At 65.1% G+C, this 57501-nt stretch carries 45 protein-coding genes and 3 pseudogenes (2 of these 48 only partly in view); 19 read left to right on the plus strand and 29 right to left on the minus strand.

Annotated elements, in window-relative coordinates; all coding sequences use genetic code 11:
• The 3 genes from QFZ83_RS11460 to QFZ83_RS11470 all read right to left on the minus strand — a co-directional run.
• On the minus strand, window positions 1-832 hold the 5' portion of the coding sequence (locus QFZ83_RS11460) for a PHB depolymerase family esterase (protein ID WP_307506243.1). It extends 242 nt beyond the left edge of the window; only the first 832 of its 1074 coding nucleotides appear in the window; the start codon lies at window positions 830-832; its stop codon lies off the left edge, out of view.
• Window positions 833-880: 48 nt separating this feature from the next.
• Window positions 881-1306, minus strand: a complete 426-nt coding sequence (locus QFZ83_RS11465) for a CopG family transcriptional regulator (protein ID WP_307506244.1) — start codon at window positions 1304-1306, stop codon at window positions 881-883.
• A gap of 455 nt (window positions 1307-1761) precedes the next feature.
• A complete protein-coding gene (locus QFZ83_RS11470; RefSeq protein WP_307506245.1) occupies window positions 1762-4584 on the minus strand; it encodes an ATP-binding protein in 2823 nt (940 codons plus the stop codon).
• Window positions 4585-4983: 399 nt separating this feature from the next.
• Here QFZ83_RS11470 and QFZ83_RS11475 point away from each other — a divergent pair, with 399 nt between their 5' ends.
• Complete coding sequence (locus tag QFZ83_RS11475; RefSeq protein ID WP_307506248.1) at window positions 4984-5343, plus strand: H-NS histone family protein; 360 nt, start codon at window positions 4984-4986, stop codon at window positions 5341-5343.
• 400 nt (window positions 5344-5743) lie between these two features.
• Here QFZ83_RS11475 and QFZ83_RS11480 read toward each other — a convergent pair whose 3' ends face one another.
• Together QFZ83_RS11480 and QFZ83_RS11485 are read right to left on the minus strand one after the other, a co-directional pair.
• Window positions 5744-5968, minus strand: coding sequence for a hypothetical protein (locus QFZ83_RS11480; protein WP_307506251.1), 225 nt, complete (start codon window positions 5966-5968; stop codon window positions 5744-5746).
• Between the two features lie 170 nt (window positions 5969-6138).
• On the minus strand, window positions 6139-7113 hold the full coding sequence (locus QFZ83_RS11485; protein ID WP_307506254.1) for a LysR family transcriptional regulator: 975 nt from the start codon (window positions 7111-7113) through the stop codon (window positions 6139-6141).
• Window positions 7114-7200: 87 nt separating this feature from the next.
• Here QFZ83_RS11485 and QFZ83_RS11490 point away from each other — a divergent pair, with 87 nt between their 5' ends.
• From QFZ83_RS11490 to QFZ83_RS11510, 5 genes are all read left to right on the plus strand, one after another.
• Window positions 7201-8409: a CaiB/BaiF CoA-transferase family protein gene (locus tag QFZ83_RS11490; protein ID WP_307506256.1), complete on the plus strand. Its 1209-nt coding sequence runs from the start codon at window positions 7201-7203 to the stop codon at window positions 8407-8409.
• A gap of 16 nt (window positions 8410-8425) precedes the next feature.
• Window positions 8426-9691 (plus strand): DUF1254 domain-containing protein, encoded by a 1266-nt coding sequence (locus QFZ83_RS11495; protein ID WP_307506259.1) that lies wholly within the window; start codon window positions 8426-8428, stop codon window positions 9689-9691.
• A gap of 28 nt (window positions 9692-9719) precedes the next feature.
• Window positions 9720-10697 (plus strand): tripartite tricarboxylate transporter substrate binding protein, encoded by a 978-nt coding sequence (locus QFZ83_RS11500; protein WP_307506262.1) that lies wholly within the window; start codon window positions 9720-9722, stop codon window positions 10695-10697.
• 654 nt (window positions 10698-11351) lie between these two features.
• A complete protein-coding gene (locus tag QFZ83_RS11505; RefSeq protein ID WP_307506265.1) occupies window positions 11352-11660 on the plus strand; it encodes a hypothetical protein in 309 nt (102 codons plus the stop codon).
• 66 nt (window positions 11661-11726) lie between these two features.
• On the plus strand, window positions 11727-11981 hold the full coding sequence (locus tag QFZ83_RS11510) for a DUF1488 family protein (protein WP_307506267.1): 255 nt from the start codon (window positions 11727-11729) through the stop codon (window positions 11979-11981).
• A 33-nt stretch (window positions 11982-12014) separates the two neighbouring features.
• Here the strand turns inward: QFZ83_RS11510 and QFZ83_RS11515 are convergent, their stop codons facing one another.
• The 3 genes from QFZ83_RS11515 to QFZ83_RS11525 form a co-directional block, all read right to left on the minus strand.
• Window positions 12015-12245: a hypothetical protein gene (locus QFZ83_RS11515; RefSeq protein WP_307506269.1), complete on the minus strand. Its 231-nt coding sequence runs from the start codon at window positions 12243-12245 to the stop codon at window positions 12015-12017.
• Window positions 12246-12396: 151 nt separating this feature from the next.
• Complete coding sequence (locus tag QFZ83_RS11520; RefSeq protein ID WP_307506272.1) at window positions 12397-12702, minus strand: hypothetical protein; 306 nt, start codon at window positions 12700-12702, stop codon at window positions 12397-12399.
• Between the two features lie 127 nt (window positions 12703-12829).
• Window positions 12830-15580: a diguanylate cyclase domain-containing protein gene (locus QFZ83_RS11525; protein WP_307506275.1), complete on the minus strand. Its 2751-nt coding sequence runs from the start codon at window positions 15578-15580 to the stop codon at window positions 12830-12832.
• Window positions 15581-15880: 300 nt separating this feature from the next.
• Here QFZ83_RS11525 and QFZ83_RS32740 point away from each other — a divergent pair.
• Window positions 15881-15967 (plus strand): annotated as a pseudogene (locus QFZ83_RS32740) (hypothetical protein); the annotation flags it as partial.
• A gap of 66 nt (window positions 15968-16033) precedes the next feature.
• Here QFZ83_RS32740 and QFZ83_RS11530 read toward each other — a convergent pair.
• Window positions 16034-17158 (minus strand): HAMP domain-containing sensor histidine kinase, encoded by a 1125-nt coding sequence (locus tag QFZ83_RS11530; RefSeq protein ID WP_307512692.1) that lies wholly within the window; start codon window positions 17156-17158, stop codon window positions 16034-16036.
• 1056 nt (window positions 17159-18214) lie between these two features.
• Between QFZ83_RS11530 and QFZ83_RS11535 the strand changes: the two genes are divergently transcribed.
• Window positions 18215-19024 (plus strand): response regulator transcription factor, encoded by an 810-nt coding sequence (locus tag QFZ83_RS11535; RefSeq protein ID WP_307506277.1) that lies wholly within the window; start codon window positions 18215-18217, stop codon window positions 19022-19024.
• 249 nt (window positions 19025-19273) lie between these two features.
• On the opposite strand, the gene QFZ83_RS11540 is transcribed toward QFZ83_RS11535, so the two are convergent.
• Window positions 19274-19876 (minus strand): PAS domain-containing protein, encoded by a 603-nt coding sequence (locus tag QFZ83_RS11540; RefSeq protein WP_307506278.1) that lies wholly within the window; start codon window positions 19874-19876, stop codon window positions 19274-19276.
• 38 nt (window positions 19877-19914) lie between these two features.
• Window positions 19915-22446: a chemotaxis protein CheB gene (locus QFZ83_RS11545; protein ID WP_307506279.1), complete on the minus strand. Its 2532-nt coding sequence runs from the start codon at window positions 22444-22446 to the stop codon at window positions 19915-19917.
• Between the two features lie 354 nt (window positions 22447-22800).
• Here QFZ83_RS11545 and QFZ83_RS11550 point away from each other — a divergent pair, with 354 nt between their 5' ends.
• Window positions 22801-25173: a phosphoketolase gene (locus QFZ83_RS11550; protein WP_307506282.1), complete on the plus strand. Its 2373-nt coding sequence runs from the start codon at window positions 22801-22803 to the stop codon at window positions 25171-25173.
• Window positions 25174-25197: 24 nt separating this feature from the next.
• On the opposite strand, the gene QFZ83_RS11555 is transcribed toward QFZ83_RS11550, so the two are convergent.
• The gene (locus QFZ83_RS11555) at window positions 25198-25971 is read right to left on the minus strand and encodes a YoaK family protein (RefSeq protein WP_307506284.1); all 774 of its coding nucleotides are present in this window, start codon (window positions 25969-25971) and stop codon (window positions 25198-25200) included.
• Window positions 25972-26498: 527 nt separating this feature from the next.
• On the opposite strand from QFZ83_RS11555, the gene QFZ83_RS11560 reads away from it, so the two are divergent.
• Both QFZ83_RS11560 and QFZ83_RS11565 read left to right on the plus strand, forming a co-directional pair.
• Window positions 26499-27239 carry a Crp/Fnr family transcriptional regulator gene (locus tag QFZ83_RS11560; protein ID WP_373423541.1) on the plus strand — a complete coding sequence of 247 codons (741 nt, stop codon included), beginning with the start codon at window positions 26499-26501 and terminating at the stop codon, window positions 27237-27239.
• Window positions 27240-27394: 155 nt separating this feature from the next.
• Window positions 27395-28066, plus strand: coding sequence for a Crp/Fnr family transcriptional regulator (locus QFZ83_RS11565; protein ID WP_307506288.1), 672 nt, complete (start codon window positions 27395-27397; stop codon window positions 28064-28066).
• A gap of 316 nt (window positions 28067-28382) precedes the next feature.
• On the opposite strand, the gene QFZ83_RS11570 is transcribed toward QFZ83_RS11565, so the two are convergent.
• Both QFZ83_RS11570 and QFZ83_RS11575 read right to left on the minus strand, forming a co-directional pair.
• A complete protein-coding gene (locus QFZ83_RS11570) occupies window positions 28383-28619 on the minus strand; it encodes a hypothetical protein (protein ID WP_307506290.1) in 237 nt (78 codons plus the stop codon).
• Window positions 28620-29086: 467 nt separating this feature from the next.
• Window positions 29087-29401, minus strand: a complete 315-nt coding sequence (locus QFZ83_RS11575) for a hypothetical protein (protein WP_307506292.1) — start codon at window positions 29399-29401, stop codon at window positions 29087-29089.
• Between the two features lie 32 nt (window positions 29402-29433).
• Here QFZ83_RS11575 and QFZ83_RS11580 point away from each other — a divergent pair, with 32 nt between their 5' ends.
• Window positions 29434-30294, plus strand: coding sequence for a prephenate dehydratase domain-containing protein (locus tag QFZ83_RS11580; protein ID WP_307506294.1), 861 nt, complete (start codon window positions 29434-29436; stop codon window positions 30292-30294).
• Window positions 30295-30931: 637 nt separating this feature from the next.
• Here QFZ83_RS11580 and QFZ83_RS11585 read toward each other — a convergent pair.
• From QFZ83_RS11585 to QFZ83_RS11600, 4 genes are all read right to left on the minus strand, one after another.
• Entirely contained in the window at window positions 30932-31900 is a 969-nt protein-coding gene (locus tag QFZ83_RS11585) for a PDR/VanB family oxidoreductase (protein WP_307506296.1), read from the minus strand.
• A gap of 48 nt (window positions 31901-31948) precedes the next feature.
• Entirely contained in the window at window positions 31949-32974 is a 1026-nt protein-coding gene (locus QFZ83_RS11590) for a tripartite tricarboxylate transporter substrate binding protein (RefSeq protein WP_307506298.1), read from the minus strand.
• Between the two features lie 67 nt (window positions 32975-33041).
• A complete protein-coding gene (locus QFZ83_RS11595) occupies window positions 33042-34319 on the minus strand; it encodes a Rieske 2Fe-2S domain-containing protein (RefSeq protein WP_307506300.1) in 1278 nt (425 codons plus the stop codon).
• 36 nt (window positions 34320-34355) lie between these two features.
• Window positions 34356-34925 carry a MarR family winged helix-turn-helix transcriptional regulator gene (locus QFZ83_RS11600; RefSeq protein WP_307506302.1) on the minus strand — a complete coding sequence of 190 codons (570 nt, stop codon included), beginning with the start codon at window positions 34923-34925 and terminating at the stop codon, window positions 34356-34358.
• A gap of 418 nt (window positions 34926-35343) precedes the next feature.
• Between QFZ83_RS11600 and QFZ83_RS32745 the strand changes: the two are divergent.
• A pseudogene (locus QFZ83_RS32745) lies at window positions 35344-35412 on the plus strand (hypothetical protein); the annotation flags it as partial.
• Between the two features lie 147 nt (window positions 35413-35559).
• Here QFZ83_RS32745 and QFZ83_RS11610 read toward each other — a convergent pair.
• The 3 genes from QFZ83_RS11610 to leuC are packed head-to-tail and all read right to left on the minus strand — an operon-like array spanning window position 35560 to window position 38575.
• Window positions 35560-36552 (minus strand): tripartite tricarboxylate transporter substrate binding protein, encoded by a 993-nt coding sequence (locus QFZ83_RS11610; protein ID WP_307506306.1) that lies wholly within the window; start codon window positions 36550-36552, stop codon window positions 35560-35562.
• A complete protein-coding gene (leuD, locus tag QFZ83_RS11615; RefSeq protein WP_307506308.1) occupies window positions 36549-37181 on the minus strand; it encodes a 3-isopropylmalate dehydratase small subunit in 633 nt (210 codons plus the stop codon). The genes QFZ83_RS11610 and leuD overlap by 4 nt, the downstream gene beginning before the upstream one ends.
• The gene (leuC, locus tag QFZ83_RS11620; RefSeq protein WP_307506310.1) at window positions 37178-38575 is read right to left on the minus strand and encodes a 3-isopropylmalate dehydratase large subunit; all 1398 of its coding nucleotides are present in this window, start codon (window positions 38573-38575) and stop codon (window positions 37178-37180) included. The genes leuD and leuC overlap by 4 nt, the downstream gene beginning before the upstream one ends.
• Before the next feature lie 92 nt (window positions 38576-38667).
• Here leuC and QFZ83_RS11625 point away from each other — a divergent pair, with 92 nt between their 5' ends.
• Window positions 38668-39396 (plus strand): GntR family transcriptional regulator, encoded by a 729-nt coding sequence (locus QFZ83_RS11625; protein WP_307506312.1) that lies wholly within the window; start codon window positions 38668-38670, stop codon window positions 39394-39396.
• Between the two features lie 253 nt (window positions 39397-39649).
• Here QFZ83_RS11625 and QFZ83_RS11630 read toward each other — a convergent pair whose 3' ends face one another.
• The gene (locus QFZ83_RS11630) at window positions 39650-43645 is read right to left on the minus strand and encodes a PAS domain-containing protein (protein WP_307506314.1); all 3996 of its coding nucleotides are present in this window, start codon (window positions 43643-43645) and stop codon (window positions 39650-39652) included.
• A gap of 597 nt (window positions 43646-44242) precedes the next feature.
• On the opposite strand from QFZ83_RS11630, the gene QFZ83_RS11635 reads away from it, so the two are divergent.
• The 3 genes and pseudogenes from QFZ83_RS11635 to QFZ83_RS11645 all read left to right on the plus strand — a co-directional run.
• Window positions 44243-47560, plus strand: coding sequence for an EAL domain-containing protein (locus QFZ83_RS11635; RefSeq protein ID WP_307506316.1), 3318 nt, complete (start codon window positions 44243-44245; stop codon window positions 47558-47560).
• Between the two features lie 71 nt (window positions 47561-47631).
• The gene (locus QFZ83_RS11640; RefSeq protein ID WP_307506319.1) at window positions 47632-48378 is read left to right on the plus strand and encodes a hypothetical protein; all 747 of its coding nucleotides are present in this window, start codon (window positions 47632-47634) and stop codon (window positions 48376-48378) included.
• 197 nt (window positions 48379-48575) lie between these two features.
• Window positions 48576-48815 (plus strand): annotated as a pseudogene (locus tag QFZ83_RS11645) (prephenate dehydratase domain-containing protein); the annotation flags it as partial.
• Window positions 48816-49217: 402 nt separating this feature from the next.
• On the opposite strand, the gene QFZ83_RS11650 reads toward QFZ83_RS11645, so the two are convergent.
• From QFZ83_RS11650 to QFZ83_RS11665, 4 genes are all read right to left on the minus strand, one after another.
• Window positions 49218-49511: a type II toxin-antitoxin system RelE/ParE family toxin gene (locus QFZ83_RS11650; RefSeq protein WP_307506321.1), complete on the minus strand. Its 294-nt coding sequence runs from the start codon at window positions 49509-49511 to the stop codon at window positions 49218-49220.
• Between the two features lie 7 nt (window positions 49512-49518).
• Window positions 49519-49803, minus strand: coding sequence for a CopG family ribbon-helix-helix protein (locus QFZ83_RS11655; protein WP_307506323.1), 285 nt, complete (start codon window positions 49801-49803; stop codon window positions 49519-49521).
• Between the two features lie 290 nt (window positions 49804-50093).
• Window positions 50094-50288, minus strand: coding sequence for a hypothetical protein (locus QFZ83_RS11660; RefSeq protein ID WP_307506325.1), 195 nt, complete (start codon window positions 50286-50288; stop codon window positions 50094-50096).
• Between the two features lie 306 nt (window positions 50289-50594).
• The gene (locus QFZ83_RS11665) at window positions 50595-51689 is read right to left on the minus strand and encodes a Zn-dependent alcohol dehydrogenase (RefSeq protein ID WP_307506327.1); all 1095 of its coding nucleotides are present in this window, start codon (window positions 51687-51689) and stop codon (window positions 50595-50597) included.
• 210 nt (window positions 51690-51899) lie between these two features.
• Here QFZ83_RS11665 and QFZ83_RS11670 point away from each other — a divergent pair, with 210 nt between their 5' ends.
• Window positions 51900-52859 carry a tripartite tricarboxylate transporter substrate binding protein gene (locus tag QFZ83_RS11670; RefSeq protein ID WP_307506329.1) on the plus strand — a complete coding sequence of 320 codons (960 nt, stop codon included), beginning with the start codon at window positions 51900-51902 and terminating at the stop codon, window positions 52857-52859.
• Window positions 52860-53223: 364 nt separating this feature from the next.
• Here QFZ83_RS11670 and QFZ83_RS11675 read toward each other — a convergent pair whose 3' ends face one another.
• Complete coding sequence (locus tag QFZ83_RS11675; RefSeq protein ID WP_307506331.1) at window positions 53224-54063, minus strand: class I SAM-dependent methyltransferase; 840 nt, start codon at window positions 54061-54063, stop codon at window positions 53224-53226.
• Window positions 54060-55085, minus strand: a complete 1026-nt coding sequence (locus QFZ83_RS11680; RefSeq protein ID WP_307506333.1) for a tripartite tricarboxylate transporter substrate-binding protein — start codon at window positions 55083-55085, stop codon at window positions 54060-54062. Before QFZ83_RS11680 ends, QFZ83_RS11675 begins: the two co-directional genes overlap by 4 nt.
• 101 nt (window positions 55086-55186) lie before the next feature.
• Here QFZ83_RS11680 and QFZ83_RS11685 point away from each other — a divergent pair, with 101 nt between their 5' ends.
• Window positions 55187-56080 (plus strand): LysR family transcriptional regulator, encoded by an 894-nt coding sequence (locus QFZ83_RS11685; RefSeq protein WP_307506335.1) that lies wholly within the window; start codon window positions 55187-55189, stop codon window positions 56078-56080.
• A 390-nt stretch (window positions 56081-56470) separates the two neighbouring features.
• On the opposite strand, the gene QFZ83_RS11690 is transcribed toward QFZ83_RS11685, so the two are convergent.
• Window positions 56471-57501, minus strand: the 3' portion of a protein-coding gene (locus tag QFZ83_RS11690) for a tannase/feruloyl esterase family alpha/beta hydrolase (RefSeq protein ID WP_307506337.1). 721 nt of this gene lie beyond the right edge of the window; the window shows 1031 of its 1752 coding nt (coding positions 722-1752); its start codon lies beyond the right edge, outside the window — the gene reads right to left on this strand; it ends in the stop codon at window positions 56471-56473.

A 57501-nucleotide genomic window follows, 5' to 3' on the forward strand; every position in this document is an offset into this window, starting at 1 on the left:
CCGGCCTTGCGCCTGCGAGGATGGCCAGCCCATTGTTGACGTGGACGGTCGTGTCGGCGTCGCCATGGAAAACAATGGTCGGCGGCCACGCGCCGGTCGTCCGGGCGGAAACCGGTGCCGTGCCTGTTCGCATTGCAGTCAACGCCGACGCCACATCATGCGCGGCACCGTGCGGAAGACCGGAATGCACGCCCACCGCGGCGTAGACGTCGGGATAGCAATTTCCCAGTACATCGGCCATCGCTCCCCCCGCGGACAAGCCGGCCACGTAGACCCTGCGCTGGTCTGCGTGCTGCTGTTGCGCGATGTGTTGGACCAAGGCGGTCAACAACGCGGGTTCACCCCGGCCGCGTTGCTGATGCTGGGACTTGAACCAGTTCCAGCATTTCTGGGCATTGGCCCTTTGCGCCTGTTCGGGATAGAGAACCATCGCGCCGCAGGCCCGTGCGTGCTCGTTCATGCGCGTGCCGGCGGCAAAGTCGGCCGCATTCTGGGTGCAGCCGTGAAGCATCACGATCAGCGGTCGCGGCACCTCGCGCTGCCCTTCGGCCGACACCGGGACGAAAAGCATGTAGTCGATGGTGCGGCCTTGGTGTGCGAACGTGCCCCTGAGCCATTGTTCGGTGTCTTCTGCCGCCTGGGGCGCGTGCGTCCGGCACTCCGCGTCGATGATTCGAGCCTCGACATCGATGGCGGCTGAGTCGACCTTCGGCGAATCCGATCCGACGGCGGATTCGGAATCTGGCATTGCCTTGCCCCGCAACGCATGCTGGATGGCCTCGGTGGCTTGGGCCAGTTGACCGTTGCGCGTGAGGAGGGTGGCCTTGTCCATGAGGCTGGCGAAAAGTGGGTTCATTGGATGGATCAACCTGATATGAAATTAGCGGATGCGTCCTGCCAGCGCCGCCTTGACAGCGGCGGATGCATGCAGCGCACCGAGCACCGTCACCGAGTCGATGGCTGCGACGGCGAGCGCGGGACTGACGTTCGGATCGATGACAGCAAGGCCGAGCACCCGAATCTGGAGCTTCTCGCCAGCGGCGCGTACGGCCTCGAGGTCCGCGGCAGAGAAACTCTGCAAACCCAGCACCAGCATCTTGCGTGTCACGGCTTGGCGCAGCACGTCGGCGTGCGTCGCGAGATGGGTTCGGATGGCCGTGCGAATGAAGTCCGTACGGTTCGAGTAGAAGCCTTCCGCCACGAGCAGGTCGATATGGCCCAGATCGACGAAGCCCATGTTGATGGTGATCTTCTCGGACTCCGGCGTCTTGGCGGTTGAACGTGAAATTGCGGCGGTGGATGGCATGGGCCATCCTATCACCATCTATATGGATGGTCGATCGCTTAAGCGAAACCGGAGGTTGTCGTGCATGACGGGCCACATCCCTCAGTCGCCAGCCCCGCGCCCTCTGTTCGCGCAGTCACTTCCGACCCGACGGTGGGCGTGCGAGGCGTGTCTAGGGCGAACAGCTTCGAGGTCGGGGCTGCCGTTTTCCAATGCGGCGCATTGCACGATCCGGACATCGATCGGCTGCGTGAATCCGCGGGGTTGATGCTGTGCACAGCGGTTGCACTCTTGCTGTGCTGACAGTCGTCGAGTCTTGGGCAGAAACAATCTGGCTCGAGACTCGTTGAAACTCGTCCGTCGGTTCGACATTGATGTCGACCGACCTCGACCCTCCTGCCATCCCAGTGCAGGAGCGATGCAGCGCCCGAACGTCATCCAGGCTCTGCGCGTGTACGCGTCGCACAGGAAGATTGTTAGACAACGTTCCTTGACGTTCGAGGGTCAGTGGTCGGATCGACTGGTGCCGGTCCGATCAGCCGCTGCAACGTGGTCAGCAGCGTCGAGAGGTGTGCCGGCTTCGAGAAATGGCCGTCAAAGCCTGATTCGAGCGCCTTGTTCCTGTCGGACTGCTGGCCGTAGCCGCTGAGCGCCAGCAGTGCGATCCTGCCGACGCGATCGTCGGCGCGAATCAGGCGTGCCAGCTCGTAGCCACTCATGCCCGGCAGTCCTAGATCAAAGATCCCGCCATCCACGCTCTCGGTCTTGAGCAACGCCAACGCATCCTCCGCGCTGCCGGCCGTCAGCACCTGATGGCCTTCGAGAACGAACCACTCCGCGAGCGATTCCAGCGCGTCGGCGTTGTCGTCCACGAGCAGCAGGCGCAGTGATCTGGTGAATGGTTCGCAGGAAGGAGCATCGGCATCTACGCGGGTTGATCCCGCGGCCAACGGAAGCCTCACGGTGAAGGTACTGCCCCGTTCTAGGCCAGCGCTGCTTGCCTCGATGGTTCCACCGTGCAACTCCGTCAGGCTCCGTGCGATGGCCAGCCCAAGACCCAACCCACCGGCGGCGCGCTGAAGTTGCTGTTCGGCCTGGACGAACCGCTCGAAAACGTGCGGCAGGAGTTCGGGCGCAATGCCAACGCCTTCGTCGGCGACCGCCAGTTCCGCCTCGCCTGCCGTCGCGCGAAGGGTCAGCGAGATGCGCTGTGTGGGCGAGGTGAACTTCGCGGCGTTGTTCAGGAGGTTGCACACGATCTGCGCGAGCCGGAGTGGATCGCCGGTGACCGGAACCGGCTCGGCCGGCAAGGAGATCGACGGCATCTGTGCCTTCATCTGCAAGGCGGGCAGCGTGAGTTCGATGGCCTTGGCGACGATGTCCCGCAGATCCAGCGGTTCGGGCCGAAGCACGATCTTTCCCGACACGATGCGGGAGATGTCGAGCAGATCGTCCACCAGCCGCGACAGATGCCTGACCTGCCGCTCGATGATCTGGCGTTCCCGCGGAAAGGCCTTGTCGTCCTTGCGCTCGATCAGGCTGAGGGCCAGCGAGATCGGAGCCAGCGGATTGCGAAGCTCGTGACCCAGCATCGCGAGGAACTCGTCCTTGGCCCTGCTTGCGACTTCGGCGCGGTTTTGCGCGCTGCGGGCCTGCGCGAGCAGGCGCACGTTGTCGAGTGCCAGTGCCGCGCGCTGCGCAAGCTCTCCGATGAGCGCCCCGTCCGAAGGGCTGAACCGGCGCTTGGACGTGTCCTGCAGGACCGCCATCGCGCCGATGGTTCGGCCGCGTGCCACCAGAGGCACGACACACCCGGCGGTGATGCCCAACGCCTGCACGAATTCCCGCAGCTGCGGATCCAGATCCTGCAAGGCGTTCGGGTCGTCGAGATTGCGCAGGAACGTCTGGCCGGTGGCGATCGCCCACGGGAACGAGCCCTGCGCGTCCGGGGATGCCGTGCGGGTGCTCACCATGCCGGCGATCTGCGCACTGCGCGCCGGATCGAGGTGATGCGTGAGCTTTCGCTCGAGCACGCCGTTCTCGTTGAGCAGGTCGATGCGGCAAAGGTCGCCCACGGCCGGCACGACGATGGCGGCGATTGCCTCGAGCGTGGAGGCTTCCTCCAGCGAACGCGAAAGCACGGCGCTCGCGCCGGCGAGCCGTTCGAGCCGCTCCTGCGCCGCCTGCGCAGTGGTCAGCGCCTTGCGTTCTGCTGCCAACAGCGTTTCGCGCTCGAGTTCGTGCTGCGCGCGATGCTCGGCCGACGAGACCAGCGCGGTCGCCACCGCGTCCACCTCGGTGATTCCGGAGGCGTGCGCCGTCACGGGTTTTCCCAAGCCCAAGGCATCCGCGCTCTGTTGCAGCCGAGCGATCGGGCGCGTGATGGACCGCGACATCCACCAGGACGCCAGCCCGCCTACCAGCAATGAGACAAACAGGCCGAATCCGTACACGTTGACCGTGCGCCAGAGCGCGTCGTCCGCGACTGCTTGCGGGGCGCCAAGCACCGCCGTCCACGGGGCGAACTCAAGCTTCGCCACGGCCGTCTGCATCAAGATGCCGTCCACGTTCCGGCTGACGCCCACGTACTCACTGCGAGCCTCCATCAAGCGAAGCATCTGCAGCAAGGATTCGGTGGGAGGCATTCCGCGGAACCGCTCATCCTCCCGGGATCGGGCGACCCTCGAATTGCCTGCATCGAAGATCGAGACTGTCCAGCCCTCCGGGATGCTTTGCCTTGCCAGGACCTCCCCGATGGCTTCGGGGCGCACGACGGCCGTGAGAACGTAACGCACTGCATCGTCGCGGATGACCGGCACTCGCACCGGGAAGGCCTGGTTGCCGTTCGGGCCCTTCGCCATCAAGCCGACAGCGGGCTTGCGCGTGCGCACGACCGCCGCGAGGCTTTCGGGTTCCACGGCTTCGGATGCCGGCCCGTTGACATTGCCCTCGGTGCTGAACAAGACCTTGCCGTCTGGCCCGAGGAGGAGAACGCCGCGCCAATCCGCGTGCGAGTTGCGCAATGCCTTGGCCAGCAGCATGGCGTCCACCAAACCGGTCTGTTCGCTCGCGCCCAGAGGTTCGGTGAGCGCCAGCGCTTCGAGCGCCGCGACGGTCAATCGAAGTTCGCCGTCCACGGCAGTGGCGAGCGCCCTGGCAACGCCAAGGGTCGTCGTCTGAATTTGCTCCCGCTGCGTCCTCAACAGGCCGTCCAGCGCCAAACCGCAAACGACAGCCAACGGGATCAACGCCGCGGAAGCGACGAGCAGCAAGCGGGCCGACAGATTGGGAGCGCGCATGGGGGCAGGGCACGGAACAAGAATTGGCTATTCTTGCTCATGTGCAAGAGCGTGCCTGTCGGCCCGTCTGCTGTCGACGGTGACAGCAAGCGCATGACGACATACCGGCACGCGTGAAACCAAGAGGCTGATGGGGACGGCTGACGGGGTGCTGGTGCATCTGGCGTGTGACACGCCCGGCCAGAAGGTGCTTGACGAGTGGCGTGCTTCGGCCAGCGCACAGCCTTTGCTCGGCAGTGTGCGGCCAATGCGCACTTGCCCGCAAAGGATGAAGGAAGGCCTTCGCGTGGGAAACGGCATTGCCAATGACCGGGTAGACACCGCCTTGACGATAAGCGCTGACGCTAAGTAATGTCTTTCGGGCTTAAGCTCGCGCCATCTTTAAATAAGGACCAATTCATGGCAAGGACTTTCCTGCAGGTGCAAAAGCAGATTGAGCAACTTCAGAAAGAGGCCGAACAACTGCGCAAGAAGGAAGCGGAAGGTGTTCGCAGCCGAATCAAGGAAGCAATTGCGGTGTACGGCTTCACTGCGGCTGATTTAGGCCTTGGTAAAGGACCTGGCCGGGCGGCAACGACTCAGAAGAGCGCTGCGAAGAAAACGCGAAAGTCCAAGAAGGTGGCCCTTGCTGCGACGGGCGCCCCCAAGTTCAAGGACGACCAGGGCAACGTGTGGAGCGGCCGTGGTCCCCGTCCTGGCTGGTTCAAGGCCGCGCTCGAAGCGGGCAAGTCCGCTGACGAACTGCTGGCCAAGTCGTAAGACTGCCACTCGGCGATCCCGGTAGGTATTCAGCTCATGCGAGTCAACAGACGCGCATGCGGCGGCGGTCCAAGCATCGCATACAGCAGTTGGTAGAAGACTGAACTCGCTTTGCCGCCTGGGCCTCCCGAGCCTGGATGGCCGTGAGCTTCGACGCCGCTATAACAACTCAAGAACACGCTGAGGATCACCGGCGAACAAGTTTTGTTTTCGTGCGCGCGATGGTTTCCAGGGTGGCACATGAATTGGTTTTTTCACGTGCGGGTGCAACCACAGTCGGCCGCCACCGGGACATTTCAGGGCGACAAAAAAGGACGATGAATCGAAGCTGCGGTGCCTGCCAGCACAGAGATGATCTTTGAGACCCGAATGAGTCAGGGCACCGGAACTCTGGGCGGGGCTACTGTATTGAAGCGATTTCCAGGAGTTGGCTTTCTGGACTGACAACCCGTACATCTTTGGGATCGCAGGGCACCCCGCTCAGAGCGCCATCGAATCGCACCCGGACATGGGTGCCGGTCGCCCCAACAACGCACCCAAAGCGTGCGTCGGCATAAACCCGGTCTCCCTTTTGCAGGGACGTGCCGTGGCTGATGTTGAATCTGTCGAGCTGCTTGATGGTCATCGTCCTGTTGCCGCTGTCGCCATTCAACGCATTGCCGGCAAGGACGGTGGACTGGGGGCTTCCAGGCGGCCATTCTTGGTTGGCGGGCGCCCGACGTCGAGAGAGGGATTGGCGACACTGAAACCCCGGACCGACGCGGCTCGTCGCGATGCTCGATCGTCAAATCCGAATCAATGTTTGGCTCGTCGCTTGTCCCGCGCAGTGTTGGCTTTGCTGACGCTCCGTATGGCATCTGCGAACGCGATGAGGATCGCCGGCTTCTCCAGTTCGTCACGTCGAAAGAACAGGCCGAACGACGGCAGGTCGACCCGCGGCCCGACCTTGAGGCGGTGCACACCGCCCCTGGCGACTTCGTCAAGCGCATGCTCCAGCCGTACGGCGCACAGCAGCGACGGGTCCTGGCGGAGGACAGTACCGATCGTGACCGAGGACATCGCTTCGATGACGGGCACGGGCGGCGTGACCCCGCTGTTCAGGAAGACGGTCATGAAAGCCTGCCTGACCAATGTTTCCTTGGGAGGAAGAACCCATTGCGCGGTTTGGAGGTCCGCCCACTTGAACCTGCGTCCGGCGATGCGCCGGTTCGCGGTCGAAGCGAGAACGCAGAGTTCGTCCTTCAGCAGCAACACGGGCTCGAGCAGCGGAATCAGATCGCTGGAGATCAGCTCGGGCGTGATGGCACCGAAAACGCAGTCCAGTTCGCCGTCGAGCAGGCGATGGATGAGTTCATGGACGCGGCCCTCCCGCAACTGCACGGCCGCGCCCGGCATCCGCTCCCGCAGCTTGACGATGGCCGCTGGAACGGTCGCAGTGACCGACGGCGTGCCGACGCGCAGAACCGCAGTCACGCCGCGTTGCATGGCGTCGACATCCTCGGTAGCTCGCGCCAGCTCGTGCAGTACCGCGCGTGCCCGGACTACGGCGCTTGAACCCAGCGCGTTGGCCTGGATGCCTTGATGGCTGCGCTCGAACAGCCTGGCCCCGAAGCAGCCCTCGAGCTCTCCGAGCATCTTGCTGATCGCAGGCTGGCTCAGGTGCAGCCGTGCCGCGGCGCCTCGCATCGTGGGTGTTTCGGCGAGGGCCACGAGCAACTCGAGGTGTCTTAGACGCAGGGTGCGAACGAGGCGGTCTGTTTTGGTGTCCATCCGGGTTCCTGAACCATAGCCAATCGTGATCACATCCTCACGATTATCGAATTTTCAAGAATCGGCACAGGCGATAACGTTGCCCCGATGACATTCGAATCCAGAGAGACAACGGCGGCCGCCGCACCGCTGAAGAACGTGCGGGTGATCGACATGGGGCAATACATCGCCGGACCCGGCGCGGCCATGGTTCTTGCCGAGCTCGGCGCGCAGGTGATCAAGATCGAACCGGTGGCGGGGGACCAAGCCAGGCACATCGGCCGCTATGGCGAGTCGATGATCCGCGCCTACAGCCGCGGCAAGCAGTCGATCGCGCTCGACCTGAAGAGCAAGGCGGGCCTGGAGATCGCCTGGCGCCTGATCGGCGAGAGCGACGTGGTGATCCAGAACCTGCGCCCCGGCGCGGTGGAAGCGCTGGGCCTGGGGCCATCTGCGGTGCGGGAGCGTTTTCCCAAGTTGATCTACCTGTCGATCTCGGGCTTCGGGGACCTGGGGCCTTCGAGCGGGCGCCCCGGTTACGACATCGCGGCCCAGGCCGAAAGCGGATTGATGTCCGTCACCGGCGAGCCGGACCGCCTCCCGCAAAAGGTGGGCGTGCCGATCATCGACGCGGCCGCTGCGCACCTGGGCGCACAGGCGGTGCTCGCGGCGCTCTATGGGCGCGGGCAGACGGGCCGGGGCGAGACGCTGCGTACCTCGCTGCTCGAGGTGGCGATGCATTTGCAGGCCACCACCTGGTGCGACTACTTGGGTGGCGCGCCCGAGCCGACCCGCATCGGCGATGGCCAGCCGAACAACGCGCCCGCCGCGGAGGTGGTGCCCACGCGCGACGGTCACATCGTGCTGTCTGCCTATGCGGAGGAGCACTGGGCGCGGTTTTGCCGCGTGGTGGGACGCGAGCCGCTCGCCACGGACCCACGGTTTCGCACCAACGCATTGCGGGTGCAGCACCGCGCCGAGCTTCGCGTCGTGCTGCGCGAGTGCCTTTCGTCGTTCACCAGCGAGGAGTGCGTCGCGCTGTTGAGCCGCAACCAGATCGTTGTCGGCTTCGTGCGCAGCTACCAGCAGGTCCTTCAAAGCGCCGACGTCAAGGCGAGCGGGATCCTGGTCGACGCCATGGGCGCCGACGGCCGACGCTACCCCTCCCTGGCGTTGCCCTACCGGCTGGGTGATGCGCCCCGAGCCAATCCGGCAGCCGCGCCTTCTTGCGGCGCCGACACCGATCGGCTCCTTGCCGAACTCGGATTCGCGAAGAACGAGATCGAGGAGCTGCGCCGTACCGGCGCGGTCGCGTGACACAAGGAAGCGAACGATGAATTCGAAGACCGACCCCATCGCGCACGGCTGCGACGACGTGGTGATCCAAACGCTGCCGCTTTTCGAGATGATGCGGATGCGCGCCGCAACCACTGCGCGCCGCCATCCCACACTCGGGTTCGCCGCGGCGGATCCGAAGTCCAACGCGCGGTGGGTCAACCAGTTCACCCACACGCACCGCCGCCTGGGCCCTGAAGACAAGGAAGTCGTCAGCCCGAACAACGACACGGTCTACAGCAACGCCTGGCTGGATCTTTCCGAAGGACCGGTGGTCATCGAAACGCCCGACATGGGCGACCGCTATTGGACGCTGGGGCTGCTCGATGCGTGGACCAATCCGTTTGCCTATGTCGGGCGCCGCACGACGGGCAACAGGTCGCAGCGCACGCTGGTGCATGGCCCCGGCTGGCATGGCATCGTTCCGGCCGACATCACGCTGACGGTGGCCGCGCCGGGAAATGATGTGTGGGTGATCGGCCGCCATCTCGTGGAGGACGACGGCGAAGATGCCGCGCGCGTGCGCGCGTCGCAATCCGCGATGCGTCTGGTTCGCCTGGACGGCGCCGACGCTGCGATGCGGGTGGACACATGGATCGATGGCCGCGATGCGGGTATCCCGACGGCCGACCTGTACCTGCGCATCGTGAGCGCCGCACTTCGACGCAACCCGCCGCTGCCTGGCGAACGGCTGGCATGGCCTCCTGCGGCGGCCGGTCTCGCACCTTCATTGACGACCGTCTACGAACGGCTGCGAGCCAACAACCAGCCGCACGATCTGGGCGGAGGCTGGGCCATCCCGGTCATGGTGAAGAACAACTGGGGCGACGATTACCTGACGCGCGCGCGCATCGCTCGCAACTTCATCGGCGCATTGGGCATCGAGGAGGCGATGTACCCCACCGCGGAGGTGGATGCGCGCGGCGTGCCGCTGAACGGATCGCAGCGCTACGAACTGCGGTTCGCGCCGGGAAAAGGGCTGAAGGTGGATGCCTTCTGGTCGCTCACGATGTACCGGCGCAGCGACTGCCTTTTCGTTGCCAATGCCATCGACCGGTACTCGATCGGCGATCGCACGCCGGGCTTGCACCACGACGCCGACGGTGGCCTTGCCATTCGGCTCCAGGCCGAAGACCCGGGACCCGGGGTCAACTGGCTTCCCGCGCCGAAGGGCGAGTCGTTCTATGTCGTGCTGCGGCTCTATCAACCGCATGCCGACCACCTGGCGCTGACATTCGACTATCCGCCGATCCAGCCCCTCTGAAGCCCAGAAAATCAACGGAGACAAGCCCATGACAATGAATCGCCGACACCTTCTCGCCACCGCCGCAGCTGGCCTGGCACTTCCCTGGAGCGCCTCGGGCCTCGCGCAGGCATGGCCTGTGCGGCCGATCCGGCTGGTTTCTCCCTACGGCGCCGGTGGGTCGAACGACATCCTCACGCGCGTTCTGGGCGACTTCCTGGCGCGACGGCTGGGGCAGGGCGTCGTGGTCGAAAACAAGGCCGGCGCCGGCACGCGCATCGCCAACGATTTTGTCGCTAAAGCACCGGCGGACGGCTACACGCTGCTCCATGCAGCGGCACCGATCGCCATCGGCGAGGCGCTGTACAAGGACCTGCCGTATGACGTACACAAGAGCTTCGCCTCGATCGCCAGCACGGCCATCGCTCCCTTGTTCCTGGTGGTCAATGCCGACGCGCCGTACAAGTCGCTCGCGGAGTTCATCAAGCATGCGAAGTCGGATCCGAAAGGTGCGACCTTCGGATCGCCCGGGGCGGGGTCGGCGCCGCATCTGACGGCCGAGCTGCTGCTGCGTGCCTCCGGCGCGAAGGGCATCGTGGTGCAGTACCGCGGCGACGCGGCGGCTTACACCGAGCTTCTTGCGGGGCGGATCGACGCCACCCTGACCGCCATCTCGACCGCCATTCCGCACATACAGGCCGGCAAACTGCGGGTTCTGGGTGTGGCCACCGAAGAGCGGACGCCTCTCTACCCGCAGGCGCCGACCTTCCGGGAGCAGGGACTGCCCTCCGTGGTGGGCTATGGCTGGTACGGCATGCTCGCGCCGGCCGGAACGCCGGCCAGCATCGTTGCGCGGCTGACCGCGGAGATCAACGCCGCGGTGGCCGACCCGGATGTCCGTCGCAAGGCCGAGGCCGCGGGACTGCAACTTCGCGGGAGCACCAGCGAGGACTTCAGCGCGTTCATTGCGAGCGAAACCCGCAAGTGGGCGCAGATCATCAAGGCCGCGAGCATCACGGCCGAATGAGTCTGCGCCGAGGGAGCGTCCCGCCGGGCTCATTCGGGTGCGTTTACCGTCAGAGCTTGCGATATTGCTTCCAGCCGCGCTACACACTTGCGGCAGGCTGCCTCCTCAAACCCAATGGCCGTCTGCAAATGCGCGAGTTGCTCGGGCGAAGGCCCCGGACCTGCGTCCACCAGAAATAGCCGATACGCCTGCGTGACGCCGTCCTGAGCCGCTCGAGCGTCCGCTCTCGCGCGCCGAAACTCGTGCGTGAGTTGCCGAATTTCTTTTGCGTCATACGTCATGGGTACACCGTCGGGATCAAGGCGGGAAGCGGCTACCCGTCAATGCGTCGCGATCACGTCGGATGACGGCTAACGATTCCGCGGGCTTCTCTAGCGAAGCGACCAAGGAGTCGCCCAAGTGGTCCGCAAGCCGGACTTCGGCTGAGGCCCGCGCCAGGATCACGGGGTCGAAGCGCTTTGGAGCTTGGTCGACGACGCCAATGTTCGTTATCGCACCGACGGTATGCAGACAAACGGACATATTGCGGTTGCTGGGTGACGCCGCAAGGCGGGGCCGCATCGAAGTTGCACGCGTTTGGCATCGCGCATTCAGCGGCCAGGCGGCCGCGCCGTTCGCCAGCTCCGAGACACGAGTCTTCGAAGAAGGATCTTCATGGACATGCAACTGCTGATGCGCTTGAGCCGCATGGCACCACAGCGCATCCTGACGCTGGCGGCAGATGTCGCCGCGGCGAAGCGGCTCGCCGACCTCGGATTGATCGAATTCACCATGCGGATCACGACAGCCGGGCGGGCGCTGACGCTGCATGCCGTGCATGTGCACTTGATCACACCGGCAGGGCTGTCGGCGGTCGCGCGCGAGAAATCTCGGCTTGAATGCCGACCCACGCTCGCGTTCTCCGGGCAGAAGCAACTCACGCAGAAGTCTCTTCCAATGGTCAAGACAAAGGACACCCCATGACGCATCGTTTCAGGCCGTCGCGCGGAATCGCGTGGACGCCGCTTCGCTCTTGAAGGGGTTTCGAGGATGTCCAACCCTCCTTTTTTCCACGATGCCTCCGGCTGCGTGCGCTTTTCGGTGATGGTGGGCGGCCATCCCGTAGCTGCCAGCGTCCGCAGAGAGACCTTGCGCTACCGCTTTCACACCAGCGAGAACGCGGATCCGCTCGAAACCTTCGGTCTTCATGTCGAGGAAATCGATGCTGCCGTACGCCGGCGGCTTGCGTGCGGGTCGCCGGCGCCTGTGATGCTGCGCGAATACGATCTGGCTGTCGCGACCTAGTTAGCCACGGTGCCCGCGCATCGGCTCAAGAAATCAGATGCGCATGGCTGCGACTGTCGGGGCGACAGCACCGCGGGCGGCGTTTTCTGGACCCGAACGGTCTGTGATGGCGATGGTTCCGCGGCAGCAGTCGCTCGGTCCGTGCAGGAGGTGGATCGCCATCAGTCCCACCTTGTCGCAGCGGGCGATCAAGCGTGACCGGTCCGCCAGCGGCAGGGCGTCGAACAATCGATGGAGAGTGAAGGCGGTTGGATCGACGGCCACGGGACCGCCTGTGGGAAGTCGAGAAGAATCCGCGGCACCCCGGCGATGCGGCACCGGCGCATTGATGCCCGATGGGGGCTCCCTGTCTGTGCTCCTTCCGTGCGCCAATGTACCGGGAGACTTGCGGGCGACGTTGCGAGTTTCTGCGGCTTCAGCTTTCAGCCCGAGCGAGCCGCACCAGGCGTCGGTCCGTATCGCGCCTGGCGGCACTCGGCGCAGCCAACCGATCGACGGTGGCGAGAACTTCAGAGTTACACCTTTCGAGCTCATGCAAATAGAACGCGTGAGCGGAGGCAGCGAAATGCGCGGCTGACGCGCACATGCGCATTTCTTCGGCAGAAACGGGGCCTTCCGCAAGCAGCCTCGCGGTGATCGCATGCTGGATTTGAACGGCCTCGCGCCGCAACCGGGACGCGCACTGGCGCAATTGAGCAAGATGGGGAAAAGGCTTGTTCATTCGCAACCTCCGGCAAACGGGATGCCCGACCCGATCCGTGGACGGCCGGGAAGTGTCCGCATTGCGAGCCTGAACGACATTCGAGTCGCCACCTTCGAGTCGCCATTGCGTGGAAGGCTGCGCATTTCTATCTTGCCGAGGTCGACGAAGCGACTCGGTCCTGGTACTCGGCCCGGTCGCCGTGCCGCGTGTCAAATCGGGGCGACCAGTCGCTCACGAAGTAGCCGTTGCGGCCGCGCCGTTTTGCCTCGTACAACGCTTCATCGGCGCGCCGAAGCAACTCGGCGTCGTCGAGATCGCCTGCCTTCCACAAGGCAACGCCGATGCTGACCGTGACCTCGAACGGCGCACCTGCGAGAACCGTTGGAGCCCGAAGCGCTTCCAGCAGCTTGCTCGCCAGCGCCGTGGCATCGTTCACGTCGCGCAGACCTTCCAGGATGATCGTGAACTCATCGCCCGCCAGCCGAGCGACCATATCGGATTGCCGTGTGCAGTCACGCATCGTCGTTGCAAAAACCTTCAGCAACCGGTCGCCTGCCTCATGCCCGAACGTGTCGTTGATCGTCTTGAAGTTGTCGATGTCAATGAAGAGCAGTGCCATCGGCGCACTCGATGTTGCGCGCCTCATCGCTTGTTGCAGGCGCTCGATGAACGAAGCGCGGTTCGGCAGCTCGGTCAGCGTGTCGAATTCGGCGCGACGACGCAGTCGCTCTTCGGCAACCTTGCGGGCGTTGATGTCGGCATACGTACCGGCCAGTCGAAGCGCTCTGCCCGCGGTGTCGCGTTCCACGACGCGGCCGCGCGCATGCACCCACAGCCAATCTCCCGCACGCTTGCGAATCCTGAACTCGGCGTGATATTGCGGCACCGCCCCCTTCAGCGCCGCCTTCATGTTGGCCTGCATCGCATCCAGATCTTCTGGATGCACGAATGAGCGAAACACGGCCGGCGATGCCGACTGATCCGACGCGAGATCGTCGCGCATCGCCGAGGCCTGCGCGCTTTGATAGATGCAGTCGGCCTTGAGGTCCCAGTCAAAGAGGGCAAGCCCGGAGCCTTCCAGTGCAAGGCTCAGCCGTTCCTCGCTGCGGGCGCGCTGCAACTCGGCGTCGTGACGGGCCGTGCGATCGATGACCAGTTTGTACACCGCCTGGACGGACCCATTGCTCCCGATTCGGGGGACGAGCGTGACTTCCACCTGGCGCGCACCACGTGGTGTCGCGATCTCGCGTTCGAAGACAACCCGTCTCCCTCCGAGGGCCGCTTCGACGTGATGACGAAAGTCGTTGTAAGCCTCTTGACCGTAGACCTCCTGCAGGCTTCGCCCGAGAAGCGATGCAGGTTCGATGTCCAGCCAGTCCTTGTAGGCCTGGTTGGCGAAGCCGAAACGCTGCTGCGGATCCCAGCGCGAGATCAGGACTGGAAGGCTGTCGGTCACTTGTCGCAGTTGTTCCTCGCTGTCGCGCACCCGCTCGGCGGCATTCACAAGCTCGGCGTCCATGCGGCGGCGTTCGGTGATGTCCAGGTGCGTGCCGACGAGCCGCAGCGGCCGGTTGTTGGCGTCGCGCTCGACGATCATCGCCCGGGCCGAAAGCCAGATGTAATGGCCGTCCTTGTGCCTCATCCGATACTCGGATACGTACGCCGCGGCCTTCCCGCGAAGATGCGGGAAGATCGCCGCGTCGACGATCGCACGATCATCAGGATGGATCAAATTCCTCCACGCACCGGCCAGCGGCAGCGGGTCGTTCTCTGAAAAGCCAAGGAGCGTCCGCTCACGCGAGTTGACGACCAAGTCGCCGCTGGGGACGTGCAGATCCCAAAGCCCCAGGTCGGCACCTTGCAGGGCGAGTTCCAGGCGCTCAGCACTCTCTTGCCGCTCCTTGGCGGCGTCCGCCGCAAGGTGATCGCGCTCCCTTCGTCGCTGCTGGCTGAAGTGAAGGCCCAAGCTCAGGCCGAGCGCGAGAACCGCGTAGAAAATTCCGCGCCGAAGGACCTTGTCGCGCCAAGGCGAATAGATGGCTGATAGATCGCGGCTGACTGCGGCCACGATGGGCTTGTCGATACGGAGGTCGGCTCGGCTGAGCGTGTGCATCGCCCTCATGCGATCGTCTCCGGCGGTCACGGCCCTTCCGGTCATCAGCGTCGCGACTTGCCCGCTCTGCTGATGCAAGGTAAACATCGAGCCAGGTTGTGCCAGATTCACGCCGAGTGTTTGCGCGTTGACAGGCATGTTGACGAAGACCTCGCCGTCGCCGTGTGCAAGCGCTGCACGCATGTCCGGCGCGTAGAGCACGGACCTGAGCACCACCTGAAAATACTCGGGGTCCAGCGTCGCTACGACAACACCGGCAAATTCGCCCTGCGTGCCTGTCAGCACTTTTCCGAGGGCGATCACGCGGGGGCCCAGCGGCGATGTGAACGGCGCCGACAGGTACAGCACCGCCCGGTCCGGCCGTTGACGGGGTGTGACAAAGAAGTCTCGCCGGCTTGAGTTCACGCCCATCAATTCGGTGCGGTTCGAGGCCACGATGACACCGCGATTGTCCACGACCGCCAAGGTGCGGACCCCCGGCATCACGTCGCTCAACAGCTTGAGACGTTCCGAGGTGACCGCATCATTTCCCCTCGATCCGGAGCGTTCGACCTCGTCACGCACGCCCTTGAGCGCATTGTTCGCGCCTTCCAGTTGACGGACCAGGTTCTCGTCGATGACACGCGCCTGACTTTGCAGGCGTTCCCCCTCCTGCGTTGTCAGCGCCATGTATTCGACGTACATCCCGATGGAGAGTACGACGCCCAGCAGCACCAGCGAACCGCCCAGGGCCAGTCGTTCCCAACCGAAACGCCGAGTGTGCGACGCGATGAAGGGGCTCATGTGGATGAGGAAAGGGCCTGCCATGCAGGTATACCGATCGCAAACCAAGGCTCCGAGTCATTGAGAGGAGTAGTCTTTAGCATTACAGTCCGCCTGCGCCGCATCATGCGCCTTTATGCGGTGCGCGGGTGATTTACACGACCACCGCAGTCGGGCACATCTGCGCGCACCTGCGCAAGATCATCAAGCCTCGCCCAATGGGGAGATGGTCGGCATCGGTGCCGCGCGCCTGTCGGCTTCGCAGCGCTGCAATGCCAAGCACCGCCTTGGATTTCGCCGATATCTGACGCGAGAGATCGTGTGCAGACACGATTTGCATCACACGGCCACGGCCACGGCCACGGCCACGGCCACGGCCACGGCTGTTGCGCCCCATTTGCTGGACAGCAGGTCAGCGCGAAGGGCTGGTGCAGCGCCTGGCCGAATAGGCTCGAGCAACGAGGGCGATTGCTCTCAGGGGAGGGCGTGGCGCGGCAGACAGATCGTGAAAACGCAACCGATGCCTGGCATATCCCGGACAGTCAAAGTGCCCAAGTCGGACTCCACGCTCTGGCGGGCAATGGAAAGGCCCAGACCCAGACCCGATCTGTCGTGGCTGTGCTGATTGAAGGGCGCGAACATCGTGGCGGCGCTCCCCGTCGGCAACCCCCCGCAGTGGTCTTCGACTTCGATCAGCACGTGTTCGCCAAGCGCATGGACTTTCAACGCGATGGCGGTGTGAGGATGCGTGAATTTGAAAGCGTTCTGCAGGATATTCGCCAGGGCGGCAAGCAGCAGTTCACGATTCCCTCGGATCGCCAGCAGGTGATCCACCACAGGCACCTCGAACGCGCACCCCGCGGCGTTTGCCACCAGTTGTGCGGCGGTCTCGGCTTCCCTGATGAACGCGGCGAGGGAGAAGGTCTGCCGCTGCTCCGGCAGACCATTGCGCACCTCGGCGAGCGCCCGGCTGATCAGGGTGCTCATTGCCGACAGGCTGCGCTTGAGGACGGCACCGGTGGCGCCGCCCACGGACATGCTGCCCAGTTCGAGGGCGTGGATCGCAAGGGTCGCCGTACCCAATGCATTTCGTAATTCGTGGACGAGGAATCCGAAACGCTCGGTGGCATCGAGGGTTTGCTGGCGGGCGATCTGAGTGTCTCGCTGGGAACTGAATTCGGTGACGGCATCCGCAATGGCGTTGTCCAGGCAGCGATTCAACGTCCGAAATTCGCCGACGGCGAACGGAGCGTCGCGTTCGAAAGCCAGGTCCGTGATCGCCTGGCACAAGTCGCCATAGTCGTGGACGACCTGGTCCACGGTGTAGCCCAGCTTCAACAGTTCCTTGCCATGGGCTGTGGCGCTGACTCCCATCTCCGACAGGCTCAGCGAGTCCCCGCCAGACGGCCCCGAGATCCTGATGCTGTCGGCAGGCTTGTCGCTCTCTTCGGCGGCGAGTGTTCTGATCAACTGTTCGAGGAACAACGGGATGCCGTTGACCAACTGATGTTCAGTGGCGGCGCGCCGAGGCCTCTGTGCGACCTTCGCCTTGCAGCGCGAGATCAGGTCCTCTCGGTTGTTGGCGAGAAAGTTGCGCATGCTCCGGACCTTGATGGCTTTCGCCTCGTTCATTCAATGAATACCGCCTGCCCGAGTAGACGGCGAATCGTTCATCCTCGGCTGCTCCGCGAAGATCTGTCTGTGCGCTGTCGCACATGCGAGATGCGATCGGCGCAGGTCCTGGCGGTTTAGGAGCACCCGGACAAGCGGTCGCTGGGCGGGAACCGTATGTCATCGACGCCGCGGTTGCCGTCGCCGATGATCAGCTCGCGCTTTTCCACCTGGGGCGGGGCGACGGATCAGCGGTTGGCGCGAAAGGATCTGAATGGCCTCGAGAAGCCTCTCGACCGGTTCGCCACATCGGCGACCCGATGCTTTTCCAGATGCGCGATGAAGCGATCGATGTCGCCCGGGACCCCCGGCGCCAGCCCGATGCGAGCCATAGGATGGTCGGAGCCCCGGCCTGCCGCGCGTGCTTCAAGTAGGCGGCAACGTCCTCCCGATAGCGCTTCTGCGGGCGCGCGTACACGACGCACGCGTGGCATCGATGCAGTCCATGTTCCGACCGGTTCCGCCGGCCTGCGCACGATGCTGGCCCTGCGCTCTCGGAGGCAGCAGGCGGGATGCTGCGGTGCATTGTGAAGGGCGTGCCTGTGGCTTCGCAAGGCTGCGCCGTCGTTCTCGCATTCAAGGCGCGTGCCGCCTGTCTTCAGCAGCCGTGAGCGCTGCGCTGCGACGGAGTCGGGGTTTGAACTCTGAAGCGGTCCCAAGAAAGCAGCGTTGCTGCGGGGACTTTCAGCCAGAGGAGCCGTTCTCCGTGAGGCGGAATGCGACCTGGATCCAATGCCGTCCACCCGGTACTTCCGCCGGTGTCGCTGATCGCACAAGCGCCTCGCGATGACGCGCACCGGGCGATTTCCGGGAGACGACGTCTGTGCGCCGCCGCACATTTGCAGAGCCGAATGCCGAGTCTATTGAATTAATTCAATACAAAAAGAAACCAAAGCAAACATGTAGGGGGGAATCGACGGAACCGATGACAAATGACTTACTGTGCGCCGTCCAATGTTCGTTTTGTTACAAAGGGAGGGCGAAATGGAAGCCGAGTGCGCTGATTTGTCGACCGCAAAGGAAACTCTCACGCAAGATTATTCGGGCCGGAGGCAATTCGACGGATTGACCACGCCACCCGCAACAGCGTGTCCGTGGCCGAGTCGCGCGGGGCAACACGCCAAACCGGTTCGCGTTCTGCTGGTGGACCCGGATGCGTCGATCCGATGCGTGATCGCTCAGGAACTGCTGTGCGATATCCGCATCCAGCTCGACGGCCAGGCGAGCACGGTGCGGGAGGGGCGGCGGCTTCTGAGGGAGCACGAATTCGATGTGCTGGTGGTGGACGTTTGTATGGGCGATGGCAGCGGCTTCGAACTGATCGAAGAGGCCAGGAAGCATCGCAGCGCACCTGAAGTCATCGCCATCTCTGCGCGCGAGGACGAGTCCCAGACTCTGCGTGCGTTGGAGCTCGGGGCCTCCGGCTATTTGGCCAAGAACGCATGGCTGCAGAGCTACGCACACGCCGTCTTGCATGTGGTCAACGGCGGAGCCGTGGTCACCGCGACGATGATCCGCCAGTTGCTCCCCCGACTGCACCATCCGCATCCGCATCCGCATCCGCCTTCGGCCGCCGCAGCTGTTCGCCCGTTGGCTAGCGACGAATCGCTGTCACCACGAGAACGCCAGGTGTTGCGACTTGTCGCGATCGGGAACGTCAGTGCTGACATCGCGGCCCAGCTCACCATCAGCCCCCAGACGGTTCACGCCCACATCAAGAGCATCCACCGCAAGCTGCATGTCCACACGCGAGCGCAGGCAGTGAATTTCGCGACGCAGAAAGGCCTGTTGTAGGACCGCGCCGAGCCCTGTTCCGCAACCCTTCCGGTGGGACGCTTCGGGTCCCCCTGGACGGCCGGACTTGCCTTCGGCGAGGCCTTCTTGGAGCGTGGCATCTTCCCGCGCCACATGGCGTTTGGTGAGTCAATGGAATTCAAAGCCGCGTACGCCAGCATGAGCTCGCAATTCAGTGCACCGCCGTGCCGACGCCCGGCCCGCTCACGCAACCGGGCGCGACAGATCCGCCGCTTGCCACGGCCACCCTCATATGTCTTCGATGTTCATCAGGGCAACAAAGCACCCGTCCCCGGAGGGAGCAGGGCTCACTTCGACGCGGACCGCTGGCTCGAGCCCATTCGCATCGCGCCACCTGAGCGTGCCGGAGGCATATCCGCCTCGGCCTGTCTTGGCGATCAAGTGCTGCAACGCGCGCAGGCTGTCGGTTGTGAAAAATGTGTCGATCGGCAGTCCACGGGCCTCGTCGTGCTCGATCCCGAGCATTCTCGCGCCCCTGAGGTTTGCTTCCCGGATCAAGAGTGTGCGGTCCAAGGAGAAGCAGCCAACCGGGTGGAAGTCATAGAGTTCGACCTGTCGGCGCAGAGCAACTTCGAGCTCCGCGCGCGATTCGCGCAACTCCTCGGCCTGCAGATCCAGTTCGACCTGATGGACCTGCAGTTCGTGAAGCAAGGCAAGCGCATCGGCCGCAGTGTCGGGAGACGACGCCAACGCGTGCAGCACGGCCAGCGCATCGGTCGCCTTGGCGGCCGAACTCTTGGCTCCGGCGGCTCCGCCGGTCCGCTCCAATCGGCTCGCGGCTCGAAGCCGAAGATCGCCCCGCGGTGTTGCTTTGACGAGGTGATCAGGCATGGCAGCTTTCTGCAGAGAAACGGCGACAGATGCCCACTCTACCCCTTGCGAAGGCTCGATTCGAGTACTTTTGCGGCCGTGATGTCCACGAACGTGATCACGACCCCCTGGATGACGTTGGCCAAGGTCCGATACGGCATGATGCGCACGGTGTACCAACGCTCGTCGGTCGTTGCGATCTGCTTCTCGCTGAAGGCGAGTGTGCGCATTGTTTCCTTCACGTCGGCATGCAGTTGCGGATAGATCAAGGTGCTCGCCAGTTCGCTCAAAGGGCGGCCGATGTCGCCTTCGCGCAGATGGACGACGCGGGCCATCTGCTCAGTGAAGCGCCGCACGTTGAAGTTGTTGTCAAGGAACAGCGTGGCGATGTCGGTGCTGTTGAGCAGGTTCTGCATGTCGCTCTGGGCCAATGCCAGATCGTCGAGCTTGGACTGCAGTTCCCCGTTGATCGTCTGAAGCTCCTCGTTCATCGACTGGGCCTCTTCCTTGGAGGTCGTCAGCTCCTCGTTGGCCGACTGCAGTTCCTCGTTCGTCGATTGCAGCTCCTCGTTGGCAGCCTGCAGTTCCTCATGGGATGACTTGGTTTCCTCACGGAGCGCCCGGATCTCCTCGCGCGCGCGGACGAGCTCGTCTTCGACATCGTCGTTCGCAACGCCCTTCACCCGGGTGCGCCGCCTGCGACGTCGGGATGCCGACGCCGCATCGCGAAAGACGATCATCACCATGCCGTCGAGCGACGGCGGCTGCAGCACCGCATGCACCGTGATGTCGACGACGCTTGCCGGCTCGTCATCGAGCACCAGGCTCCGCAATTCGACCGAGCTCCTGTCCTGAGAGGCCGTCCTCAGGGCGATTGCCAGTGGGGTGCGGATGGAAGGATGCGCCATCACATGGATATTCCAGTTCGCCTTGCCGGCGGCGGGCTCCAGATAGCGGCCGGTGCGCCCGCTGATGTAGATGATGTCTCCGTCTTCATTGACCAGCACCGCAGGAGGCGAGAACGTCTGCAGGATGAGTTGGTCTGCCACGGATTGCAGATTGGCAGGGGGAGAATTCAAGGCGGCCAAGGTGAGCTCCTGCGCGGCAGAACGCGCGGCCGGGCGTCGGCGGGTCGGAAAGACCACGGCGTCGACGGCAGTTGCATTCTCGCTGCGCCAGAAGAGCCTCGATTTCGGGGACAGCGGAATGAACAGCGCCTGAGCGCGCCCGACAGTCTCCGAGTTGCCCAGCAACAAGGCGCCGCCGGGGCGCAGGCTGTAGTGAAACAGCGGAATCAGACGACGCTGCAGGACCGCGCTGAAATAGATCATCAGGTTCCGGCACGAGATGATGTCCAGTCGGGTGAATGGCGGGTCGAGGATCACGTCGTGCTGGGCGAACAGAACCATGTCTCGGATGCGTTTGTCGATCTGATAACCGTCGGGGCGTTCCGTGAAGAACCTCGCCAGCCGCTCGGGCGTCAGGTCCTGGGCGATCGCTGAAGCAAAGCGCCCGCTGCGTGCAGTTGCGATCGCGTCTGAGCTCAGGTCGGTCGCAAAGATCTGCAGCGTGCAGCTCGCGTGCTGGGGCATCGCTTCAAGGATTTCAACGAAGGCGATAGCCAGCGAATAGGCTTCCTCGCCGGACGAGCAACCGGCAACCCAGGCGCGAAGGGTAGGGGCACCCGGGGCGGCATGGCGCGCAAGCAGGACAGGCAGGATCTGATCCTTGAGGTCCTTCCAGATGTCCGGGTCGCGAAAGAAGGCGGTGACGCCGATGAGCATCTCCTTGAACAGCAGGTCCAGTTCCTGGGTGTTTTCATTCAGAAAAGCTGCGTAGTCGGCCATCGTGTGCAAGGAGTGGACGGCCATGCGGCGACCGATGCGACGCACGAGGGTATTGGGTTTGTAGTCTGCGAGGTCGTGCCGGGTGCGCGCGTGCAACAGTCCGAGAATGTGGCTCAGTGCCGCCGCGCTGCCGGCGGGCTCGGGCACACCTTCATCGGTCATGGCGAGAGCGCTCGGGATGCCAAGGATACGTGTCGGCATCTCGCCGGGCAGTGCGACGATGTCGACACAGCCCGCTGCGATCGCGTTCTTCGGCATCGCGTCGAACTGGGCCGAGTCGGGTTGCTGCGCCAGGGTCAGGCCGCCTTGCGTCTTGATGGCCTGCAGACCCAACGTGCCGTCATCCCCCATCCCCGACAGAACGACGCCGACGGCCCGGTCACCCAGCTCTCTGGCCAACGAGCTGAACAAAACGTCGATCGGCAGGCGCCTCCCGCGCAACCGTGGCGGTTTGGCCAGGTGCAGCGCGCCGCCGCCGACGGTAAGTTCAGAGTCAGGGGGAATCACATAGACAGTGTCGGGCTCGATTCGCTGTGCGTTGCGCGCCTCATGTACGGGCATCGAGGTGACCCGCTGCAGCAACTCGCCCAGCAACGCCTTGTGTCTCGGATCCATGTGCTGAACGACCACGTAAGCCAGGCCGCTCAAGGCGGGGATGCCGGCGACGAACTGTCCCAGCGGTTCCAGTCCGCCCGCAGACGCGCCTACCCCGACGATGCGAATGCTCCGGGGCGCCAGGCTCAAGGGGGGAAAGACCGAATTCAGAACCATGTGCGAGTATGAGTGCGGCGCTGCGGAAGTCGGATGTCGGGCCCCAGGCGGATCGGCTCGGGATGCTGCTCGCCCGGGCGACAAGCTTCGCCGCGTTTTTCGAGGACCCACGCGCTGGCAGCGAACCGTTGGCTGCCACGAGAGCATTCATTCGGTCGTCGCGGGGGAGCTCGGTGCGAAGCGGTCGCCGAGTGCACGGCGCACCATGTCTGTACGAAGTCGCACAGACCGATGGGCACCGTGCGCGCACATTCGATCCAAGACGACGCCTGCCATCGCAAGCGTCCGCACGCCTGGTTGCCGCATCGCCTCATCGGAACTCCCCACATGACCCCCACCGCCCACTCGCCCCCCGAAAGTTTCGCCCTGCTGGACGCCTGGTGGCGTGCCGCCAACTACCTGTCGGTGGGGCAGATCTACCTGATGGACAACCCGCTGCTGCGCGAGCCGCTCGCGCTTGCGCACATCAAGCCGCGCCTGCTCGGCCACTGGGGCACGACCCCGGGCCTGAACTTCATCTATGCGCACATGAACCGCGCGATCAACGCGCGTGACCTGGAGGCGATCTTCGTTGCCGGGCCGGGCCACGGCGGGCCGGGCGTGGTCGCCAGCACCTACCTGGAGGGCACCTATACCGAGGTCTATCCGCACATCTCGCGCGACGAGCAGGGCCTCCAGCGGCTGTTCACGCAGTTCTCGTTCCCGGGCGGCATCCCGAGCCATGTGTCGCCGGAGACGCCGGGCTCCATCCACGAGGGCGGCGAGCTCGGCTATTCGCTGCTGCATGCGTTCGGCGCGGTATTCGACAACCCGGACCTGCTGGCCTGCTGCGTGATCGGCGACGGCGAAGCGGAGACAGGCGCGCTCGCGGCGAGCTGGCACTCCAACAAGTTCCTGAACCCGGCGAGCGACGGCGCCGTGCTGCCCATCCTGCACCTGAACGGCTACAAAATCGCCGGCCCGACCGTGCTGGCTCGCATCGGCGACGAGCAGCTCACGCAGCTCTTGCGTGGCTACGGCTACGAGCCGCACTTCGTCTCGGGCCACGAGCCGGAGGCCATGCACCGCCTCATGGCGGCGGCCCTGGACGCATCGCTCGACGCGATCCGGGCCATCCAGATGCAGGCCCGCTCCGACGGCGTCGGCGCGCGGCATCGCTGGCCCATGATCGTGCTGCGTTCACCCAAGGGCTGGACCGGGCCGAAGTCGGTGGACGGCGTGGCGATCGAGGGCACGCAGCGCGCCCACCAGGTGCCGCTCGCGGGCTTCGCCGACAAGCCGGCGCACATCGCGCTCTTGCAGGAATGGATGCAAAGCTACCGGCCCGAAGAACTGTTCGATGCCCACGGCGTCCTGCGTGCGGACATTGCGGCGCTCGCACCCCGGGCCGAACGCCGCATGAGCGCGAGCCCGCACGCCAACGGCGGCCTGCTGCTCAAGAACCTCAAGCTGCCGGACTTCCGCGACTACGCCGTGTCCGTGCCTGCGCCCGGCGCCGTCGACGCCGAGGCCACCCGCGTCATGGGCGAATTCCTGCGCGACGTGATGCGCCTGAACGACGGCGATCGCAACTTCCGGCTCATGGGCCCCGACGAGACCGCCTCCAACCGCCTGGGTGCCGTCTTCGAGGTAAGCAACCGCACGTCGACCGCCGAAATCCTGCCGGGCGACGACCACGTCGCACCTGACGGCCGCGTGATGGAAGTGCTCAGCGAGCATCTCTGCCAGGGCTGGCTTGAGGGCTACCTGCTGACCGGACGGCACGGCTTCTTCTCGTGCTACGAGGCCTTCATCCACATCGTCGATTCGATGTTCAACCAGCATGCCAAGTGGTTGAAGGTGACGCGTGGCATCCCGTGGAGGCGCCCCATCGCGTCGCTGAACTACCTGCTCACCAGCCATGTCTGGCGGCAGGACCACAACGGCTTCAGTCACCAGGACCCGGGCTTCATCGACCACGTCGTCAACAAAAGGGCCGAGGTGGTGCGCGTGTACCTGCCGCCCGATGCCAACACGCTGCTGTCGGTGGCGGACCACTGCCTGCGCAGCCGCAACTATGTCAACGTGATCGTGGCCGGCAAGCAGCCCGAAGCGCAGTGGCTCGACATCGCGGCGGCCGAGCGGCACTGCAGCGTGGGCCTGGGCATCTGGGACTGGGCCAGCAACGATGCCGGCGTGTCGCCCGACGTGGTGATGGCCTGCGCCGGCGACGTGCCGACGCTGGAGACGATGGCGGCGGTGGACCTGCTGCGCACGCTGCTGCCCCAACTGAAGGTGCGCGTGGTGAACGTGGTCGACCTGATGGCGCTGGAATCGCCGTCGGGGCATCCCCACGGGCTGCCGGACGCGGTCTTCGATTCGATCTTCAGCACCGAAGCGCCGGTCATCTTCGCGTTCCACGGCTATCCCGCGCTCATACACCGGCTCACCTACAAGCGGCGCAACCACGGCAACTTCCATGTCCACGGCTACCTGGAAGAAGGCACCACCACCACGCCGTTCGACATGACGGTGCTCAACCGGCTCGACCGCTTTCACCTGGCGGCCGACGCGATCGACCGCGTGCCGCGCCTGCACGAGATGGCCGGGCATGTGCAGCAGCACCTGCGCGACCGGTTGCTGGACCACCGGGCCTACATCACCCGGCACGGGGAAGACATGCCCGAGATCCGCAACTGGAGATGGGGCGGCCCGGCCTGACTGTCCGTTTGACCATGCGTTTGACTATCCGCGCTCGTGGCCCTTCGCAAAGCGCAGCAGGGCCCTGCTGCGCGGCAGGTCGCGCATGAAGGGCGGAATCGACAGCGCCAGCAGCAGCGCGGCGAGCGGCACGACGCACACGAAGCCGACGTACTTGAAGCCGAGCGCGCCGACGATGCCACCGAGCACAAACATGCCGATCAGTCCGCCGGCCCTGCGCATGCGGCTGCGGTCGTGGTGGACCGCGGCCGCGGGCTCGTTCCTTCCGTTCCAGTAGAGGAGCTTGCCGATCTCCATGCCGAGGTCGGTGATGTTGCCTGTCATGTGCGTGGTGCGTATGCTGCCTCCAGAAGTCTTGGAGGCGACCGCGTTCTGCAGGCCCATGATGAAGGACAGCAGCAGCACGGTGAGCGGCACCGCGAAGGGCGTGACCCAGGTGAGCGTCACGGCGCCCATCAGGCCGAAGGGAAACATGAGCGCGGCTTCGAGCAGCAGCGGCAGCGCGTAGACGCTGTGCAGATGGTGCTGACGGCCCCAGTTCACCAGCACCGCGCACACGGCGGCGCCGGAGAGAAACGCCAGAACGGCCCCCATCGCATTGAGCAGCAGCCTGGCGTTGCCCAGCACCAGCCCGTCGGCCAGCTGCGACGCGAACCCGGTCATGTGCGAGGTGTACATGTGCAGTACCAGGAACCCGCCCGCGTTCACCGCGCCGGCGTTGAAAGCCAGCAGCAGGCCCAGCGCCCTGTTCGTCGAGGGGGCGCGATGTCGGCTGGTCAGAAAGCGCAGTCTGCGCATGGGTGGACGGTTCCTTGGAGGCGGAGCCCATTCTTGCGCGCAGCGGGCTGCGGCCGCAATCCTATCGGTGCTGTTTCGCCGCGGACTGTCCCTTGGCTGTGACACGCATGACCGTCGCCTGGCCCGAATAAACGGTTCGCCCTCGTTGGTGCAGCACAGGCGGAAGGTCCGCCTCTATCAGCTGAGCGGCTCGTAGCACATCGCATTTCTCGATGTCGCTTTGGTCGTCGATCTTGAGTGGGAGTTGCGCGCAGCAAAGTCGACTGAGCAATGTCATCGGCATCTGGATTTCCTTCGATCATCCGCAAATCGCATACCGCATCGCGCTGGGCGACCAGGGTGGCGGTACGCGACTCTTCAGGGTTGCCATGGTGTGGCTGAACGGCCCACGCTACCGCCGGAGCGCTCGATGCACCGTTCGCCAGCGCACGCTGGCATGCGAAATTTGCGGGCTTCTGTGTGCGGCACCGCACAGACGACAAGGTATCGGCCGCAAAATGATGTGCACTTTGGAATCTTCTTCCGCCATGGCATCGTCCCCGCCCTCGTCTTCAACGCATGCAGCCGTGGCGCGCAACAGTCTCCTACAGGTCATGCCACCCGAGGTGCTCCAGGGCCTGATGCCGCTGCTCGAGCTGGTGCCGCTCAGGCTGGGGGAAGTGCTCTACGAATCGGGCGTCGTGCAGCAGTACGTCTATTTCCCGACCGATTGCATCGTCTCGCTGCTGTACGTGCTGGAGAACGGGCAATCGGCCGAGATCGCCGTCGTCGGACTGGAAGGCATGGTCGGCGTCTCGCTGTTGATGGGCGGCGGCAGCACGCCCAACCGCGCCGTGGTGCAGAGTGCAGGCCATGCATATCGCCTGAGTGCCGGTCACATCAAGCAGCTGACCGACAACGGCGGGCCGTTGCTGCATCTGCTGCTGCGCTACACCCAGTCGCTGATCACGCAGATGTCGCAGACGGCGGTGTGCAACCGGCACCACTCGCTGGAGCAGCAACTGTGCCGCTGGCTGCTGTTGAGCCTGGACAGGCTGCCCGGCAACGAACTGGTGATGACGCAGGAGCTGATCGCCAACATGCTCGGCGTGCGGCGCGAAGGCGTGACGGAGGCCGCCGGCAAGCTGCAGCGCCTGAATCTGATCAGGTATGCGCGAGGACACATCACGGTGCTGGACCGCCCCGGTCTGGAGAAGCAGGTGTGCGAATGCTACGAGGTCGTGAAGCGGGAGACCGATCGCCTGCTGCCGCGCCCGCTGGCGGCCTGATTCCGTCGCGGCTTGGCGGCCGCTCTTGGTACGCCTGCGCACAGACGCGAGCCGAGTCGTCGGCAACAATGCGCCCGGTCTGCGCATTTCCGCGCTGGTTTTCTCCAACAAGCGGTTCCGTGACATCAGCCCCGACCCGCCCCGTCCTCAATCGCTTGCTCGAAGCGCTGCCGCACGCGGACAGGGTGCATCTGCTCGAGAGATGCGACAGCGTGGAGTTGGTCACGGCCCAGATCCTCTACGAGCCGGGGGACGTCATTCATCACATCCACTTTCCCACCAGCGCTTTTGTCTCGCTGGTGTCCACCGCGGATGGCCACGACGGCCTTCAAACCGGCATGGTAGGCAACGAGGGCGCCCTGGGCTACGAACTGTCGCTGGATGTGCAGAGCGCGCCGCTGCGGGCGCTGGTGCAGGGCGCTGGCAAGGCGTGGCGCCTGACGGCGCAATCGTTCGCACAGGAACTGGAACAGAACACGATGCTCAAGCGCATCCTCAACCGCTACGTATGCGTGCTCTTGATGGAATTCGGTCGCTCGGGCCTGTGCAATCGCTTCCATCAGATCGAAGAGCGCCTGGCGCGATGGCTGTTGACGACGCAGGATTGCGCGCATTCCACGCACCTTGCGCTGACCCATGAAGTGCTGGGGCGCATGCTGGGTGTGCGCCGGGTGGGCATCACCAATGCCGCCACGGCGCTGCACACGCGCCAGCTCATCGACTATCGCCGGGGGGTCATCACCATCACGGACCGCGAAGGACTGGAAAACGCGGCATGCGACTGCTACCGGGCCAACCGGCGCAGCTATGCGCATCTGATCGCATAGCTGGCAGCCAGTTTCCCTTGTCAATTCCCAAGGCTGCCATCGCTCTGACGGCCTGAACATGCGCCGCTCTTCACAGCGCACAGCGCACAGCGCACAGCGCAGTTTGGCTTTGACACGAACGGGCGGGCTGTCGAGGCGGGGCGCCAGCGCGCATTTCAGCCGATTGCGTCATGGGCAACACGCGCAGGACGATTGTCGCCGGCCGCCTGCCGGTTGAGTCCCCACGCAGCGCTTCTGCAAACGAATTCGTTGGCGACGACGGGATCATCCCGCCTTGCATGCGTTCCAGCGTTCGCTTTGTCCTGCTCGTCGCCGGTCAGGGCGATCCTTCGGGGGGTGTCCCCGCGTCTCGCATGCGATTCAACTCTGCGCGCCCAAGGGGCGTGATTCTCAGGATGATCGCGACGCGCCCGTCTGTGCCCTCACTGCTGGAAGGCGGCAATACCGCTTCCACAAGTTCGGCAGCGGCGAGGACCGAAGTGCACTGAATTTCATTCTCGGATTTGATCGCGAGCGGGAAGGAAGCGCCTTCGATGCGCTGAAGAAAGTCCATGGGCATAAACGGTCGTCCTTCCAGGGCCGCAGGCTGCCGGCATGATTTGCTGAGTTTGCAATCTACTCCACCTAACCCAATTCGGTAATCGGCTTCAACCAGTCCACGGCGGCGTCGTCGGGCGGCACGCCCGAAGTCGCTCATCGCGCCACAGTTGCGGGCGCAGCACGAGTCTGCATCATCGCGACGCGCTACTCGGGGTGCTTCGAACGGTCGGAGCGCAAGCGACGCGGCTGCGTTTGAGGTGAGGCGTCTGCACTGCGCGCCTCCTCGAATCCATCTCGTGCAGTTTCGTCGAGGCCGCGCCGTGGTACCCGTGCTCAGCCCCACGGGGCCCATGCGCGGGCACAGACGCAGCATGCGCAGCACCTCCAACGCCTGTGTTGACCGGGGGCACGGTGTGCATGGTCTTCATCTTCATACGCTCTGGTGGGATGCGCCGCACCAAGCATCAATGGCAATTTCGGTCAACGCAAATCAATGAGCTCGTCCGTGCGCATGAAGGTGTCGGCCATCAGCCTCATCGTTGGCAGCGCGGCGGCCGTCACGGAACAAGGCCTTGATCTTGCCGACAGCCGTTTGCGTGCCACGCAATGCCGCGGCAGTCGGCGCTTGGAATTCTCATCGAAAAGCCGTGCGGAAAAGTGCGTGCCGCGCAAGCGTTGCCCGGTGGGCGCGACGCTCGGATCATCGCGGCTTCCGTCGTGAAGACGTGCGGACTTCCAGTGCCGGGATCGCGATGCGATGCGGTGCGCGGTGGAGGTCGGCGCGCTTCGTTTCATCGGTATTTCCGTTGTCCTTGTCGCTCCAATTCATGAAAACCCTTTCCCTGTGTGCCGTCACGATGGCCACGCTCGCCATGGGCGTCTCTTCGATTACCAGCGCCCAGATCGCGTACCTGGGTCCGGCGGGCAGCTGGACCCATCAGGCCTGCATGGACCTGTTCGGCGACACCCACCTGGTCGCGCTCGACAGGCAGGCGCTCTTCGAGGCCCTGCGCGCGAAAACCGTCGCCAAGGCCTGCGTGCCCGCCACGACATCGGTGGTCGGGGCTACGCCTTATCTGGACGACGTGCTGGCGCTCGAGACCGTGCATGTGGTGGGCGAGTACCCGAAGGCACTGGGTTACAGCCTGCTGGCCAAGCCCGGCACCCGCAAGGAGGACATCCGCACGGTGCTGGCGCACCCCGTGGCGCTGGAGGAGGTCAAGCCCTGGCTCGATCTGGAGATGCCGCACGTCGTACGCCAGCCGGCGGCGAGCGGCGGCGCTGCGGCGAAGTCGGTGGCCGAAGGCGCAGCGTCGGGCATGGCCGCCATGGGGCCGCCCGGCGCGGCCCGCCTCTACGGCCTCACGCCGATTGTCAGCGGCATCGAGGAGGGGCCGCACAACACGACGCGCTGGTGGGTGCTGGGGCATGCGATTCCGGCACCCAGCGGGCATGACAAAACGACGCTGCTGCTGACCGTCGATGAAGAAGGCTTTCAGCGGTCGCTGCAGGCGCTCGCGCAATCGGCCCGGGTCCTTGCCGTCTACGAGCGCCCGGGCAAGCGATCGCTGGACGGGCACCGCTATGTCATCGACGTCGTGGGCCATGCCTCGCAGCCAGAGATCGCGAGGCTGCTGGCCGAGCATGCGGAGTTCCGGGTTCTCGGCTCCTATCCGAGGCGGTATTGAACGCGGGCGCGGCGCAGCGCGGCCGCGGGCGCCGTAGATACAGCGGTATCGTCACCTGGATGCCGGTGCAGATGTTTCGCGATCTGCTGCCTTCGGCTGTCGCGCCAAGGCTCTCCAATGGATCGATTGCCGGTAACGTCCAAGGGGGCGTGAGTCCTTGAAACGCCCGCCGCCTGGCGGTGTGCACCGGCTTGTTTTGCAGCACGCAACGATCGAACGCGTCGCACCACCAAGCTCCAAAACCCCAACGGGGCGAATCCCAGCGAACCCCAGCATATCCCGATGGGATGGACAGCCGCTGGGTCAGTCGCTTCGCCGACTTGGCGAAGGACTTGGGCCCCGCCGCCAGCGTGGAGTCCATGCCGCTACTGCGACTACCACTTCACGCGAACACCGATCGAACCCGTTCAACGAACTCTTCACCTTGGCGTTCCCGCCCGAAGACCAGAGCTTTCCGATTTCGCCGTAGAGGCTGGTTGTCTGACCGATGGCCAGCGTGAGTGACCCGTTCGGCATCTAGGGAGGCGCGCGCCGCAGTGTCTGAGAAGCCCCGGTACTTGGTCGGACGAACACAGTCGCCATGCGAAGTCGGGACCGGGTGAGCGGGCCCGGCGGTGGCCGCATGCCGCGGGGGCGCCTAGAGATCCAGCACCAGCGCCCGACTGCAAGCGCGCGAGCAGCAAACCATCATCGTCCTGTTGCTCGCCCGCTCGGCCGCGGTCAGGATTTCGTCGTGGTGTTCGGGAATGCCCTCGAGCACACGCACCTCGCAGGAACCACAGATGCCCTGGCGACAGGAATAGTCGACATCCACGCCTGCCTGCAGAAGCGCGTCGAGTGTGGTCACTTCGGGTCCTACCATGACGCTGCGTCCGCTCCTGGCCAGGCGCAGTTCGAAGCTGCCCGCATCCTGCGGTGGTGCTGCGGCGCCGAAGCGCTCCACGTGAACGCGCGCAGGATCGATGTCTCGCGTCGCTTCGGCGAATGCATCGAGCATGCCCTCCGGCCCGCAGCAGTAGAAGTGCGTGCCTGGTGGCGCGTCGGCCACGAGCGTACCCAAGTCGATGCGGCCTGTGCTGGCGCTGCTGTGCAGATGCACTCTCTCTCCCATCTGCCGAAGCTCTCGCGCAAAGGCCGCGGCCGCCGCGTTTCCAGCCGAGTAGTGCAGGCACCACGGCCGGCCTTCGCGCTCCAAGGCCCTCGCCATCGGCAGCAGCGGGGTGATGCCGATCCCTCCGGCAACGAGCATTGAGGGGCCGTCATGGTCTGCCAGTGCAAACTGGTTTCGTGGCGCGGATACCTGAATCACGTCGCCGACACGCAATCTGTCGTGCACGAAGGCCGATCCGCCTCGACTGCCCGCCTCACGCTTCACGGCCAGCAGGTAGATTCCTTCCTCGCCGCTGACCACGGAATAGGGGCGCGTCACGCCATCGGCCAGGTGTATGTCCACATGGGAGCCAGGCGATGCGGGCGGGAGCCCGCGATCCTCTGTGTGGCGAAGTTCGATGCTCAGCACGTCCTGCGACTCCAGGCGCATGGCGGTTACCTGGACTGCGAAGACGCTCTTAGCCTGTCCCGCGCTTTTCTCTGCTTGTTCCTGCATGTCTTCCCGAGGCCGCGGCCGCAAAGGGCCGGCGGTCTTCAGCCTTCCTTACTGTTGCACTGCGAGGCCAGAGGCCTTGATGACCTTGCTGAACTTGGCCACGTCCTTCTCGAGCCATTTCCTGGCCTCCGAGGACCCCACGAAAGTGGGCTGGACATCGAGATCGTTCAGCTTCCTGACGATGTCCGCATCCTTCATCGCGGTCTGCAGCGCGGCCTCAAGTTTCGCGACCACGCTCGCCGGCGTGCCCGCGGGGGCGGAAAGCGTCACGAGCTGTTCGTTGTCGTCCATCTCCGGGTAGCCCTGCTCGCCGGTGGTTCCGACCTGCGGCATGGCCTTGAGGCGCTCGTGCCGCTGGACCGCGATGTTGTGGATGCCGTTGCCCTCGAAGTTGCGAACGATCGAGCTGTAGGGCAGGGCGCAGGCCTGCACCTCGCCGGCCTTCAAGGCAGTCAGGGCCGGGGCAACGCCGTTGTAGGGCACATGGATGACGTTCAGTACGGTGCCCGTCTTGGACTTCACCAGGCCCTTGAACATCTCGAGTTGCAGATGGTTGAGTCCGCTCACGCCCGTCGTGCAGAAGCTCAGGCCGCCCGGCCTGTCATGCGCCAGCTTCACCAGCTCGGGCAAGGTCTTGACCTGCGCCGACGCGGTGACCGCGAACAGCGAGGTATACACGGCCACGCCGCCGAGCGGCGCGTAGTCCTTCAGCTGGTACTCGAAGTTCGGCACGATGAGGTTCAGGAAGCCGAACGCGGAGCCGGAGGCGATGAACAGGGTGTAGCCATCGGGCTTGGCCTGCGCGACGTAACGTGCTCCGACCGCGCTGCCCGCGCCTGGGCGGTTCACGACCAGCACCGGCTGGCCCAGCAGATCGCGCAGCTTTTCCGCGAGGACGCGGGCCGTCGCGTCGAGGCTGCCGCCGGGTGCGAACGGCACGATGATCGTCACCGCCTGCTTGGGGAAGTCCGTCTCGGCGGCCTGTCCATGGCCTGCGCCAAGGGCGACGACGCCGGCAAGCAAAAGGTTGCGGATCAGCGTCCGCGCGCCGAAGGGAAGGTGAGGGAATTTCATCGTTTGTCTCCTGGTCTTGTGTGTGGAAGCGCCGGGTGTCGCCGGGTCGCGAAATGCCGAGGTGATCTCAGGTGGCTGCCGGGTCCTTCGGTCGTGCCGTGCCCATGAGGTCGTCCGACTCGGTGGGGTCGAGGCTTTCGGGCAGCACAGTCTGCGTGGCACGCACGCTGTACAGGTGCGGCATGTCCGGGCCCACGGGGCGTTGGCCTTCTGCGCAGGCGAGCGCCGTGTCCATGAGCAACCGGCGCATCGCGACCACGGCGCGATCGCTGGTGCCGAGATGTTCACGCGTCCTGTCCACGATGGGGCCGGCCGACTCGGCGACCATGGCGTCCTGCGCGCGAATGCCCGCAATGCCGGTGAAGGAAACGGTCTTCTGCTGCTGGCGATCGATGAGGTAGTCGTTGTCCAGCCGTTCCGTTGGACGGGTGGTCCCCGGAATCACGCGGCGGTGTGCGTAGTCGCCGTTGCGCCATGCCGTGAGCTCCTTGTCCTCCAGTGGGCGATCCGGCCGGAAGGTGGCGCACAGCACCCAGCAGCGCCCATCGTTCATCGGCACCCACATGCGCACCAGCCGGGCTTCGGCCGGGTGCGGCGGAATCATCGTGTAGAAGGGCAGCAGGAACTGGTTCAGGCGCCAGTAGCGCTGGCCCTCGTCGACGCGCCGCCCATTGCAGGCCATGAAGCCCGATGGGCTCGGCACGATCTTCCAGAGCGGCGCCTTGTCGTTTTTGAAGAACCGGCCTGTCAGCGCGCGATCGTCGTCGTTCGTCTTGTCCACCAGGCTGTGCAGGAAGCCGACATGCGCGCTGTCCAGTTCTCCCTCCATGGCCTGGGCGTAGTTGCAGTCCTGCTCCCAGCGCGAGACGTACACGTGCGAGGAGGGCAGCCCGAGCCATTCGAAGTCGGGCAGCGGCGGCATCTTGTCGGGCTCGCCCATGTAGACCCAGAGCACGCCGCCGGCCAGGCGCGCCGGATAGGCGCGCGCGCGCACCTTGCAGCGCATGGGGCTGTCTGGCGCCTCGGTCGGCATGTCCAGGCACTGGCCATCCACGCCGAACTTCCAGCCGTGATAGACGCAACGCACGCCGCCTTCCTCGTTGCGGCCGAAGAAGAGGCTGGCGCCGCGGTGTGGGCACTGCTGGTCGAGCACGCCGACGCGTCCTTCCGTGTCGCGAAACACCACCAGCGCTTCTCCCAGCAGTTGCAGGCGAACGGGCGGCTCGTCGGAGGCAGGCACTTCCGCCTCGGTCATGGCCGGTGTCCAGAAGCACCGCATCAGCTTACCCATCGGGGTGTCGGGATTGGTGCGCGTGAGGAGGTCGTTGTTTTCTCTGCTGAGCATGATTTGTTCGTGAGGTACTTTGGGAGGAATGGGATGTCAGTCCGGAAGGTCGCCGTCGAAGGATTCGTCGCTCAACCTCGGAAGGTTCTCGATCAACGTGTGCAGGTCGGCGCGCAGGCGCTTGACCTGGGCCGCGCTCATGCCGTGCGTCAACCGGACCTCGCGCTGCTGCGACGTGCTGTAGAGCTCCTGCGAAAGCGAGCGGCCCGTCTCCGTCAGGGTGATCGTCATCTCGCGTCCGTGGCGCGCCAGCGTGACCAGCCCTTGCTGGCTCAGGACCTGCAGACTGCGGCTGGCCGCGGCCTTGTCGACGTCGGCGGCGGCGGCCACGAAGGCCGCACTGCATTCGTGCTCCACACCCAGCGCGAGCAGAAGCCGGTACTCCGTTGTCCCGATGTCCCAGCGCTCCATGTAGAAGCTCGACGCGCTGCGGCTCAATCGGACAGACAGGCTCGTGACCAGCCATCCGATGAAGTCCGTCGCGAGCGCGGGCAGTGGCCGATCGACGACTGGGTCGGCTGGCTCGGTTCGTCGCTGGGCGGTTACGGATGTACCGCGGCGACGGGAAGGGCGCGCGGGCGCGGCAATGGTTTTCTTGGCTGGCATCGCGGGATGGAAAAAATGAGCAGAACTGATTGTTGATCGCTCAACGTTGATGTGTCAACAATGAGCGTCGTGTGCCCAGCCCTCGGAGTGAGTTCGACCCCAACGGCGACACCGACAGGTCGGCGTGGTGATCATCCCCAAGGTGACGGGATCCTGTCTGCAAGAAGAAGCGCCTCGAAGGCATGCCCCTGCTGCGCGGCCCTCGGTCAGCGGCAATCACGGGTGCGCGGCGGGCCCCTCGACGAACACGTCCGAGTGAAAGTCGCCTGTGCCGCTCGTGTCGCGCGTGCATGCCATGCGGCCCGCCCCTGGGCCCGCCCACCGTCACCGACGCGGACAAGGTACTGGCGCTTGTCGCGCGTCGCCCAGAGGAGGCTACGCCAGCAACGACGGCGAGCTTGAACTGGATGTGCGCTCGATGGCCGTTCCCGTGCTCGACCGCTCGGGCCAGGTCATGGCGGCGATGAGCATCGCCGTGCGCGCCGAGCGCATGACGCTGGCCGAGGTGCGCGAAACCTTTCTGCCCGCGCTGCGCAAGGCCGCCGGCAGCCCTGGTGACGCGGCTGCACGCCGCGTGAGCTTCGTCACGGGACGCAAACGGCCCACGCATCGTGTGCCGTGTGCCGGGTGCCGCCTATTCGGCCTTGATCCCGGCAGCCTTCACGACCGGTGCCCACTTGGTGATCTCGCTGCGGATCGTTGCAGCGAAATCGGCCGCGCTGGATCCGACCGGCTCCACGCTCAACTCAGCCAGCCGCTGGCGCACATCCGGCATCTGCATCACCTTGATGAGGTCGCCCGAAAGCTTGGCCCCCACGGGCGCCGGCAAACCAGCTGGTGCGACGAAGCCGAACAGGCTCTCCAGCGAATAGCCGGGAATGGTCTCGCCGATGGTCGGATAGTCCGGATAGATGCGGCTGCGGCGCGCGTTGGTGATGCCCAGTACCTTGAGCTTGCCGGCCTTCACGTGCGGCAGCGCCGAGTCGAGCAGCACGAAGCCGACCGGCACGCGTCCGCTCAAGAGGTCGTTGTAGGCCGGCGCGCTGCCGTTGTACGGGATGTGCACCATGCCCGCGTTGGTGCGCACGTTCATGAGTTCGCCTGCCAGCTGCGTTGCGGTCCCGATGCCCAGCGAGGCGAAGCTGACCGAACCGGGCTTCGCGCGCGCCTTCTCGATCAGCCCCTTCACGTCGTCGGCAGGGAACGAGGGGATCGCCACGAGCGCGATCACCGGAAAACCCAGCAGGCTCAGCGGCGTGAAGTCCTTGACCGTGTCGTAGGGCAGGTCGGTGCGCAGCGACGGATTGATCGTGAAAGCGCTGATCACGATGCCGAAGGTGTAGCCATCGGCCGGTGCGCGGGCGATGGCCTGCGTGCCGACGATGGTGCCGGCGCCCGGCTTGTTGTCGACGATCACGCTCTGCTTCCAGAGTTCGCCGAGCTTCTGTGCCATCAGCCGGCCGACCACGTCGGTGGCGCCGCCCGGCGGCAGCGGGACGACCATGCGCACCGGGCGGACCGGAAAGTCGGCCGCGAGCGCATGGCGCGGCAGCAGTGTGCAGGCGCCCAGCAACGCGGCGGTGCGCAGCGCAATGCGGCGCGATGGCCGGGAAGGGGAGCGGGTCACGGTGTCTCCTTTGTTTTCAGATAGATCCATGGCCTCGACTGCGCGTCGCGGGCCTGGAACGCGTCGATCTCGGCGCTGCGCGCCAGCGTCAGTTCGAGGTCGTCCAGTCCGCGCAGCAGCCCTTCGCGACGCCGCGCGGGCAGGTCGAAGGGCAACGCGGCCAGGCCTGGCGCCTGCACGGTGCACGTGCCAAGGTCGATGGTCATGGGTGCGGAGGGCGATTGCGTCACCGCATGTGCGAGTGCCTCCACCTGTGCGCGCGGCAACTTGACCGGCAGCAGGCCGTTCTGGAAGCAGTTGCCATGGAAGATGTCGCCGAAGCTCGGCGCCACGATGCAGCGCAGGCCCAGTGCCATGAGCGCCCAGACGGCGCCCTCGCGCGAACTGCCGCAGCCGAAGTTGTCGCCCGCAAGCAGGATGCTTGCTTCGCGGTAGGGTGCGCGATTGAGCACGAATCCGGGGTCTTCGGTGCCGTCAGCGCGAAAGCGCAGGGCTGCGAGCGCGTGCGGTCCCAACTCGTCGCGCGGCACGCCCCCGAAAAGCGGCTCGACGCGGATGATCGTGTCGGTGTCGATGTTGTCGAGCAGCAGCGGCGCGGCCACGGCGTGCAGCACGGTGAAGGGCGTCATGCGTGCGGCTCCAGGGTCCGGTGGTCGACGATGCAGCCCGCGACGGCGGCGGCCGCGGCCATCTGGGGGCTTGCCAGGTGTGTGCGCGCACCGGGGCCCTGGCGTCCCACGAAGTTGCGGTTCGAGGTCGACACGGCGCGTTGCCCGGGTGGCACCGCCTCGCCGTTGCCGGCCACGCACAGCGAGCAGCCCGACTCGCGCCATTCGAAGCCCGCGTCGCGGAAAACCTGATCGAGCCCTTCGTCCTCCGCCGCACGCTTGACGAGTTCGGATCCGGGGACGACCCAGGCCTTCACCCCCGGGGCCACGCGGCGGCCCCGCACCACGGCCGCAGCCAGCCGGAGGTCCGAGATCCGCGCGTTGGTGCACGAGCCGATGAAGACCCAATCGATGGGTGTGCCCGCGATCGGATCGCCGGCGCGAAGGCCCATGTACTCGAGCGCGGCTTGCTGGGCCGGGCCGGCGGGCGCGGGTACGACGTCGCCGACATCGAGCACATCCTGCGGACTCACGCCCCAGGTGATCTGCGGGCCGATGCCGGAAGCGTCAATGCGCACCTCGCGGTCGAACACCGCGTCGTCGTCGCCGTGCAGCGCACCCCATTGCGCCACCGCCCGTTCCCAAAGCGCGCCGGTCGGTGCATAGGGGCGTTCGCGCAGGTAGTCGAAGGTGCGCGCGTCGGGCGCGATGATGCCGAAGCGCCCGCCCATCTCCACCGAGAGGTTGCACACCGTCATGCGCGCTTCCATGTCGAGCGCATCGATGGCAGGACCCGCGTACTCGACCGCGCAGCCCGAGGCACCCGTCGCGCCGAGGCGACCGATGGTATGCAGGATCAGGTCCTTCGCGCTCGCGCGCCGTGGCAGGGTGCCATCGAACCAGATGCGCATCTGGCGCGGGCGCTGCAGCACGATGGTCTGCGTGGCAGCGACATGCTGGAACTCGGTGGCGCCGATCCCGAACGCCAGCGCTCCGAGGGCGCCGTGTGTGCAGGTGTGGCTGTCGCTGCAGACGATGGAAGTGCCCGGCAAGGTCAGTCCCAGCTCGGGGCCCACCACGTGCACGATGCCCTGGCCAGGCTGCCCGAGATCGAACAGCCGGATGCCCTGGGCATGGGTCTCGTGGCGCAGGTCCTTGAGGTAGCGCAACGCGTTGGCCGTGTGGCCGGTGCGCCCCGGGGCGGTGGAGACCGTGTGGTCGGGCGTCGCGAAGGTGAGTTCGGGGTTGCGTACCGCGTGCCCGCGCTGGCGCAGCGCAGCCAGCGCCTTGCTGCCGGGATCACTGACCAGGTGGCGGTCCACGTGCAGCAAGGAGAAGCCGTCTCCAAGGTCCGCCACGACGTGGCTGTCCCATATCTTGTCGAAGAGCGTGCGGCCTGCCATGCGGTGTTTCATGATTTGCGGCCGCCCAACGGCGGCTTGGTATTATTGTATTGACATCAATACATTAAGCAAGGCGCGGCATCGCCAGCCGTTAAGATTTCCGAATGGACCTCAATCGGCAACCCGGCGTCGCGCTGCATCACCAGATCACCACCATGATCGAAGACATGGTGGCCAGCGGCAGGCTGCGTGACGGCGACCGGTTGCCCACCGAAGAAGACCTGCGTGCGCAATACGGCGTCTCGCGCGTGACGGTGCGGCGCGCGCTGCAGTCGCTCGAGGCGCGGGGCCTGCTCAAGCGGCAGCGCGGCCGTGGCACTTACCTGTCTGTGCCGTTCGCATCGGCGCCGTTGCCGATGCCCATGAATGCGTTTCTTGCGGCCATGGCCGAGCGCCGCTCGCGCAGCACGCCCAGCGTGAAGGAGTTCGGCTTCGTGCCGGCGCCGCTCGACGTGGCAACGGCGTTGCAGCTGGAGGAGGGCACAGCAGTGCTGAAGGTGGTGCGCGTGCGCGCGACCGGGCGCACGCCGATCCTGCACAGTGTGGTCTACCTGACTGAGGACGTCGGGCGGCGCTTCGCCAAGACCGACTTCGGCCGTGCCGCGTTGACCGAACTGCTGCAGGCTGAGGGCATCCGCTACGACCGCATCGAGATGGTCACCCGCGCCACGCTGGCCGACGTCTCGCTCGCAAAGCTGCTCGATGTGGCCATCGGCTCTGCGCTGGTCGACGTCATGCGCATTGGCTACGACAAGAAGGGCAGGCCCTTCGAGTTCCAGATCCTGCGCGGACCTTCGGACCGCTTTCACACGCACGTCACGATCAGAGGCTGATCTCCAGCGGCGATATCTATCGCTCGGCAGTGCAGCAGGACCGCAATCTGCCAGGACGCAGAGGGCAATCGATTCAGCAGCCGATAACCTGTGATTTCCGACCGGAGGTGGGCTCAGGCGTGGCAGGGCGCGCGACCGCGCACTGCATTCGAGACCGGCCCGACCCGTGCTCGATCGGATGCTATCGCTGCCCCAGCAATGTGATGCAAGCTAGCGAGCGGGTCTAAATCGAAGCCCCCGTCTCTTTCGACGCCTAGACGCTACTGCCCTCGATAAGCCGAGGGGCCACCTGGACGTTGTTGCGGCCCGCTCCCTTGGCCTGGTAGAGCATCACGTCCGCCTGCTGAACCAGCCCCTCGACGGTCGTGGCGCCTCCCCTATAGAACGCGAGGCCGATGCTCGCGGTGACGTTGACCGTCTGCTGTTCGATCACGAATGGCGTGCTCATGGCCTCGACGATCTTGGCGGCGACGGTCGAGGCTATTTCTGGCCGCGGCATGCCTTCCATGATCACCGTGAACTCGTCGCCCCCGATGCGAGCGACGATATCGCTGGAGCGCAGCGTCTGCGACAGGCGGCCGGAGAATGCCCGCAGCAGTGCATCGCCCGCGTTGTGTCCGAACCGGTCGTTGATCTGCTTGAATCGGTCGATGTCCAGGTACATGAGCGCCATCAGTGCGCCCGTGGCGCGGCAGCGCTCCATGGCCTCGGCCACGCGCAACTCGAATCCCGCGCGGTTGATGAGGCCCGTCAGAGGATCCACGCGTGCCAGTTCGGTCAGCCGTCTCTCTTCGATCTTCTGGCGCGTGATGTCGCTGACGACCGCGTGGAAGCCCAGCACGGTGCTGCCGTCGGCCGCCAGCTGCGGGATGTACTGGGCCTCGTAGTAGACATGGCTGTCGCCGCTGGCGATCTCGCTCACGAACGTGACCGCCTCTCCGCGCAGCGCGCTGCGAATATGCGGCTGGACCGACCTGTAGGCTGCGTCGCCCAGCAGCGCACGAACGGTCTGCCCGTGGATCTCCTTGCGCGATCTGCCGAAGCCGCGCTCGTAGGCCAGATTGTTGAAGCGGTAACGCTCGTCGGAGTCGATGTAGGCCACACGCATCGGCAGCACATCGGTCACCGTGCGCAAGCGCGCCTCGCTCTCCTGAAGCGCTCGTTGCGCTTCGCGGTACGAGGTCACGTCGTGGATGAGGGTGTACAGCCCCACGACCGTGTCTTGCTCGTCCCGGTCGGGGACGACCGTGACTTGCACATGGCGCAGACCGCCATCGGGGCGCACCATTTCTCGGTCATAGGCAACGTCCTGACCGGCCAGGGCGGCTCGCAACCGGGGCTCGATCTGCACCCAGGCCTGCTCGCCATAGAACTCCCGCACGCTGGTCCCGATCTGCGGTGCCGCCTCCTCGCCAAACCACTCCTGGTGGGTCCGATTGAGGAAGCGGAATCGCAAATCCCGGTCGAGATAGGAAATCAGCACCGGCAAATGGTCGGTCACCATGCGCAGGCGATGTTCGCTGTCGCGCAATGCCTGTTCTGCCGCCTTGGCAGCCGAGATGTCGCGCATGAGGGCCGAGAAATATTCGACCTTGCCCTCTTTGTCGCGGTGGGCGATGACGATGTGGCTCACCGGAAACTCGCGCCGCGCGGCATCCCAGACCACCGACTCGCCCACCCAGACGCCGGTGGCCACCGCAGCCGGCAAGACCTCCGAGATGAATCTGTCGAGCGTTCGCGGCGGATTGAAGTCTTCCAGCGTCCGGTGCGCGAGCGATGCGTCCAGAGCCACGCCCGTGCGATGGCGTGCGGCAGGGTTCATGTAGGTGATCCGGCCCTTCATGTCGAGCTGCACCACGTAGTCGGTCGTCGCGTCGAATATCGCGGTGAGCGCGCGCATGGCGCTTTCAGCCAGCTTGCGCTCGGTCACGTCGGTGTACGTTCGCAATACGCCCCCGCCTTCGATCGGCACGCTGTGAATTTCGATCGCGCGGCCATCCGGGCGCTTGCGGTCGTAGCTATGCGGCCGATCCAGGATGCCCCCTTGGCGAACGAACTCTTGCACGTCCTGCGGCGTGTGGACGAACTCGTCGGTGGCCCACTGGTAAGCAAGCACCGCTTCGAACGTCGGTTTGGACGCCATCAGGTCTTTCGGCAGATCCAGCAGCTCGACCGCACGCCGGTTGCAGACCTCCACCACGCGCGCGGCATTGACCATCATGACGCCTTGTTCCATTCGCTCCAGCGTGGCTTCCAGGAGCGCCGACTTCTCCGTCAGGAGTTCCTGGCTGGCACGCAAGGCCAGCTCCGTCTGCTTGCGCTCGGTCACGTCGCGGCCGACCGAATGAAGCATCGGTTCGCCCGAGCGATCGCGCTGCAGGCTGTGGGTCCATGCGACCCAGCGCTGGGCGTCGTTGGCAGCCGTCATGCGGTTTTCGCTGGTCACTGTCGTGCTCGTCGAGAGGACTTGCGCAACGACCTGCCGAACGGCCACACGGTCCTCAGGCTCGACGTAGTCGAACAGATTCGCGCCGGTCATCGCCGCGGGCGTGAGCCCGAAGTGCCTCGCGTAGGCCGGGTTGACGTAGGTCAGTTCGCCATCGGGCGTTGCGAGCGACACGAGTTCGGATTGGTCCTCGAGGATGGCTTTGACTCGCTGTTCGCTCGCGACCAATTGCTTGAGCACCGGCCTGACCTGGCTGTGCTGGGCATAGACGGCCAGCGCGACGATGCCCACGAGGGCCAGCGCCAGGAGCTTCAAGCGCGCTCGCAGCGGCGCATAAAGCGTATCGACATCGGTCCTGATCGCCAAACCGAGCCCGAAATTCCTGATCGGCGTAAAGGCCGACAGGATGTTGACGCCACGCCTGTCCTTGAGGAATTGCACGCCGCGTTCACCGAGCAGTGCTCTGGCCACGGGAAGGGCAGCACCACCGGCCGCGTTGAACATCGGCAGTTCGAACCCGGACGGCCGGAACCGATTCGGCGCACAGATCAGCTTGTCGTTGTCGCGCCCGCAGATCGCCACGTCGGACGTATCGCTGGAGGCTCGAACGTCGGCCAGGAGGCTGTCGAACAGCGGCATTCGCTGCTCGGTGAACACCCGCCCCATCGTCCGGCCATCGACGAGCACATCGTTTTCGGTGAGGAGCACATAACCGTCTTTCCAGGCCAGGACGGCGGTCTGCCCCGCGTTCGCCAGACGCTGAACGATCTGCGCCTGTGCACGCACCATCACGCCAGCCTGGACCAGGCGCATGCCGTTCGCATCGAAGATCTCCAGGCCCGTCAAGTCGGCGGTCAGGAAGCTGTCGGCGGCCTTCTGCAGGGCGTCCTTTGCGGCAGCGTCGCCGGGCGCCTTGCCGAGTTTCTCCAGGACTTCGCGCACGGTCGGCCGAGTGACAACGGTCCGAGGGAACCACAGGCTCGCATCGAGGGCGTGGCCGAGCGATGTCGCGTTCGTCGTGGCGGTGAGCAGCATGTTTTGCGAAATCGACTGCTCGAACGTGTCGCGCATCACCGCGAAACCCGCCACGCCGCCCGCCAGCGCGACGAAGATGATGACTGCGAGCGAGCGCCGCTTGATGCGCCGCTCGCTCTTGTCCAGTGCTTTGCGGTCGAACGCCTGAGACCCTTCGTGAAGCATCCACAAGCCGCCGCCGACAACTGAAATTCCGACAGCGGTTAACGGCAGCATCCGGTTGACGCTCGCCACCTGGTACAGCGTCTCCAGACCCACCAGGTAGCCGACCAGGCCGCCCAGGCCGATGATGGAAACTGCCAGGACCAACGTGAGGAAGATGAGTTCGCCGACCCGGGTGGGTCGTCGTCCGTGCAGCCAGAAGGCGACGCCGGTGAGCAGGAACGCCAGGCTGGCGTTCGGGGACAGTCGCCCGGGATGTGGATTGGTGGCCGTGGGAATCGTGCCGGCGCGCACAAAGTCGACCCCAAGCCCGATACCGGACGCGCTTTCAAACAGGTATGCCAGGGGCAGGGCGATCAGGGCGGCGATGCAGATCGCCGAGAGTCGAGTGAGCCAGCCGCCGGACTTTTGCGGCAGCGTGGCGTTGAAAAAGCAGATGCCGACCGCGATGAAGAGCAGTGGATTGACGATACCCACTTGCTCGGAGCCAGGGATGAGACGCCCGATGGCGTCGACCTGAAAGATCCAGCGCGTGGCCGTGGCCACGCCGAGCAGTCCGACCAGGATGCCTGCAACTTGCGGAGCTGAAAGAGCAGGTTTTTGCATGTAGGTGTCCGGGTCGGAGCTGGTCGCGGTCGGACTCGCGGCGAACACACTCAAAGCAAGGCGGCGACTCCTGAACAAGGCCGTGACGGCCTAGAGTACACCCCAGGGGCGTGAATCTCCGTGTTCGTTGGGCCCATCTTCCATCGAGCACTGACCGGCCTCTGCATGCCGATGCATCGGAACGCTGTGCGTGCTCCGGGATATGGACGGATCAGGCGTCGGCGGAAATGTGGGCCATGCACGTGCGGGAATCAACAATTGGCAAGCCTGCATGCATCGGCAGGCTCGAACCGCGCTTGATCCATCTCAACACCGCGCGGTGCTGCGGCGCGCAACATCGCTCCCGATCCTCTGCACGAGGAATCGCATGTCTCTCTCCTCCCGAATGAAGGCTTGCCTTCTCGGGTTAATGCTTAAGCACTCGAATCTTGAGCGAATAGTACGAACTGTGCCCTGACGCACGCCGAGGCAGATCACGTGACGCTTTCGCACCGGCTATATACATTGCGTCAACGATGCCACATGCTGCGTTCTCTGCCGTGCCGCACTGCTGCACACAGAGCTAACCGGCCTGTCCCAGTGACGGGATCAATTCCAATGTCGTTGTCCGTCTGGGTCAGGATTCGCCTGCCGCTGGTAATTTTCGTGGTCGGCACGGCGCTAGCGATCGCCCTCGGTGTTTCGGCCCACCAGGAGATCGGGCGCGGTGCCCAAGCGCGCTTCGACGCAACCGCCTTCGATCTGGGACGCAAGGTCGAAGCCCGCTTCGACGACTACACCGCCGTCCTGGTCGGCCTGCGTGCGCGATTCAATGCCTCTGAGACGGTGACGCGAAGCGATTTCAGGGACTACGTTGCAGGGCTGAACCTGGCGAGCGCCTACCCCGGTTTCCAGGCCGTCAGCTATGCGCCCCGGATTGCGGCCAACGACAAGCGGGCCTTCGAGGCGCAGGTCCGCGGTGATGCCAGCCTCGATGCTGGCGTCGCCTCCGGCTTCGCCATCAAGCCGCCCGGGGAACGGGACACGTACTACCCGCTGACCTACATCGAACCGCAGGCCGGCAACGAGCGGCTGCTCGGCAACGACCTGGGCGCGATGCCCGACAGAGGCGACGCGCTCGAGCAGGGGCGCGACACCGGCGGGCTCGTCACATCCGGCCGCAAGGTCCGCATCGCAGGTCGCGAGTCCGACATTGGATTGGCGATGCGGCTGCCGGTCTATCGCCCAGGACAACTGCTCGATACGCTCGAGCAGCGGCGTAGTGCCTATATCGGCTCGGTTGGCGCGGGCTTCAGCGTCGCAGGGATGTTGAGCGATGTGGTTGGTGCCGAAACCGCGAGGACGTTCCGGTTGCGCTTGATCGATGCCGGGCCGGGTCAGGGGGTGATCGGGACACGCGTCGAGACCAGGTTTGTCGCGCCGACCTCCTTCGGCGAGCGGCAACTGCTGTTCGACAGTGCGTCCGGGGCGAAGCCCGCTGCTGCAACGACGCGCAGCCTCGAGCGCATGCTCGGCTTCGAGTTGGGCGGCCACTCTTGGCTTGTGGAGGTCGGTCAAGACGAAAACCAGGTCTTCGGCCCGCTTGACAAGGCCATTCCGTGGCTCGTCGTCCTCGGTGGCCTGGCCACCAGCATGCTGCTTGCCGGGATCGTCTTTTCGTTGACCACCGCACGCAGCCGAGCCCAGGTCCTGGCGATCGAGATGACCAGCCACCTGCGCACCAGCGAACGGCAGTTGGAGGAGGCCCAGCACCTGGCAAGCCTGGGGAGCTGGATCCTCGATCTCGAGACCGGAGCGCTGCAATGCTCCGAAGAAGCCCGGCGCATGCTGGGCCTGGAGGCCGGCCCCGTGCTGCCGGACCTGCCCACGCTGCTCCTGCGGGTTCCGGCCGCCGAACGTCCCGCGATCGAACAGCAGATCGCCCTGGTCTCGCAGTCCACGGAACGCAGCGAATTCGAGCACCGCCTGAGCCTGCCCGATGGCACCGACCGCTGGCTCCACGTCATCGCGCAGTCGGTCCAAGACGAAGGGAAGCGATTGGTGCGCGGCACCGTGCGCGACGCCACTCGGCCGCGCAAGGATGCGTTGCGTCAGAAGCTCGAGTACAAGATCGCTCGGCTGCTTGCCGGCGACGGCAGGGCCGAGACGGTGATCGCGCTGGCGCTCGAGGCGGTTTGCACCGACCTGCGCTGGGACTGCGGCGCGTTGTGGAGCGTCGGCGACGACGGCCTGGCTCGATGCACCGTGGCCTGGCACGCCGACAACCCGGCGGTGCGGCAATTCGTCGATGCCAGCCGGTCGCTCGCTTACCGGCCCGGCGAAGGTTCGCTGGGCCGCGCCTGGGGGATCGGCAGCGTCGTGCGAATCGACACGCTGGCGGCTCCGAGCCATTTCGCGCGCGAAGCGATGGCCCGCCAGGCCGGGCTGACCGTCGGCCTCATCGTGCCGATGGTCGCCACCGTTGCGCCCACGGCGCTGGAACTTTTTGGCTCCAATCCGTATGTTGCCGACGCGGAGACGCTGGAGTCGTTGCGTGTGATCGCCTTGCAGATCGCGCAGTACAAGCAACGCAAGCTGGCCGAGGGGAGCCTCCGTTTCATGGCCAGTCACGACGAATTGACCGGGTTGCTCAATCGCGCCGCGCTGCAACAGGCGCTTGCCGTTGCCATCAGGCGCAGCGACCGCCATCAGAGACAGTTCGCGGTGATGTTCGTCGATCTGGATCGCTTCAAGCACATCAACGATACGCTGGGCCACGGCGTGGGCGACGAGATGATCAAGATCTGCGGCGAGCGCCTCACAGCGCTGCTGCGCGATGCCGACGTCGTGGCGCGTTTTGGCGGCGATGAGTTCGTGCTGCTGCTGGAAAACCTGTCCAGCCCGAACGATGCCGTGATGCTCGCCGAGAAGGTGCTGGCTTGTTGCGCCGAGCCTTTCGTCATCGAGGGGCGCGAACTGCACGTCAGCGCCAGCGTCGGCGTGAGCGTCTATCCGGAGAACGGCGGTGATGCCGAAGCGCTCTTGAAAAATGCCGACACAGCGATGTACCGCGCCAAGGAAAGAGGTCGCAACACCTACAGGTTCTACGCGGCGAAGATGAATGCGCAGAGCACCGAAAAGCTGATGCTCGAAGGCGCGCTGCACCACGCCTTGGAGCGCGGGGAGCTGGAGATGCACTACCAGCCGAAGATGAATCTGCAGACCCAGCGCATCGTCGGCGTCGAGGCACTGATGCGCTGGCGCCATCCGGTTCTGGGCATGATTCCGCCGGTGCAGTTCATTCCGATTGCCGAAGAGATCGGCTTGATCGTGTCCATGGGCAAGTGGGCGTTGCAGAGGGCGTGTGCCGATTCGCGCTCCTGGCAGAAATACGGTTTGCCGCAAGTGTTGGTGTGCGTCAATCTGTCGCCGCGCCAATTCGAAAGCCGCACGCTCATCGCTGACATACGGGCCGTCCTGGAAGCCTCTGGCATGGAGCCGTCGCTGCTGGAGTTGGAAATCACCGAAGGCGCGGTGATGGCGGACCCCGAGCATGCGGCGAAGTTGCTCTGGATGATCCGAGACATGGGTGTCGGACTCGCCCTGGACGATTTCGGAACGGGCTATTCCTCGCTCTCTTACTTGAAGAACTTCCCGCTGTCGACGATCAAGATCGACCGTTCCTTCGTCAACGACCTTTCGCAAGATGCCGATGCACGAGCACTCATCGACGGCATCATCACCCTGGCCCACGGGTTGCGAATGAAGGTGGTGGCCGAGGGTGTCGAGACCACAGCCCAGCTCGATTATTTGCGCAGCCGCGGTTGCGACGAGGTCCAGGGCTATTGGCTGTGCAAGCCCGTATCTGCCGACGAGGCGCGCGATTTCATGGCGCATCGCCTTCCCAACCAATTCGCTCCACCGGTGGCGGCCTGACGGCTGAAACTTCGAAGCAATCGTCCCCGGGCACGTTCGCTCGGACCTCAAGCAACCTCACAGGAGCATTCATGATTCCTTCCCCCCAGTGCAAGACACAGGAGCAGACGATCGCCGCAATCGAGGAGCTCGACCTCACGCTGATCAAGTTCAAGGCCCGCCGCAAAGAGGATGGCTACGGCTGGTCGGCAGACTACGCGGATCAGATGGAGGTGGCCTACAAGCGCTACCTGATATTGCACGCCAAGCACCCCGATCTGACGCTCGCCCCCGAGCAGGACGTCGACCGCTTCTGGCACATGCACATCCTCGACACGAGAAAGTACGCTGCTGATTGCGAAACCACTTTCGGCCATTTCTTGCACCACTTTCCGTACCTCGGCCTGCGCGGCGAGGAAGACGCCAAGGCGCTGCAAGCGGCCTTCGTGGAGATGCAGCGCTTGTCCATCGAGGAATTCGGGGAGCCGACGCCTGCGTCCCAACAAAAGCCTGCCAAGGATGCGGCTGCATGGTGTTCGCTCGAGGCAGGCAAAGCGCCAGCCGCATGGTGTTCGCTCGAGGCGGGCAAAGCGCCAGCGGCATGGTATTCGCTCGAGGCGGGCAAAGCGCCAGCGGCATGGTGTTCGCTCGAGGCGGGCAAAGCGCCAGCGGCATGGTGTTCGCTCGAGGCGGGCAAAGCGCCAGCGGCATGGTGTTCGCTCGAGGCGGGCAAAGCGCCAGCAGCATGGTGTTCGCTCGAGGCGGGCACTCCGGCCGGGACTGCCTTCACGGCAGAGCTCTCGGTGAAGGCCAGCTCGAGTGCGAGGCTGTGCATGTAGCTCCGATGTCCGGGAAGAAGTACCAATGCGGACGCGGAAGCTTTGGGCCGCTTGAGGCGCTCGGCTTCCAGACCCCCGCTGAGATGTTGAGCCAATGTTGCGTCGACCGGTTGAATCCGCCAGCAGATTGCCGTCATCGGCTCGGCCTCAGGTGTGCGCACCAACGCTGACAGTTCGCAGTTGCCGGCCCGGCGGACATCCGCACGGTGCTGGCGCACCCCGTGGCGCTGGAGGAGGTCAAGCCTTGGCTCGATCTGGAGATGCCGCACGTCGTACGCCAGCCGGCGGCGAGCGGCGGCGCTGCGGCGAAGTCGGTGGCCGAAGGCGCAGCGTCGGGCATGGCCTCCATAGGGCCGCCCGGCGCGGCCCGCCTCTACGGCCTCACGCCGATTGTCAGCGGCATCGAGGAGGGGCCGCACAACACGACGCGCTGGTGGGTGCTGGGGCATGCGATCCCGGCACCCAGCGGGCATGACAAAACGACGCTGCTGCTGACCGTCGATGAAGAAGGCTTTCAGCGGTCGCTGCAGGCGCTCGCGCAATCGGCCCGGGTCCTGGCCGTCTACGAACGCCCGGGCAAGCGATCGCTGGACGGGCACCGCTATGTCATCGACGTCGTGGGTCATGCCTCGCAACCCGAGATCGCGAGCTTGCCTACCGAGCATGCGGAGTTCCGGCTCCTCGGTTCCTACCTCGAAGATATTGAATATTCCGTGGAGGCGCGCGCTGGGTGTGGGATCGATCGACTCGGTCCTGTGGTCCGTCGGTCGAGGCCGGCGCGGGAGGGGAGGGTGCGCCGCATTCGAAGCGCGAGATCGAAGGCGCGGGTGGGCGGCCCTTCAGTGCTTGAACCCGGACTCCCGCCGGGCTCGCAGTGCCAGGATGAAAACGGTCTCGATCCCGGCGAGGTAACGGTACAGCGATATATAGCCGCGGTTGCCCTTGCCGATGATCAGCTCGCGCTTTCCACCTGCGACGGCGCGGCCGATCAGCGGGCTGCGCGAAAGGATCTGTATGGCCTCGAGAATTTCCGCGACCCGATTCGCCACGTCGGCGGCCTCATGATCTTCCAGATGGTCGATGAAGCGGTCGATGTCATCCAGAACCTCCGGCGCCAGCTCGATGCGGACCATGGGTCGGTCAGGGCCCGGGCCTGCGCGCCGAAGGCCGGCGAACCTTTTTGCCGGCCGCGCGTGCCTTCAAGTAGGCGGCAGCATCCTCCCAAGCGACCGACTCGCCGGTGCGCTGCAACGCGGCCCATCGCTTGTCTGCGATTCGATGCAGTTCCTCGTCCAATTCGCTGCGCTCGACCATGTCGGACAGCGCGTCCAGGATGAACGCATGCGAAGACTTGTCCGACCTCGCAGCCGCAGCCGCGATGCGGGCCTTGAGTTCGTCGTCAAGCCGGATGGTCGTTGTCGACATGTGGATGGACCTCATGAGGTTGACAATGGCGCAACCGTAGCACACGTGTAGCACACCGACGTCGAGCTGCCGTGCCGGTCTGGCCGCGCATGCAGAGTTCGTGCTTCTCTGCTTCTATCCGGGGCGATATTGAACGCGCGCGGCGCGCCGGCTCTTCAAGGCGGAGTGGTCCCCAGGCGCCTTTGAGCGGGAAGCTCGGCCACGTCGCATCGTTTGTTCCGTTGTGCACATCGTGCGTTTTTCGAAGTCATCTGGCGCGAGGCCGGTCAGCCCGATCGCCCGTCGCGGGTTCAGCGCCCCGTCGGCGCGCGAAGCCAGTTATCTAGCACCAGGCCAGGCACGTGCGCGAAATGCTTCGTGTGTCCGTCGATGGCGGGGCCGACCGTCGGCGCGTGGGCCGCGATCATCTCGTCAAAATCGCCGATGGGTATGCCGCGCGCTTTCAACTGGGCACGCGGATCGCCATATCGCAGCGCTGCTTGCACATCCCAGGCAGGACTGGCGCAAGGCGCAGGAACTCCCGCACGATCCGATGCAGGCGCACAGCTTCGAGACGTCGGGCGATGCCGAATCTCAGTTCGGAACAGGTCACGACGGAATGCTCGGGAACAGTCCACATTCACTCCAGCCTGCAAAAGCGCGTCCAGTGTGCTGACTTCGGGTCACACCACGCTGCGTCAGCTTTGATTGGGCGTCGTTCGAAGCTGCCCGCATCCTGCGGCAGAGATTCCGCGCCGAAGCGCTCCACGTGAACGCTCGCAGGATCGATGTCCCATGTCGCTTCCCCGCAGTCATGCGCCGACCCCGTCGAACACGATCACGCTGCGGGCCACCTCGCCGCGCTGCATGGCAGCGAAGCCCTCGTTGATGTCTTCCAGCCGGATGCGACGCGACACCATATCGTCGAGGTTCAGCCGGCCTTGCATGTAGAGCTCGATAAGGCGCGGAATGTCCTCGCGAATACGCGCTGAGCCCAGCGCCGAACCGTGGATCTTTTTTTCCAGGAAGAAGTCGCTGCCTTCGATGGAAGCTTTGACGCCCGGCGCGAAAAGACCGACAACAGTCGCCGTGCCGCCGGGCTGCAGCATCTTGAAGCACTGCTCCACGGTGGCCGCGATCCCGATGCACTCAAATGAGAATTCGACACCGCCGTGCGTGAGCTCGACGACCTTCGCAACGACGTCGCCCTCGCTGGCGAGCACGGTGTCGGTGGCGCCAAACCTGCGCGCGAGTTCCAGCTTCGAGGGCACATTGTCGATGGCGATGATGCGGGCGGCGCCAGCGATGCTGGCGCCATTGACGGCCGCCAAGCCGACTCCGCCACAGCCCACGACCGCCACCGATGAACCCGCTGGCACCCGGGCGCTGCGGAACACCGCGCCAGTGCCGGTGATGACCGCGCAGCCCAGCAGCGCCGCGCGGTCGAGAGGCATGTCCTTGCGGATTCTCACCAGTGCGTTGCGGTGCACGAGCATCTGCTCGGCGAAGCCCGAGAGATTGAACACCTGGCTGACCGGCTGGCCTGCGTGCGACAACCGCCGGGCCTTTCCAGGAGGCTGCTTGACGTCCGTGTCCATGCACAAAGCGAACCGGCCACCCAGGCACTGCATGCAGGTGCCGCAGAACACCGAAAGCGCACCGACCACGTGGTCGCCCGGCTGCAGGTCCTTGACGCCGCTGCCGACCGCCGAGACGACGCCGGCCACTTCGTGACCGAGCACGCCGGGGAGTGGGATCTTGCGCATGCCCTGCATGTAGTGCAGGTCGCTGTGGCACAGGCCGACGGCCGCTGTATTCAAGAGAACTTCGTTCGGTCCCGGCGCGCCGATCGCCACGTCCTGGATCACCAAAGGTTGGCCGAATGCTTCGAGGACTGCTGCTCGCATGGTCTTGGGGACTCCCTGTGGGTTGTGGACATGCGGCCGGGCCGCGCCTCAATCAGTTTAGGAGGACTGATTCGCGCGATGCCTGAGCCGAATGCAAAGTTGGTTTGCATCTCGCGAGAAGCCGCGGGGCACATCTCATCGAAATAATCCGTGCGCCCGGCTTGGCATCCCGCCCGCACGTGCGCCGACAAGAAAGAACAGGAGACAACCATGAACCGCCGCAGCCTCTTCTTCGGAATCCTGGCGATCACATCGATGGTCGGTGCCGCCATGGCTCAGCAACAGCCGACCAAAATCGTGGTGCCTTTCGCCGCGGGCGGAGGCACCGACTCCTACCTGCGGCTGCTGGCCGACGAATTGACGAAGCGCGGCACACGGACCATCGTCGAGAACAAGCCCGGCGGCAGCGCGGTGGTCGCCGCCGACTACGTCGCCAAGGCACGGCCGGACGGGCAGACGCTGGTGATGTCTTTCGTCGGCATGCTGGGAACCAACACCATCCTGTTCGACAAGCTGCCCTACGATCCGCAGAAGGATTTCACGGCCGTGTCGCAGGTGGCGTACCAGCCTACGATCATCGTCGGCCGCACCGAACTGCCCTACAAGAACATCAAGGAAATGGTGGACTACGCCCGCGCCAATCCGGGCGCCATCAATCGAGGCTCTCCGGGGGCGGCGATCCTGAGCAATCTGGCACCCGTGGCGTTCGAGAAGTCGCTTGGCATCCGCACCAATCACATACCGTTCAACGGCGACGCACCCGCCATCCAGGCGATGCTCAGCAATTCCATCGATGTGTATGGCACCTCCATCACGAGCTCCCTGCCGCACATCAAGTCAGGCAAATTTCGCGTTCTCGGGGTGATGGATACCAAGCGCCTGCCACAGGTGCCCGAAGCGCTGACCTTCAAGGAGCTCGGCTACGAATTCGAGGCACCGCTGCGCTACTACCTGTCCGCGCCCGCGGCCACGCCCAAAGACGTGGTATCCCGGCTGAACAAATCGATCAACGATGTGCTCGCGGATCCGGCCTTCATCGAGCGTGCTCGTGCCATCGGCATGGAGCCGCAAGGCGGAACCCCTGAGGACATGGAGCGGCTTCTCAATGCAGAGATCGCACGCTGGAACCCTGTTGTGAAGAGCCTGAACCTGCCGAAAGCAGGTCAATAGCGAGGGGAGGGCAGGGGCCGCGAGTCAGGTCGGCGGGCCGCCTTGGGGCAGCGGCGCCGTGGCAGGGTGGACGGTGATGCTTGTTCTCCCAACCGACGCAATTGCTCAGGCCTACTGCAGACTCGTCCACACGGAGTTGGACAGCACGTCCGTGATCTGGAGATCGAGGCAGAGGACGCGCTGGAAATTTCGGAGCAGACCGAGCGCTAGCGTGAAAGCCCGGTAGCCGGGCCTCGAACTCGGTTTCGGGTTCGCCCTCAATGCAGACATCGGTGACTTCGAGGGCCACGGCGGCAATCGCTGCAAAGCTGCCGGCACCTTGGACGCGACTTGGGGCTGTGAAGGTCAGCTGCCCACCTTAGGCTCAGTCCGCTCGCGTCGCCGAGGCGAGCAAGAGTTCGTTGGGGCCCACCCAGCCCTGATCGCCACGAAATTGCTCAAGAGCTTCCTCCATTTCTCGCCAAGCCGACTCCCTGGCCCTTGCATCCAGCGGCGCAAGGACTTCCATGATCGGCGAACCCGAACTTCGAACGAAGGCGACGTAGGCAGCGGCATCGGGGAGTTCGAATGGCACTGCAAGCGATTGCGCAGCGACCTCGACATACCCAGCCGCCGTCAGGAGGCCTGCAAGCCTGCCCGGTGCCGCAAGGCTGAACAACCCGCCATCGGCATAGGGCGAGACGCTACCGCTCAACCCCCGGTGCTTGCGGGCCACCTGCAGCATGGTCGTGATGCAAGGGTTGTTCGCGGGGTCCCCGAACACCAGCGCGACGAAGCGACCGCCCGGCCGCAGTGCTTTGAATGCGCCGGCCAGCGCAGCGGCCGCGTTCATGCAGAACATGAGCCCGAGCCTGCACATCACCGCATCGAAAGGCGCCTCCGCATGTACCGGCTGCTGCGCGTCCGCGACGGCGAAGCGCACGTTGGTGAGGCCAGCCTCTTCGACGTGCCCTCGCGCGAAGTCCAGGATTTTCGGTGAGATGTCGGTCGCCAACACGTCGCCTGTCGGCCCGACGACCCGGGCGATGTCCTTCGTCTGGTCGCCCGCGCCCGCGGCGAGGTCGAGTACGCGTGCACCCGGCCGCAGGCGCGCCTCGGACAGCATCGCTGCAGTTGCCTGTCGCAACCACGCATGAACGACCGGTGTGCTGCTGGACCAGCCCTCGGCGGCCCGGTCCCAGGCCTTCGCAACCGCGTCCGTCATGCGTCCCCCCGGATGCCGGCGTTGTCCAGCAGGGGCACCCAGACCCTGCGGTCGTCCTCTACCTTCGTGGCCAGTTGTGCAGGCGAGCTATGCGCCGCCGTCATGGCCGCATCCTCGAGTCGGCGTGTCAGTCCGGGGCGCGCTACTACATTGCCGACCGCCTCCGACGCCTGCTCCGCGGTGCGTGCCGGTGTGCCAGCCGGTGCGAAAAAGGCGAACCACTCGCGCATCACTGATCGCGCGTGGCCCTGTTCGGCGAGGGTGGGCACTGCCGGCGAGAAGCGGCTGCGCTCACGCCCTGAGGTACCGAGCAACCGCAGACGACCGCTTGCCAGTTGCGGCAGCAGCAGGCCTTCCGGAAGCACGAGCACGGCGACCTGCCCACCAAGGAGCGCCGCCACGGCAGGCGGGCCGCCCGGATAGGGAACATGGCGCCAGTCCAGACCGGCCTGATCGAACAGCATGACCTCGAGAATGTGGGGCAGGGTGCCCGTGCCGGGCGACGCGGCGTTGGCCTCGCCGGGATGGCGCCGCATCCACTCGATCAACATCCTGGTGTCGGCGACCTCCGCCGGCACGGCATTGCCCACGGCCACGCCAAGGTTCATCTCCGCCGCGAGCGACACGGGCACGAGGTCCCGCGCAGGGTCGTAGCCGAGCTTTGCGTACAACGTGGGGTAAAGGCTGGCGATTGCGCCCTGGCCCAGCAGCCAGGTCGAGCCATCGGCTGGCGCCGACTTCAACGCCTGGACCGCGATCTGGCCTGCCGCACCGGGCCGGTTGTCGACGACGACCTGCTGCGCGAAGACACCGACAAGTGCCTCGCCAAAGGTTCGGGCAACGATGTCCGGCACGCTGCCTGCGGGACCGGTACAAAGGATGCGAAGGCGTTCCTGCTTCGCCGAGGACGCCGTTTGCCCGAGGCAGGCGGAACTGCAGACCGCCGCAGCCGCTGCGGCGGCAACGGCCATCAGCACGTGGCGCCGCGGCATGTGGCCATTCGTGGGTGAGCTTGTCGTCATGGGCGGCCTCGAAGTGATGTGGCACGCCAGCGTAGGCCGGCGCTCCATGAGCCACAAGGCGCGGACTTGCAGAACGGGGCCGCAATAGTGCATAACGGGCGATGCTCGACTGGAACGACCTGAAGTACTTCGTGGCTGTGGCGCAGCACGGCAGCACCCTGGCCGCCGGCCGGGCCCTGGAGGTCGATCAGTCGACGGTGCAGCGACGGCTCACGGCGCTGGAGCGGCACATCGGCCGCGCGCTGGTTCAGCGCCATACCACCGGCTACAGGCTGACCGACTTCGGCACCGAGGTGCTGGAAGCCGCTCGCGAGGTCGGGCGAGCGGTGGGCGACTTCGAACAGGTGCTGGCCGCCTCGAAGCGCAATGCGGCGGGTGTGATCCGGCTCACCTGCCCGGAGCCGCTCGTGAATCGGTTGATGCATTCCGGGCTACTGGATCGCTTCCACGCGCTGCATCCCGAACTGCATGTGGAATTCGTGATGAGCGACAAGTACGTCGACCTGCGCACCGGCGAGGCTGACGTCGCGCTGCGTTCAGGCGACACCGACGATGCCGTGCTGGTCGGTCGCAAGGTCGGCGACTCGCTGTGGGCGGTCTATGCGAGCCGGGACTACGTGGCGCGCCATGGCCAACCGTCGTCCATCGAGGAAATCCAGGCACACCCGCTGGCGGGGTTTGAAGAGAGCATGGCGGGCCACCGCGCGAGCCAATGGCTGCGTCAGGTGGCACCGGACGCGAACATCGTGGCCCGCAGCGGCAGTGTGCTCGGTCTCCTGCTGTCGGTGAAGGCCGGTGTGGGCATTGCGCCGCTGCCGACGGCGCTTGGGGATTCCGAGACGGAGCTGGTCCGGGTGCTCGGACCCATCCCGGAGCTGTCGCGGGATTGGCGGCTGCTCGCGATGCCCGAGATCCGGAAGACGGCCCGCGTCAGCGCGTTCTTTGACTTCATTGCCGCGGAGATCGACGCGCTCAAACCCATCATCACTGGCTAGTGAAGTCGTGCGCGTCTGATCAGAAAGGCCTTCCTGGCTTGCGTCTGGTCTGTTGCGTGCTTGATGGCTTTGACCGGCTGGAGTGCTCTCAGTGGAGAGTCGACTTCAGACTGGTTGCGGACGCTCACGCGTGGAGCCCGAAGGGCAAGGATGGGCCCTCTTCCGACTTTCACTGGCGCCCTGGCGGATGTCCGTTTTGCAGCGTATTTCCGACTTTGAGATCGAAACCTTCGATGCCGCGATGAGGCTGATGCTCGACACCCGGAAAGGTACTTTCAGCTTCATGCCCCACGGTGCAACGCGGCCGCTCGAAGGTTCGTGTTCTCGCGATAAACCAGCGTAGCTGGGCTCGCCGGGAAATTTAGCGAGCTGTTCAAATCTTCGGGTTGCCTAGGAGGTGCAGATGTAGCTAGCGGCCGACTTTGGCCCTACTGCATCGTTGATGGGCCCCGTGTATCGCGGATATTTCGGGTACTGGCATAGAGGCCGAGCAAAGACAACCGTTCCTTCTGTGTCGCGTTTCTCAGCAAGCAATGTCGAAGGTGCTGCGCTTCGTGTCACCCATTGGTCGAGGGCTGCCAGCAGGTCCGACGAGTCTGCCCCCGGGCCACCGCTGCAGTGGTTCACTCCTGGCGCGACGTAGAAGCGCGTGGATGCTTCGGTGGCTGCGGCGCCTACCGAGGCCCGTAAGGTTGCGTAGTACTCGGCGGTCGATTTCACGCTGAGGGCAGAATCACTTCCGCCGTGCCACAGGATCAGCTTGCCGCCGCTGTTGAGAAACGGACGTATGTCAGCGTTGGTCGCGTCATTGAGCGCTGCCATGGCATAGAGCGCATTCTGGTTCTGATCCCAAGGTGCGTAGGTCAGTGAATTGGTGGATCTATCGCGGGCAAGATAGTTCTTGACCGTCGTATCCTGAAAAAGAAATTGCTGCGCGCCTGCGAGATTGCCGTCGCCCGTGACCCACGCGCGCCATGCACCGGGGTTGTCCTCGTTCCCTGTCAGGTTCCAGCCTGCATTACGGAAGGTGGCACTGCCCGTGAATGTCGCTTCGGTGGTCCACGACGTCACCACGTCAAGCTGTGCATCCGACAGGCAGCTGTCCCCGGAGTCGGTGCCGCCAGCGCAGCGCAATACGGCCACGTTGACGTGCGCCGACGTGCACGCGGCCTGGTTCGACACGACCCCGTCGACGATCCCATCGAGTCCATCGCAGGCGTCTCGCACATGTTTGCTCAGAAGCGCAGTCTTCGCGGCGGTGAATGCGCCTCCAGGTGCCGCCAGTGCCCTGGCATTCCGATTGAAGGCGCCCATGAACCCGACCCAGTTGTAGGCGGGGGCGCGCGCGATGACGCCATCGAAAAGGTTCGGTGATCGTTGCACCGCCATCAATGCTTCTCGTCCGCCGTTCGAGCAACCTT

The sequence above is a fragment of the Variovorax sp. W1I1 genome, from assembly GCF_030815625.1.
Lineage (GTDB): Bacteria > Pseudomonadota > Gammaproteobacteria > Burkholderiales > Burkholderiaceae_C > Variovorax > Variovorax paradoxus_C.

What these genes read in the sequence shown, in the direction of transcription:
- QFZ83_RS11560 (WP_373423541.1), top strand. Translation starts at nt 26,499, where the DNA reads ATGGCATCGTCCCCGCCCTCGTCTTCAACGCATGCAGCCGTGGCGCGC.
- QFZ83_RS11655 (WP_307506323.1), bottom strand. Translation starts at nt 49,803, where the DNA reads ATGTCGACAACGACCATCCGGCTTGACGACGAACTCAAGGCCCGCATC.
- QFZ83_RS11575 (WP_307506292.1), bottom strand. Translation starts at nt 29,401, where the DNA reads ATGAAACGAAGCGCGCCGACCTCCACCGCGCACCGCATCGCATCGCGA.
- QFZ83_RS11630 (WP_307506314.1), bottom strand. Translation starts at nt 43,645, where the DNA reads ATGCAAAAACCTGCTCTTTCAGCTCCGCAAGTTGCAGGCATCCTGGTC.
- QFZ83_RS11680 (WP_307506333.1), bottom strand. Translation starts at nt 55,085, where the DNA reads ATGACGACAAGCTCACCCACGAATGGCCACATGCCGCGGCGCCACGTG.
- QFZ83_RS11555 (WP_307506284.1), bottom strand. Translation starts at nt 25,971, where the DNA reads ATGCGCAGACTGCGCTTTCTGACCAGCCGACATCGCGCCCCCTCGACG.
- QFZ83_RS11600 (WP_307506302.1), bottom strand. Translation starts at nt 34,925, where the DNA reads ATGCCAGCCAAGAAAACCATTGCCGCGCCCGCGCGCCCTTCCCGTCGC.
- QFZ83_RS11595 (WP_307506300.1), bottom strand. Translation starts at nt 34,319, where the DNA reads ATGCTCAGCAGAGAAAACAACGACCTCCTCACGCGCACCAATCCCGAC.
- QFZ83_RS11675 (WP_307506331.1), bottom strand. Translation starts at nt 54,063, where the DNA reads ATGACGGACGCGGTTGCGAAGGCCTGGGACCGGGCCGCCGAGGGCTGG.
- QFZ83_RS11535 (WP_307506277.1), top strand. Translation starts at nt 18,215, where the DNA reads ATGGAAGCCGAGTGCGCTGATTTGTCGACCGCAAAGGAAACTCTCACG.
- QFZ83_RS11540 (WP_307506278.1), bottom strand. Translation starts at nt 19,876, where the DNA reads ATGCCTGATCACCTCGTCAAAGCAACACCGCGGGGCGATCTTCGGCTT.
- QFZ83_RS11465 (WP_307506244.1), bottom strand. Translation starts at nt 1,306, where the DNA reads ATGCCATCCACCGCCGCAATTTCACGTTCAACCGCCAAGACGCCGGAG.
- QFZ83_RS11670 (WP_307506329.1), top strand. Translation starts at nt 51,900, where the DNA reads ATGAACCGCCGCAGCCTCTTCTTCGGAATCCTGGCGATCACATCGATG.
- QFZ83_RS11635 (WP_307506316.1), top strand. Translation starts at nt 44,243, where the DNA reads ATGTCGTTGTCCGTCTGGGTCAGGATTCGCCTGCCGCTGGTAATTTTC.
- QFZ83_RS11520 (WP_307506272.1), bottom strand. Translation starts at nt 12,702, where the DNA reads ATGAACAAGCCTTTTCCCCATCTTGCTCAATTGCGCCAGTGCGCGTCC.
- leuC (WP_307506310.1), bottom strand. Translation starts at nt 38,575, where the DNA reads ATGAAACACCGCATGGCAGGCCGCACGCTCTTCGACAAGATATGGGAC.
- QFZ83_RS11485 (WP_307506254.1), bottom strand. Translation starts at nt 7,113, where the DNA reads ATGGACACCAAAACAGACCGCCTCGTTCGCACCCTGCGTCTAAGACAC.
- QFZ83_RS11470 (WP_307506245.1), bottom strand. Translation starts at nt 4,584, where the DNA reads ATGCGCGCTCCCAATCTGTCGGCCCGCTTGCTGCTCGTCGCTTCCGCG.
- QFZ83_RS11585 (WP_307506296.1), bottom strand. Translation starts at nt 31,900, where the DNA reads ATGCAGGAACAAGCAGAGAAAAGCGCGGGACAGGCTAAGAGCGTCTTC.
- QFZ83_RS11685 (WP_307506335.1), top strand. Translation starts at nt 55,187, where the DNA reads ATGCTCGACTGGAACGACCTGAAGTACTTCGTGGCTGTGGCGCAGCAC.
- QFZ83_RS11525 (WP_307506275.1), bottom strand. Translation starts at nt 15,580, where the DNA reads ATGAGCCCCTTCATCGCGTCGCACACTCGGCGTTTCGGTTGGGAACGA.
- QFZ83_RS11570 (WP_307506290.1), bottom strand. Translation starts at nt 28,619, where the DNA reads ATGGACTTTCTTCAGCGCATCGAAGGCGCTTCCTTCCCGCTCGCGATC.
- QFZ83_RS11625 (WP_307506312.1), top strand. Translation starts at nt 38,668, where the DNA reads ATGGACCTCAATCGGCAACCCGGCGTCGCGCTGCATCACCAGATCACC.
- QFZ83_RS11510 (WP_307506267.1), top strand. Translation starts at nt 11,727, where the DNA reads ATGTCCAACCCTCCTTTTTTCCACGATGCCTCCGGCTGCGTGCGCTTT.
- QFZ83_RS11650 (WP_307506321.1), bottom strand. Translation starts at nt 49,511, where the DNA reads ATGGTCCGCATCGAGCTGGCGCCGGAGGTTCTGGATGACATCGACCGC.
- QFZ83_RS11480 (WP_307506251.1), bottom strand. Translation starts at nt 5,968, where the DNA reads ATGACCATCAAGCAGCTCGACAGATTCAACATCAGCCACGGCACGTCC.
- QFZ83_RS11640 (WP_307506319.1), top strand. Translation starts at nt 47,632, where the DNA reads ATGATTCCTTCCCCCCAGTGCAAGACACAGGAGCAGACGATCGCCGCA.
- QFZ83_RS11580 (WP_307506294.1), top strand. Translation starts at nt 29,434, where the DNA reads ATGAAAACCCTTTCCCTGTGTGCCGTCACGATGGCCACGCTCGCCATG.
- QFZ83_RS11505 (WP_307506265.1), top strand. Translation starts at nt 11,352, where the DNA reads ATGGACATGCAACTGCTGATGCGCTTGAGCCGCATGGCACCACAGCGC.
- QFZ83_RS11590 (WP_307506298.1), bottom strand. Translation starts at nt 32,974, where the DNA reads ATGAAATTCCCTCACCTTCCCTTCGGCGCGCGGACGCTGATCCGCAAC.
- QFZ83_RS11495 (WP_307506259.1), top strand. Translation starts at nt 8,426, where the DNA reads ATGAATTCGAAGACCGACCCCATCGCGCACGGCTGCGACGACGTGGTG.
- QFZ83_RS11490 (WP_307506256.1), top strand. Translation starts at nt 7,201, where the DNA reads ATGACATTCGAATCCAGAGAGACAACGGCGGCCGCCGCACCGCTGAAG.
- QFZ83_RS11665 (WP_307506327.1), bottom strand. Translation starts at nt 51,689, where the DNA reads ATGCGAGCAGCAGTCCTCGAAGCATTCGGCCAACCTTTGGTGATCCAG.
- leuD (WP_307506308.1), bottom strand. Translation starts at nt 37,181, where the DNA reads ATGACGCCCTTCACCGTGCTGCACGCCGTGGCCGCGCCGCTGCTGCTC.
- QFZ83_RS11530 (WP_307512692.1), bottom strand. Translation starts at nt 17,158, where the DNA reads ATGCGCAACTTTCTCGCCAACAACCGAGAGGACCTGATCTCGCGCTGC.
- QFZ83_RS11475 (WP_307506248.1), top strand. Translation starts at nt 4,984, where the DNA reads ATGGCAAGGACTTTCCTGCAGGTGCAAAAGCAGATTGAGCAACTTCAG.
- QFZ83_RS11550 (WP_307506282.1), top strand. Translation starts at nt 22,801, where the DNA reads ATGACCCCCACCGCCCACTCGCCCCCCGAAAGTTTCGCCCTGCTGGAC.
- QFZ83_RS11500 (WP_307506262.1), top strand. Translation starts at nt 9,720, where the DNA reads ATGACAATGAATCGCCGACACCTTCTCGCCACCGCCGCAGCTGGCCTG.